We start from the raw sequence: 57671 nt of genomic DNA, 5'->3' as shown, positions 1-57671 counted from the left end.
GCTCGCTATCGCGTGACCTTGGAGGCCCTGGATCAGGAAGGCCGACTGCTGGCCAGTGGCAGCGAAAGTGTTGGCCTGCGGCTGCCCGAAGGCCTCTCCGAGCTGCGCGTGCGGGCTCTGGTCAACGACGAGCTGGGCAATCGCCACGAGCAGCGCTGGAGCGCTCCGGTCATCGACGCGTGGCGCCTGCAGCCTGCTGCCGAGCGTCTGCCATTCGACACGATGCTGCCGAGCATTGGCGGCTACTGGTTCACTCGCGGTGCCGAACTGTTCGATGCCCAGGGGCCGCGCCTGCGTATGCCGGGTGAAGTGGCCGCCATGGATTATCTGCAGAGCTATCTGCTGTTGAGCGTGAAAGGCTTCGGCCTGACCCTGCTGGATCCGCAGGATGGGCTGCGCATTGCCGGCCAGGCGAACCTCGCGGCTCCGCTCAGCCATCTGGCGGTGCAAGGCGAAAGCGTGCTTGGTGCCAGCGGGCGAGACCTCTATTGGTTCGACGTCAAGGGCGCGCAGATCAAGCAGGACACCAGCAAGGCTATGAGCCTGGCCGATGACGTGCGTCAGCTGCGTGCCTATCGCGGCGGCTTCCTGGTGCTGACCGGCAAACAGTTGCTGCACCTATCGGCCACCGGCGCGACCCTGGCTCAGTTCCAGGGAGCTGAACTGCTGAGCTTCGTCGCCCAGGGTGAGGGCATCTACGTGGCTGCTGCCAACAATAGCCTGTGGCGCCTGAATGCCGAGCTCAAGGGCGATAGCACAGCTATGGCTGGCGGTGTGGAACGCATGTTCATGCTGCCCGGACAGATTCTGGGTGTGTCCAGAGACCGCGTGCAGCTGGTCGACCTGGCGAGCCGCCAGCGCATTGCTGCCTGGTCGCTATCCGGTGGCGGCTCTGCGAAGGCCCAGTGGTCCGCCGGCAAGCTCTGGCTGGGCGGCAGCAATGGTCTGGTTCTGCAGCCCCTGCGTGGCGGTGCCGGGATGCACAGCCTGTATGACAGCGCCTCTGCGGCACAGGCCACCTATGGCCTGGTTGAGGACTTGGTGCTGCAGGATGGCCAGCTGCTCCTGGCGGCCGACAACTTTGGTGCCCAGCTCCTGCGCCAGGATGGTGCCGGCAGCTGGCAATCGACGCTCTATCCGAGCCAGCCGTTCACCGAGGCCGCCAGCCGCGTCGTCGCTGGTGGAGCGTACTGGTTCGTGCTGCAGGACCTGCGCCAGCAGGTCGTGGCGCTGAATCGCAGCACCCTGACCACCAAGCTGGTGTTCCAGGCTCAGCCGGTGGCCGATCTGGCGGTAGGTGGTGGTTACCTGATCGCGGCCAGCGGCGGTAGCCTGCAACTGGCGAGCCTGGCTCAGCTGGATAGCAAGCGCACCATCAGTGTCAGCTCGGAGAGCCTGCTGCAGCTCGCCGCCTACGGTTCGCAGGTCGTGGCTATGGGTGAGAGTGGCCGGGTGTTCCTGGTGGACCTGCGCGAGGGTGCGTCGCGCCCGGTACAGGAACTGACCGCCCAGCTCGGCGGCGAAGTCGGCCAGTTGGTGTTCAACGGCGAGCAGCTCTTCTATCTCTCTGCGGGTAGCGTCTGGCGCTATGACCTGCACAGCCAGCAGCGCAGTCAGCTGCTGGCCGGTGCACAGGCCAACCAGGTCTACTGGGCTCTCGGCCTGCTGTGGGTCGAGCAGCGCGTGGGTCAGGGCCAAACCCTGGTCGCCGTGGATCCGCGCAGCGGCGAGCCGATTGCCGGCGCCAGTATGCCGCTGGCGAAACGCTCCACTGCCCTGGCTGCGGAGCAGAATCGCCTGGCGATCGGCTTCGGCACCGATGGCGTTAAGCTCTACGAGCTGCCCTATGGCCTCGGCAGCGTCGACGCGGCTCCTCTTGCCCCGCTGTCGGGCGCGCAGTTGCCGCAAGGCGGCCAACTGCAGCTGGAGCTGGCCGAAGCGGGCGTACAGCGCATGGACTTCGCCATCAACGGTCAGCGTGCCGGGGCACTGTCTCAGCCTCTGAACATGTCGGCCCTACGTCTGCCGGCCAGCCTGCCGCAAGGCCAGAGCTTCGGCCTCACCTTGCGCAGCGAAGACAGCTATGGCGTCGTGCGTGAGTCGCTCGCTCGCAACCTCTACCTGCAGGCCGGTGATGGCATCTCCAATGCCTTCACGGTCAGCCTCAGTTATCCGCAGCACTCCTGGATGCCGATGCCGCTGGCGGTGACCGCCCAGATCGATGGCAGCACCCAACCGATCGCCCAGGTGGAAGTACTGGTTGCGACCAGCGCAAGCGGGCCTTGGCAGCGAGTGGCGGTACGCAACGCCGAGCCATTCCAGGCCAACCTGCTGCTGGACGGCAGCTACAGCGGCCAATACATCAAGGCCCGCGCCGTGGATGTGTTCGGCAATCGTGCCGAGTCGCTGCCGGCGCGCTTCTATCGCCACCAGGACCTCAAGGCGCCGCAGGCAACCCTGGCCTACGAGGGTGTGGCGGTATTTACCGACGTGAAGAAGGCCGTCCGTGGCTACCCCTTCACGATCAAGGCGCAGATGAGCGATGAGGAAGGGGCGCTGGACAAGGCAACCTTGCTGCGCAATGGCCAGGTAGTCGCCGTGGCCTTCGGTCAGAGCCTGCTGAGCTATCAGGATACTGCCGCCACCCTGGGCGAGCAGGTCTACACCCTGGAGGTACTGGATCGCGCCGGCAATGCCAGCAACGCCGAGCTGCGCGTCACCGTGATCGACGATGCTTACCCCGCCGTCGAGTCGCTGACTGCGCCGGCCGAGATCGTCGAACAGGGTATTTTCTCCATTCAGTTGACTGCTGAAGACGATGTGGCGGTCAAGGGCGTCGATGTTGTCTGGAATGGCTTTACCGATCACTACGCCTTTGACGCCAAACGCCTGAATGCACACAGCTTCACTGTGAAGGACCGTCGGACTGAACGTGTGGCCAACACACTGACCGATTTGCTGCGCGTGAGGGTCACCGACAGCCGCGGCCAGGTCAGCGAGGCCCAGCCTAAGTCGGTTAAAGTCCTGCGCGACAAGCTGCCTACTGCCGGTGCCCTGCAGGTCACCCTGCCGGCCCGTGGTGTCTATGGTGGTCTGATCAACCTGCAGCTGGCCAACCTGACTGCCATCGATGACACCACCGGGCTACTGGTGCGGGTCCTGCAGGTTTCCGGTACGGAGCGTCAGGAGCTGTTCAGCTGCCTGCAGGAAAATTCCAGCCAGTTCCGTTGCGCCGGTGCTCTGTACAACAGCAGCTACAGTCGCGATCTGCGTCTGCCTAGTACGACGCAGGCCGGTGATCAGTATCGCCTGCAGGTCGAGATGGTCGACCGTATGGGCCAGGCTGTGACCCGGGACTTCGCCGTGGCCCTGAATCAGGCACCCAACCTGTTGCGCTTCCAGGGGCTGCAGGCCGGTGACAACCCGGATCAGGTTCGCGTTCAGGACAGCCCTCGCTACCGTGTGCAGGTGCTGGACGCCGCTTCGCGCCCGGTGCCCGAGCAGCAAGTGCAGTGGCGCCTGCGGCGCATGAGCGATGGTGCCGTCTTCACCCTGGGTACCATCCCTAGCGACGCGCAGGGCTACTCCACGTTGTTGTTCAGCCCGGATCGCAGCATTGGTGATTACCAGCTGTGGGCCGATCTGCCCCAGTTCACCCAGATAGTCCGTGCCGAGAAGAGCCTGGCGGTACTCAGCGGGCCGACGCGCAACCTGCTGCTCAGCTACTTGCCACCGATGGCCGCCGGAGATCAGGCGACACTGACGGTGCAGGCGCGCGACTTGGTGAACAATCTGGTCACCAATGACCAGACCTCGGTACTCGAATTGATCATGCCGGCAGCCGACTTCCATGTGCTGCCAGGTGCGGGCATTGGCATCCAGAGCATCAGTGCCAATGGCCAGACCGTGGAGCGGGTGCACGCCACACTGAAGGATGGCCGTGCCCAGCTCAGCCTGCAGGCCGGGCGGAAGGCCGGGCAATTCGCCATAGCTCTCAACAGTGCTGCCGGTAGCGCCTACTGCACGGCCAGCAATGGCGCTACCGGGACCTGCACGCAGATTGCTCTCAGCGTGCTGCCGGCTGCCGCTGCCCGGGTACAGCTGCTCAGCGATCTGGGTGTTGCCCAGGCTGAGGGAGACGTACTCCAGCGAGGCGTGAAGCAGGATGTACGCCTGCAGCTGGCGTTGCAGGACCGCTTCGGCAACCTGGTCAGCCAGCTGGCAGGTAAGCCGGCCAATGCTAGCCTGCAGGTCCGGGTCAGCGGTTCGGCGGCCATCAATGCTCAACCCGGTGCCGCCAGCGTGGCGCTGGTAAATGGCCAGGCATCGTTCGCCGTCAGCAACGAGGTCTACGAAGAGTCGGTGGTGAGCCTTTCCGGTCCGGTGGAGGGCTTGCCGCAGCTGGATCTGAGCAGTCAGTACCGCATCAACTTCACCCTGCAGCCTCCCGAGATTGTCCGCAGCATCATCGAGGCCCGTGACGGTACTGTGCTGCGCGCCTACTTCGAGTTCGACGAGGCCGTACAACTGGCCAGTGGCGAAGCGCTGAAGTTCTACGAGGGCAACACGCTGCGTGCCGGCACTACCAGCCTGAGCGCCGATGGCCGCACCCTGACCTTCGTGCCGCAGCAGGCGCTGGTGCTGGGACGTTGCTACCGCTTCGACACGACCGACTCCGGCCTGCGTGGCGTCGCGCGCAACGATGAGGTTCGCGAGCAGGGCGAGGCGCTTTGTGCACCGCATGCGCTGTTCAATGTGGCGGGGCCGGTGAAGCTGCTGGCGGGGCAGGTTTATGACGTACCCATGTCGATTGCCAGCACCAATGATTTCTACTGGCCAAACGTCGGTGGCGCTCAGGCCGAACTGGCTGGCCAGGTACAGGGCTTCAGCTGGTACTACAGCCCGGCACGTCGTGTCACGGTGCCCTCGTTCTATAGCCTGCCAAACAACCAGGTAGCCGATGGCGCCCTGTTGCCGCTGAACCTGCGCGGTGTCCTGCCGGGCTCGCCAGCCAAGCAGGTGGTGGTTGGCAACACCCTGCAACTGCAGATTTTCAACCCGCTGGGTGATTTCGATGGCGATGGGCTGAAGAACAAGCTGGAGCTGGAAACTGCAGGTCTCGATCCGGCTTCCCGTGACGCCAATGGCAATGGCGTCGAGGATGGCCTGGAAGACCTTGATGGTGACGGCCTCAACAACCTGCAGGAAGTCGAGAATGGGACTTTCTTGCTGGATACCGACTCGGACGACGACGGCCTGTCCGATGGCGCCGAAGTACTGACTCACGGCACCAAGCCGCTGATCAAGGATACCGATGGCGATGGATTGTCCGACGGTGACGAGGTGCGCAACGTGCCATCTTCTTCGCCATTGGAGCGTGATACCGATTTCGACAGCATTCCGGATGCGCTTGAGCTACAGGTAGGGTTGAACCCGCGCGATCCGGCCGATGGCGCGCTGGACAAGGATGGCGATGGGCTGAGCAATGCTCGCGAAGCACTGCTGGGTACTGCGCTGAACAACAGGCACAGCGATGCCGACCAGCTTGAGGATGGTGTCGAGGTTGATCAGCGCGGTACCAATCCGCTGAAGGCCGATACCGATGAAGATGGCCTGCTCGACCATGAAGACAGCGAGCCACTGAGCAAGGATGTACAGGCACCGAGCGTGCAGCTGGTCAAGCCGGCACCAGGCCAGCCACTGCTCAAGGGCCAGTACCTGACCATCACTCCGCAGCTGCAGGACAATGGACGGGTCACCAAGCTGGCGGTGCGTCTGAACGGTGCGCAGATCGCTCTGCTGACCAATGCGCCCTTCACTCATACGCTGACTCTGCCCACCACGGCCGACAGCCTGCGCCTGGAGCTGATTGCCACCGACACCAACAATAACCAAGGCACCAGCGGCGAGCACAGCTTCGCCCTGATCCAGGATCCGCGCACCACGGTGATCGGTCGCGTGCAGGACAGTGCCGGCGCGCCGGTGGCCAATGCCCAGGTCGAGGCCCTCGGCCTAACCGCCCGTAGCCAGGGTGACGGCAGCTTTGTGATTACCGGTGTTCCGGTGGCACCAGGTTCGGTGATGGTTATCGCCAATGGCGTATTGGGCAATCAGGTGGTGACGGCGACTTCTGCCGAGATTGCTCCCGAGTGGGGTGGTACTACCGACGTGGGTGTGATTGCCCTGCAGTCGCCGACCGTGCGAGTGGGCTATTACAACGTGCGGAGCAATAGCGCACCCGATTATCAGCGTTCGATCATCGAGACCGCCGGGTTTGAGGCGGTGCCGGTGACCAACCTGGCCACCTTCGATCTGTCGCTGGATATGCTGCTGATCGACAGCGCACGTGGATACGGCAACAGCCATCTCTACACAAACAATAGGGCCAGGGTTGAGGCTTGGGTTCGCGACGGTGGAGTGCTGATCTTCAATGAACATCACAGCTCGAGTAATACGCTGCTCGATATGCCAGGTAGCCCCGCCAGCAGCTCTGTCTGGACGGGCAACTATCAGCAGCAGGTACCGCTGACGCGCTGGTCGGCCATCAGTGAGGGACCGGGGGGCTCCTGGTGGTCGCATAGAACGCGTACGAGCTATGGGTACGCCTATCTGCCCATGGAGGGGCTGGCCGAGAGCTCGGTACCGCTCGTATACACCAATGCTCGTGCGGACAAGCGCATCACCGCGATCCGCTATCCCTACGGAACAGGGCACATTTATTTCGGCTATGCCCATTCGGATCCGTATCTGATCGGCAACAACAGCCCGCAGACCACGGTGTTCCAGCCCAACGTGCTAGCCATGATGCATGAGCTGACCCTCAAGGACAGTGACAGCGATGGCCTCAAGGACGCCCGCGAGTACGCCCATGGCACCAGTCCGTTCAATCCTGATCATGACGGCGACGGTCTGCTGGACGGCTTCGAGGTCAAATACGGCCTTGATCCCAAGGTTGCTGGAGAGCAGTTGCTGGACAGTGATGGCGACGGCCTGAGCAACCTGCGTGAGCAAGAGTTCGCTACCCATCCGGGCCAGCCGGACAGCGATGAAGATGGCTTGAGCGACGGCGCCGAGGTGAACCAGCACAACAGTGATCCGCTCAGCGAAGACACTGACTACGACCGCGTTCTGGATAAGGTCGAGATCGAGAAGGGCGCTGATCCACGCACTCCGCATAGCGACAGCGACGAGATCAGCGATTACGACGAGATCAATACCTACGGCACCCTCCCGGGCAACCCGGATACCGATGGCGACGGTCTGTCTGATTACATTGAGATCAAGGGGCCGTTCGAAGACATACTCGATCCGAAGAACCCTGCAGATGCCGGCCAGGACTATGACAACGATGGTCTGAGCAACAAGCAGGAGCTCCTGGAAACCCTGACCAATCCGAAAGTGCCGGACCATGATGGCGACGGCATCAAGGACGGTGACGAAGTGGCTGCCGGTCTGGATCCGCGTGATGCGGACTGGGACAACGACGGTCTGCTGGACGGCGAGGATAGCGAGCCCAAGGATCAGGATGTGCTGGCACCGCAAGTCAGTCTGTCCGCACCGCTGGCCGGGACCAGCCTGGTGCCCGGACAGCAGCTGCGTCTGCGTGCCCAGGCCAGCGATAACGGCCGCCTGGCTAGCGTCACCTTCCTGGTCAATGGCACGGAGGTCATGGCTGACACCGGTGCGCCTTATGAGCACGTGCTGAGTGTGCCGCAGGGCAGCGAGCTGCAGGTGGAGCTGATCGCCCGTGATACCAACCGCAACGAGGCCCGCTCGCAGGTCTACCGCTTCCCGATTGTGGCCGATGTTGCATCGCAAGTGACTGGTCGCGTGGTGAGTTCTGCTGGCCAGCCGCTGGCGGGTGCCGAGGTCGAGCTGGTTAGCGGGCATCAGGCTGTGCGTAAGCCGTTGAGCTATAGCTTCGATCAGAACACCTCCAGCTATCACGACGATTCGACCCGCCAGTTGATCGATGGCCAGCTGGGCACGGAAGGCTGGACTGCCAACCTTGGCCAGGGCGCCGGTTATGAATGGCTTGGCTGGACCGCGGCCCAGGTCAACATCGACTTCGACTTCGGTCAGCCGGTGGAAATCGGCGCCGTCAAGGTCGGCTCCAGCCAGGACCGCGTCGGGGCTGCAGGGCTGCCATCCATCGAGGTCTACCAGAAGGTGGGTAGCGACTGGATGTTGGCTGGCTCGTTGACTGTTCCGGCAGATAGCGCCAACAACCACGCCAGCTATACCTCGACCAAGCCGCATCGCATGCTGGACGTGACGGGGCTGCGTATTTCCTCACGCCATGTACGCGTGAAGCTGAAGCGCAATGGCAGCTGGATCATGGCCGATGAAATCAGCTTCAGCGATGGCAGCAGTAGCATCGCTGCCGCGAAGGCATCGACCGATGAACAGGGTCGCTTCAGTCTGGGCGTGAGCAATACCCTGCTCGATCCGCAGGTCAAGGCCAGTGCGCGTATCGAGACTCAGGCGGTCAGCGCTCTGAGCGAGATCTTCGAGCCGGTGCCGGGTGGCAGCGTCGATGTCGGCGATCTGGTGCTGGGTGCCCAGGGACGGCGCGCCATTGAGCCGGTCGAGAATCGCCATTGGGCGAGCTGGCAGCGCGGCACCAGTTTCAATGTGCTGCTCAATAACGCGCAGCGCTGGGATATCGACTCCTACGGGACGGTTTCTTCCGGCAACTCCACGGGCAGCGCGGGTGGCTATCAGAACTTCAGTGCCGGGCAGCGCCTGCTTGTTTCCTCGAACTATTACAGTCAGTCGAGCTATCGGCGCGACCTGGGGCAGCAGGGCGTTTCCCTGCCAGCGCAGACCATGGGTTCGGTACAGGTCAGCCGCAAGGTCTTTGCCCCCGCCGGCAAGTCTTATGCGCGCTTCCTGACCCGGATTGAGAACCCGACCGACCAGGCTGTACAGGTACCGGTGCAACTGGAGGGTTGGCTCTACAACTACAACTCCAATAGGCGCAATCAGATACTGACTTCCTCGGGGGACAGCGTTCTCAATACCTCCGACCGCTATGTGCTGACCGATGATGCCGATCCGGCCCAGGGCTACCAGGCTGCCGGTATCGCCTTTGGCGATCCGTCCGCGCCACTCAAGCCACTGGCGATGTCGCTCAGGGCCAGCGATGGTTATTACCAGGCGTCCTATATGGTCAATCTGCCGCCACGTGGACGCCAAGTGCTGGTGCACTACGCCGTGCAGCATCCGAATCGTGCCGAGGCTCTGCGGGCACTGGAAGAAGTCAGCGCACCGGACTTCGCCGAGCCTGGCCTGAGCATTGAGGAGCAGCGCGAGATCGCCAACTGGGTGACCCTGGCCGACAGCGATGGCGACGGCCTGGCCGATCTTGACGAAGTCGAGATGGGGCTCAAACCGGGCAACCCGGACAGTGACGCTGACGAGCTGCGGGACGGCTTCGAGGTGCGCTATGGCTTCGACCCGGCGCAGGACGAAGGGCTGACCTTGGCCGATAGCGACAGCGACGACCTGAACAATCTGGAAGAGCAGGATGCCGGTAGCCATCCACATGTGGCCGATAGCGATGGCGATGGCCTGCGTGATGGTGATGAAGTCAAACTGCACTCCTCCAGCCCGCTGACCAGTGATACCGATCTGGATCGCGTGCTGGATGCCGACGAGATCGCCCGTAACGCGCTGCCCAACAACCCGGACAGCGATGGCGATGGCCTCGACGACTACGCCGAGCTGTACACCCACGGCACCAATCCGCGCAAAGAGGATAGCGACGACGACGGCATGTTCGACTGGTTCGAGGCCAAGTACGGTCTGTTCAACAGCAGCCCCAGCGTGGACTCTGACAACGATGGCCTGACCCATCTGCAGGAGTTCCTGGCCGGCAGCTACCCGAACAACCCCGACAGCGACGGCGACGAGCTGCTCGATGGCTGGGAGGTATTGGGCGTTCCGTCGAGCGATCCGCTGCTGGCGGATGGAGACAAGGGCGGTCGTCGCGATATCAACGAGCGCTTTGTTGATGCTACCAATCCCAAGTCCATCGCCGACGACAAGGCCAATATCAATGGCTACCGCTCTGCCAACGATGAGAACGGCAGGACCTGGAGCTTCTATTACGATGGCTATGTGAATGGCACCACGGGCACGGCAGTCGATGGCAACGCTGCATTCCAGCTATATGTCAACGGCAGCTACTACGGGCACTGGTACAACCAGGCAGTCAGCAGCGCCAATGGCCGCGAATATCACTACGAGGCTCGCCGCATAGGTAATCTTGTGGTCAGCCGCCGTGTGCTGGTGCCGATGGTCGGCGGTGCTTATGTGCGTTATCTGGAGGTCCTGGATAACCCGACCAACCAGGAGCAGGTTGCCACTGTGCGTCTGCAGTCTCGTTATGCTGCTGCCAACGACAGCCAGGTAGCTGTGGCTACCAGCAGCGGTGATGCGCAACTGACCACCGCCGATGACTTTATCGCCCTGCGCGATACGGCTACCCCGACTCGTCCGGTACTGCTGCATGTCCTGGCCGGCAATGAGCAGCGCGGTGAGGGCACCAGTTTCGTCAATCGCAATGGTCGCTTGTGGCAGGCGGATTACCAGGTGCGCATCCCGGCCGGCGAGCGTCGGGTGGTCATGCACTTCGCTACCTTGGAGGGCTCCGTCGAGTCCGCGTTGGCCAGTGCCGACAAGTTGCGCCGCCTGCGCAATCAGGGGCTGGACAACATGGATGCCGGTCTGGCGAGCAAGGTGGTGAACTTCTTCGCCTTCTACGACCAGGACGAGGATGGTTTGAGCGACGCCGACGAGATCCGTCTGGGAACTGACGTCGATAACCCGGATAGCGATGGCGACAAGATCCCGGACGGTCGCGATGACGATCCGAAGTTGGCCGATGCCCATGCGCCAGTCGTGACCATTCAGCCGCTGGTGTCGGAACGCCGCTATGGCGGTGATCCGCTGGATATCCATGTGCAGGTCAACGATAACGGCATCGTCAAGCAGGTTGAGCTGCTCCAGGACGGCGAGCTGGTAGAGACCCGTATGCAGGGCGGGGCACAGACCTTCTCCATCGTCCTGCCCAATACGGCCAACACCCATGTGCAGGTGCGCGCGACCGACAGCAATGGAAATGTCGGTTACGCCGAACTGGACGTGCCGATCAACACGGTGCCGGAGCTGCACTTCCGTGGCATGGTGATAGATGAGCTCGGCAATCCGGTCGCAGGAGCGCTTGTCCAGGTGGATGGCGTCCAGGCGACCACCAATGCGCAGGGCCAGTATGAGCTGGTCGTTCTGAGCATCGAAACAGAGCTGGACGTCTTCGCCTCCGCGTTGTTCGGCGCTCAGCCGATGATTGCGCAGGCGCGGGTCAGCATCTCTCCGAACAGTGATGATGTGGCGGTGGCTCCGCTGCAGCTGAGCACTCAGAAACGCCGCGCCCGTGACCCGATTCCTGAGGGCGCGCTTACCTATGAGGGCAGCAGTGGCTTCAATTACGAGCTCTATGGCAATGGCTATCGTTGGGACATCACTTCACAAGGCTCGATTAGCGACGGCAGTAATGATGCCTATGACAATGGCCAGCTGCTGATCGTTAATGGGCAGGGCTTCCCTGGTGTCAGCTCCGGGCATTTGCGTCTCGCTGGCCGCGAGATGACCCTGCCGGCCCAGAGCATGGCTGGCGGGCTGCGAGTCAGTCGTAAGGTGTATGCACCGGCCGACCAGAGCTATGCGCGCTTCCTCGAGCTGATCGAGAACACTACCGACAGGGTCCTGACGGTTCCGGTCACCATATACGGCAACCTGGGTTCCGATGGCTCCACCCGCATCATCAACACCTCGAACGGCGATCGGCTGTTCACGGCAGAAGACACTTACCTGTTGAGCGATGACTCAAGCACGGGTAGTGGTGGCAGTGATCCCGCCATGGGGCATTTGTTTGCCAGCCGGATAGCCTCGGTCAAGCCCACCATGGCATCGCTCTCCGGCGACAACTACTCGGCGACCTTCAATCTGACTCTGTTGCCACGTAGCCGCCAGGTGCTGATGCATTTCGCCGTGCAGAACTACAGTCACGTGGAGACTCAGCGTGTCATAGATATGCTGAGCTCTGCTGATTTCGAAGAAGTGGGGCTGACACGAGAAGAGCGTGATCAGCTGGTCAATTGGAATGTCTTGTTCGATACCGACCGTGACGGTATGCCCGATGCTCAGGAGATTCCGCGTGGCCTGGATCACGAGAATCCGGACTCGGACAATGACGGCATGCTGGATGGCGTTGACCCCGAACCGAGCAGCCCGGACGAAGCGGCCCCACGCATCGAAATAGAGGTCCTGAGCGACTCGCGTTACGTCGGCGATGAAGTCGTGCTGCGTGCCCGCATCGAGGATGATGGGCTCGTCACCGGGGTTGAGTTCTGGCAGGACGGAGAGTTGCAGGAGTCCCGTGAGCAGGGTGGTGAGCAGGAGTTCTATCTGACTCTGCCGGATCGCGACAGTATTCAGATAGAAGTGCGCGCCGTTGATACAAATGGCAACGTTGGCAGCGAAGCCATGGATATAGATATCGAGCCTATGCCGATGAGCTCCATCGTCGGGCATGTGCGCAACGAGCTGGGGCTTCCGGTCGAAGGCGCCTATATCACCGTGCGTCCTGTGCAGGCCGAGCCGTCCTTCGCAGCTGTCTCTATCGAAGGTGAGGCATCCAGTGAGCAGCCGAGCGATACAGATATCCGTACCGATGCTGATGGCCGCTTCGAGATCGGAAACATCGACATTCGCAGCAACAACCACTGGATGGTCGAGGTACACCATCAGGTCTTGGATGTGGACGTCCAGGCACAGCGCGATATCTGGTTCGATAGACCTGGAGCCCAGGAAATAGGCGATATCACCCTGTCCATAGACGACAGCTACGTGCTCCCGCTGGGCGAGGCGCTGGGTGAACAGCTTCACGGCGATCTCGAGCTCGACCTGCCGGCTGAATTCTCGTCACTTGGCAGCAAGCTCTATGTGAGCCCGTCCGATCCAGGTGTTTATATCGAGGGCAAGATCAGCCTGTTCCCGCTCGAGGAGTTGTATAGCGCAGGTGATACAGCCTTCTTCCTCGATAAGCAGGAAGATCGCTGGATCCTGACCTGGCGTGGTTGGATGGGAGCTTATAGCCAGTTCGACGACAGGATCGATATGCAGGTGGTGCTGTATCGCGATGGCCGAGTCGAGTCCCGTTACTATCGAGTTGCCGATTACTGGTCGAACTCACCTCAAGTGCGTGTACGTGTTGATGGTGAGGATTGGAATGGTGACACGAGTATCGACCTGACGGAATTCGACGGCTACGAGATCCTGCCAGGCCATTGGATCAATGAGACATTTGAGGGCAAGCCGGACCTGCAGGGGTTGTCGGTCGGTTACCACCCGATCGACGGCGGCGGTTATCGCATCCAGGTTGCTCGTTTGCCTGGCCGCCTGGATTCCGATGGTGATGGCCTGTCCGATGCCAACGAGACGCTGCTTGGTACTTCCGTCGAGAACGAGGATACGGATGGCGATCTGCTGTGGGATGGCTTCGAGTTCTACGGTGGCTTCGACCCGCTTACAGCAGAGCCAGATATTGCCCATGCGGACACCGATGAGGATGGTCTGAGTAACCTTGAAGAGCAGCAGTATGGAACCGAGCCGAAAAGCTGGGATACCGATGACGATGGTCTGTCTGATGGCAGTGAGGTGCGGGAGCATGGCTCCGATCCGAACAAGGCGGATGCCGACAGGGATGGTCTGAACGATGGCGAAGAGGTAGAGCACGGAACGGATTGGAACAAGGCGGATACGGATGGTGATGGGTTGTCGGACTACGACGAGATATATTCCCACGGCACCAATCCCATCGAGCCAGATAGCGATGGCGATGAGATGTCCGACGGCTTCGAAGTCGAGCATGGTCTGCAGGAGTCCGCTGCCGATGGCGATGAGGATGACGACGGCCTGACCAACCTGGAAGAGTTCCACGCCAAAACCAATCCGCATCGGCGTGATACCGACAGCGATGTCCTGCCGGACAAGTACGAGTTGCAGGTGCTGGGCACCGACGCCAATCGTTTCGATTCGGACAGGTCTGGCCGGGGCGATGGTGAAGAACTGTTTGTCGATGGAACGGATCCACTGCTGAAGGGCGATGACCATGAGCAGCTGTCCGACGACTGGTCCGCTGAAGTGCAGATGGAGTCGGGCCTGCGGGTCGTGATCGGGCGGGACGGCCGACTGGCCATGCGTGATGGCGTCGAGGGCGGAACCGTTCTCCTGGAGCGTGGGCTCAGGCTGGATGGCTATCGCTTCAATGGCGAAGATGAGGCCCCCGCCAGCGGCGGAAGGGGGCTCTCTGCCTCCTCGGCGGACGAGCGCACCTGGCGTACGCCGTTGAAAGAGATCGAGCCTGGCCTGCTGGTCAGCCGCGAGTTCTATGTGCCAGCGCAGGGCCGTGGATATATCCGCGTACTGGAGAAGTTCTTCAATATCGGTAGTTCTGAGGTCGAGGTGGCTCCGTCCTTCAGCTCTTCGGCGCTCATGCCTTCCGGGTACTTGCTGGAGAGTTCCGATGGAAATGACAGTCTCGGCGCGGAGGATGTCTGGTTCCGCGTGAAGGAAGATCCTGAAGAGCCGCTCGACGAGCGCCTGAGTCTCGTCCATGTATTCGCCGATCAGGCCGGTCGCCAGGTGGTTGACAGCGAGCGCGTCTTCGCCGAAGGCAACTATTGGGAAATGGCGTACCGATTCGCCGTACCGGCCAACGAGCATCGGGTAGTGCTGCACTTCCTGGCACCCGAAAACAGTGCAGGGCGTACCGATACCCAGCAGGTACTCAGCGCTCTGGGAGAGGATGTCCTGCAGGGCATTTCGCAGACCGATCGGGACCGCATCGTCAACTTCTCGCCCTGTGCCGATAGCGACCTGGACCAGCTCTGCAACGATATGGAAACACAATTGGGAACGAACCCGGCCCTGTCCGATACGGATGGAGACCGCTTTGTCGACGAGCTGGAAGTTCGCCTGGGCAGCGACCCGCGCAATCCGCAATCCGTGCCGGAGTTCGATATCTACATGCTGAAGGGCGGAGACTCTCAGCAGTTGATCAGGCAGTCCGGCTTTGGCGGCAGCCCGGTCGAGCTGGCAGCGCTGGGCGCGGGCTACAGCGCGCTGGACTTCAATGGCAATGGCCAGCTCTGGTTGGCGACGACCCGGTCTGCGGAAGGGCCTGGAATGTTCTGGCAGCTGGATAGGCAGAGCTTCCAGCTGCTCGAGAACTCCTTCAATACCACGTTCGGTGACCCGCTCCTGGACATCGCCTCTGGTGTGCCGTCATTCAGCCTCCACCTGAGCGAGATAAGCGCGGGTGAAGCGGAGGAAGGTGCTGCGGAGGACGAGCAGATCCTGAGCCTGGGATACAGCGACTACTGGGGATATGGAAGGGAGTTCGACGTGCTGGCGGAAACAGGGTGCGGTGTGGGCCTTGCTGCCTGGGATGGCCAGCCATTGATTCTCAACGACTGCAAGTTGATGCGCTACAGCTCCTTCACGAAAGGAGAGCCGCTGGACAAGGTGCAGCTGAACTTCGCCGGCAACTTTGCCGAGCAGCCCCGGATTCTGGCGCTGGATGACATGCCATGGGCCAACGGCCTGGCCGCGGTGGTGGAAGATACCCGTGATGGTGTGACCAATCGTCACCTCGGCTTCATTCGCATGGATACCGGTGAAGTGCTCCGTATAGGCCCTGCGGATGCCGATGCCACAGGCATCGCGGTTAAATTCAAGGACTTCGAGAACGAACCCAAGTGGCCGCAGAGAGTGATGCCTAATTGATTTGTGGGGCGGGTCGCATATAGATTTGCGCGTTTGCATGCATCGCGCACTGCGTAAAAGGAATTAGATCTTATAAAGGTGGTGATCAATGAAGCAGTTCCCGCGCCTTGTTCTGGCGGTATCCCTGGCGTCGGCGTTCCTGGTGGGATGCGAGGGTGGTAGTGAAAGCATCGCCGAAGTAAATGGCAAGCCGGTCACCCAGGATCGTTTCGATGCGTACCTGAAGCTCAAGCGTGTCCCCGCGCAGAATGCCGAATGGGTCGGTCGCGAGCTCGACGACTATCTGGAGCGCGAAGGCCTGGCAGGGCAGATCGAAGAGCAGGGGCTGTTGCCTGTGGATCAGATCGAGGCCGAGGTCTCCGAGTTCCGCAAGCAGATGCTGATCAGTCGTTACTTCGAGGAGTACCTGCGCGAGCGGGTTACCGACGAGGCGGTACGCAACTTCTACGCGACCAATCCCGACCAGTTCCAGGCCAAGAAGGTCCATGTCGCGCATATCCTGCTGCGCACCAACTCAGCCATGAGCGACGCCGAGCGGCAGGCGCTGCTGACCAAGGCGCAGGAGGTCTATTCCCGGGCCAACGCCCAGGAAGACTTCACCGCTCTGGCCAAGGAGTATTCCGAAGACCTTTTGTCCGCCCAGCAAGGTGGGGATCTCGGTTGGTTGCAGGAAGGGGCTATCGACCCGACCTTCAGCAGCAAGGTATTCGCCATGAAGGCCGGTGAGCTTTCCGAGCCCGTGGTGACGCCCTTCGGCTTCCATGTCATCAAGGTCATAGAAGGCCCCCAGGTCATCAAGCAGCCGTTCGAGGCGGTGAGCGGAGACATCCGTTATCGCTTGCGTCAGGAGGCCAAGCAGGCCGAGCTGGATCGCCTGAAGCAGGCCGCGAAGATCGAGAAGAAGGCCGAGCCTGAGAAAGCTGAAGTCCAGGCAGGGAACGACAGTGCAAAGAGCTAACTGGGTTCTGGGCTGTCTGTTTGTCGGGTGGGGCCTGGTCGGTTGCGAGGATGATTCGCAGCAGGCGCTGAAGGACGTTCCGGTCGAGCCTTCGGCGACTCTGGTGACCGTTGACGAGTCGCCGATCACCAGGGCGCAGCTGGAGCTGACCATCGAGCGCACGCTCGGTGACTCTGCGCCTCTGTTCGCCAACGAGGAGGTCGAGCGCAAGATCCTCGACAGCCTGGTCAGTAGTCGTGCCATGGCCTTGCTCGCCGAACGTGAGCTGGATGCCTCCGAGAAACAGCAGCTGGACTTGAAGGCGCAGGCCTATCGGGAGGAGTTGCTGGTTCGTCACTACCTGCAGGAGCATGCGACTCCCGAGCCGGTCAGCACCGAAATGGTGGCGGACTACTACAACCGCCATCCCGAGGAGTTCGGCGGCGGTGTGGAGAAGAGCTTCGAGATCATCGCCAGCACCACCGAACTGGACGAGCGCCAGCGCTCGGAGCTGATTACGCTGCTCAGCGGGGCAGAGGTCCAGAAAGGCGACTGGCAGGCTCTGGTGGCATCCTGGCGCACGGCGGGGCGGCCCCTGGAGTACCGGCAGAACAAGCTTAGGCCCGAGATGCTGGGCCAGCCGTTGCGCAGCCTTGTAGAGGGCACTGCGACGGGTAGCCTGGCGCCGCTGTATACCAACGGACAGCTCCTGCTGGTACGCGTGACTGCGGAGCAGAAACTGCCGGCCAAGCCATTGGCCGAGGTCAGCGCAGCCATTCGTGAGAAATTGGCGCCGCAGGCCCTGAAGAAGGCCGTGAAAGAGCTGAGTGCTCAGGCCGTGGAACAAGTGAAGGTGCAGTACAGCTCGCGTTAGACGAGCGACCACGAACGGTCGGCGGATGCTGGCTAGAGAAGGACAGCGGCAGGGTAGCTGTATCAAGCGGACGGAAGGGCTATGGGGATGCTGAAGGGGGGGGCCAAGCAGCGCCTGCTGTGGGCGGGGCTCGTCTGGTTGCTGAGTGCGACCGGCGGTTGGGCGCATGCTGCCGAAAGTTGCCGGGCCGTGTTCTCCGGTGGCCTCCAGACCCATGGTTCCGGCGGGATCAACTTTCAGTGGGGCGGCCAGCTGGTTGGCAATCCGACTCCCCAGATAGATAGCCTGCGGGTGCAAAATGCCTGGGGCTCGCCCAGTTGCGGCAGCGTCAACTGCCAGGCCAGTGGCTTTGCCGCTGCCGATCTGGGAGCTCTCGTCTTCCCCTCTACAAGCAGCCAGCATGACCTGCGGGTCAGCTACCTCGCGGTAGCCGAGGCTGGTGGTAGCGAAATGAACCGCTATCGGGCCGTCGAGCTGGGAGCGGGGGCCACCCTCAGCTTCAACCCGCGCCATCAAGCCTACTACATAGAGCGGCTGAGCCTGGCCTATGGCGCCAAGGTCACCCTGGCGCCCGGTCGCTACTGGATCGGCCAGCTGGACATGGCGGCCAACAGCCAGATCCGTATCCCCGACGGCACCGTGCGCCTGATGGTGGGCAGCCCCATCAACGTGCCCTTCCAGGCTCGCATCAATGGCGTCGATGATGGATCGGGACGGGCGGAGGCCCTGCAGCTCTTCGTTCGTGGCAACCTGACCCAGGAGTCTTCCAGTACGGTCAACGCTCTGGCCTATGTGGACGGGGATTATCGTGCAGCCTTCTCGGCTCTTCTGAGCGGGGCACTCAATGCCCGCAGTGCCGATCTGGCCGTTGCAGCGCGCGTGATCACCCGTGAGGCGGCGATCGGAACGCTGGACTGGAATCGTCAGTGCAACGAGCGCGCCGACCTGGACAGTGATGGTTCGCTGGACCTGTTCGACGAGGATACCGATGGCGACGGATACGATGATGAGCGCGAGCGTCTGGCCGGTAGCAATGCCCGGGATTCGCGCAGCACTCCCCAGGTAGCTCCGCCTCCCACTCAGACCAACCTTTGTGTTGCCGCCTTCAGCAAGGGTCTGCAGACCCATGGCAACGAAGGGCGTATCAGCTTCGGCCTGAATGCCCAGCTGCGCGACGCTCCGTCTACCTACCTGCCGGCGCTGTTGGTCGAGAATAGCTTCGCATCCACCGCTCGTAGCTGTGGCGCCCAGAACTGCCAGGCCAGTTATTCCACCGCGGTGGTGCCTAAACTGCCTGCCTTCCTAAAGACTGCCGATACCTACCGTCAGGATGTAGTGTTTGCCGGTAGCGCGGTGCTGGACGGTGGCCGCAAGGAGTGGGCGCGCCTCGCTGTTGGCGGCCTGGCCAAGGCGCGATTTACCACGCCTGGTACCTACCGCCTGCGCGAGCTGGATATCGGCTATCGCGGTGTCGTCGAACTGGCCCCCGGTGATTACTGGGTCGAGAAACTGACTCTGGCCAGTGAGGCACGCATACAGCCTGTCGGCCAAGGGACGGTCAGGCTGCACCTGCTCGGTGGGCTGGAGCTGCCCTGGCAGGCACGAATCAACGCGACGGGGTACGAGCAGCCGGGAGATCCTTCGCGTCTTCTGCTGTTGAGCGAAGGGAATGTGACCCTGGCGTCCAGTTCGACCCTGGCGGGCTTTGTCTATAGCCGAGGCAAGCTTACGCAACAGTACGGCGCCCTGCTGTATGGCGGCGCGGTGGCCGGCAATGTGGCTCTCGAGGCACTGGCGCGCACCCATTTCAACCCGACAGCGCTTGCGGCCGTGGACTTCGGCATGCTCTGTGACCTGGACGGCGATGGCATAGGCGACAGCCAGGATCCGGACCGCGACGGCGATGGTGTTTCCAACGAACATGAAGAGCAGGCCGGATCCAACCCGGACGACCCCAACAGCGTGCCTGCCGATCAGGATGGCGATGGCATTCCGGATGCCGTTGACTCTGATCGCGACGGCGACGGCGTGGCCAACGACCAGGACGCCTTCCCGGACGACAAGACCGAGAGCAAGGACCTGGACGGTGACCGCATCGGCGACAACGCCGATACGGACCGTGATGGCGACGGTATCTCCAACGACTACGAGAGCCAGGCCGGTACCGATCCGAACAATGCCACCAGCGTGCCGCCGGACCAGGACAAGGACGGTATCCCGGACAGTCTGGACAGCGACCGCGATGGCGACGGCGTGGCCAACGAGCAGGACGCCTTCCCGGACGACAAGGCCGAGAGCAAGGACCTCGACCGCGACGGTATCGGCGACAACGCCGACCCGGACCGCGATGGCGACGGCATCTCCAACGACTACGAGACGCAGGTTGGCACTGACCCGAACAACCCTGCCCAGACTCCCTCCGATATCGACCGGGACGGTGTGCCTGACTCGCTGGATATAGACCGTGACGGCGATGGCGTTCCCAACGATATAGACCTGTTCCCCGACAATTCTGGTGAGTTCAGCGACCTCGATGGCGACGGCACCGGCGACAACGCCGACCCGGACCGTGATGGCGACGGCATCTCCAACGACTACGAGGCCCAGGCCGGTACCGACCCGAACAACGCCTCCAGCGTACCACCGGACCAGGACAAGGACGGTATCCCGGACAGCCTGGACAGCGACCGCGATGGCGACGGCGTAGCCAACGAGCAAGACGCCTTCCCGGACGACAAGACCGAGAGCAAGGACCTGGACGGTGACCGCATCGGCGACAACGCCGACCCGGACCGCGATGGCGACGGCATCTCCAACGACTACGAGACTCAGGCCGGCACCGATCCGAACAATGCGGCGAGCGTGCCGCCGGACCAGGACCAGGACGGTATCCCGGACAGTCTGGACAGCGACCGCGATGGCGACGGCGTAGCCAACGACCAGGACGCGTTCCCGGACGACAAGACCGAATCCAAGGATTTAGACGGCGACCGTATTGGCGACAACGCCGATACGGACCGTGATGGCGACGGTATCTCCAACGACTACGAGAGCCAGGCCGGTACCGATCCGAACAATTCGGCGAGCGTGCCGGCGGATCAAGACAAGGACGGTATTCCGGACAGCCTGGACAGTGATCGTGACGGCGACGGTGTGACCAACGACCAGGATGCGTTTCCGGACGACAAGACCGAGAGCAAGGACCTGGACGGTGACCGTATCGGCGACAACGCCGACCCGGACCGTGACGGCGACGGCATCTCCAACGACTATGAGACTCAGGCCGGTACCGATCCGAACAACGCCTCCAGCGTGCCGCCAGACCAGGACAAGGACGGTATCCCGGACAGCCTGGACAGCGACCGCGATGGTGATGGCGTGGCCAACGAGCAGGACGCTTTCCCCGACGACAAGACCGAGAGCAAGGACCTCGACGGTGACCGCATCGGCGACAACGCCGATCCGGACCGCGATGGCGACGGCATCTCCAACGACTATGAGACTCAGGCCGGTACCGATCCGAACAACGCCTCCAGCGTGCCGGCGGATCAGGACAAGGACGGCATTCCCGACAGCCTGGACAACGACCTGGATGGAGATGGTGTGCTCAACCCGAACGATGCTTTCCCCAGCGATCCGGCGGAGAGCAGCGATCTGGACGGTGACCGCATTGGCGACAACGCCGACCCGGACCGCGACGGCGACGGCATCTCCAATGACTACGAGAGCCAGGCCGATACGAACCCGAACGATGCCAACAGCAAACCATCCGACCAGGACAAGGACGGCATCCCGGACAGCCTGGACAGTGACCGCGACGGCGATGGCGTGCCCAACGAGCAGGATGCCTTGCCGGACAATCCGGCGGAGAGCAAAGACCTCGACCGCGACGGCATTGGCGACAATTCCGACCCGGACCGTGACGGCGACGGCATCTCCAACGACTACGAGACCCAAGCCGGTACCGACCCGAACAACGCCTCCAGCGTGCCGGCGGATCAGGACAAGGACGGTATCCCGGACAGTCTGGACAGTGATCGTGACGGCGACGGTGTAGCCAACGACCAGGACGCCTTCCCGGACGACAAGACCGAGAGCAAGGACCTGGACGGTGACCGTATCGGCGACAACGCCGACCCGGACCGCGATGGCGACGGCATCTCCAACGACTATGAGACTCAGGCCGGTACCGATCCGAACAACGCCTCCAGCGTGCCGGCGGATCAGGACAAGGACGGTATCCCGGACAGCCTGGACAGCGACCGGGATGGTGATGGCGTAGCCAACGACCAGGACGCCTTCCCGGACGACAAGACCGAAAGCAAGGACCTCGACGGTGACCGCATCGGCGACAACGCCGACCCGGACCGCGATGGCGACGGCATCTCCAACGACTACGAGAGCCAGGCGGGTACCGACCCGAACAACGCCTCCAGCGTGCCGGCGGATCAGGACAAGGACGGTATCCCGGACAGCCTGGACAGCGACCGTGATGGCGACGGCGTGGCCAACGACCAGGACGCCTTCCCGGACGACAAGACCGAGAGCAAGGACCTCGACGGTGATCGTATCGGCGACAACGCCGACCCGGACCGCGATGGCGACGGCATCTCCAACGACTACGAGAGCCAGGCCGGTACCGACCCGAACAACGCTTCCAGCGTGCCGGTGGACCAGGACAAGGACGGTATCCCGGACAGCCTGGACAGCGACCGCGATGGTGATGACGTAGCCAACGACCAAGACGCCTTCCCGGACGACAAGACCGAGAGCAAGGACCTCGATGGTGACCGTATCGGCGACAACGCCGACCCGGACCGCGACGGTGATGACGTCAGCAACCAGGACGAAGAGGCTGCCGGCACCAACCCGAACGATGCGGCGGACTTCCCGGACCGCCAGGCGCCGGAGGTCAGCATCGACGGCCCCGAAGTCATCAGCGTCAACGAGGACAGCGTGAGCCTGACCGGTAGTGTCAGCGACGCCCGATCGGGAGTGGATCGGCTCGAATTCGCCTCGGATCGTTATCCGAACGCGCGCTTCGCCGTGACCCTGCAGAATGGCAAATGGACCGCCAGCGTTCCGTTGCTGGAAGGTAGCAACCTGCTCACCCTGACGGCCTTCGACAAGGCGGGCAACAGCGCGCGGCTGATCCGTACCGTGGAGCGAGTGATTCCCGCCAGCGACATCGGCCTGGTCATCGACTATCCCCACCAGGGTGCCGTCCTCAACAGTGCCACTCTGGTGGTGCGAGGCATTCTGCGCAGCGACAGCCCCGCGCAGAAGATGGAGGTGCAGGTCAACGGCCAGATCGCGACGCTCACACCTACCTCCCAGGTGACGGAGTTCGGCTTCCAGTCCCCGGCCATCACGCTGCAGCCCGGCAACAACACCCTGGCGATCCAGGCCAAGATCGATCAGCGCAGCGTGCAGCGGACCATTCTGGTCACCTACCAGCCGCCGCAAGCCAGCTTCCAGCCGCCGCGCTTCGATAACCTGTCGCCGGTGAATGGCAGCCTGCTGCCCGGCGAAGGCTTCGTGCTGACTGGCCAGGTCTACGCCGAGGCGGGGCTCGATCGGGTCAGCCTGAACGGGCGCAGCCTGGTTCTGCGCGAGGTAGGTCAGCAACTGATGGATCTGCGCGAGGTGCTGAATGTGCCCGCCGGGCAGTCCTCGTTCAGCGTCGAACTGCTGGCGCGGGATCGTACCGGCCAGGAGAAGCGCCAGAGCCTCAGTTGGCAGCTGGACAAGCAGCTGCCGCAGATCATCCTCGACCAGCAACTGGTGGACCTGCCGGCGGAGAACCGCGTCAGCGAGCAACCCTTCCCGGTCAGCGGTACGCTGCGGGAGAGCAATCCGGCCAGCTTCCAGATCAATGGTAACGACGTGGCCCTGCAGCCGGGTGCCCAGGCGGGCGAGTTCCGCTTCTCCACCAGGGTGGCGCTGTCTCTGGGGCAACCGGTCACCCTGACGCTGGACGCGCGCGACCAGGCCGGCAACCAGCTGCGCCGCGAGTACAGTCTGGAGCTGTCGGGGCAGGCCGCGATCAACTGGGTGCTGCCGACCGAGGGCACCGAATTGCTAAACCTGGGGCAGCCGATCGACCTGCAGGTGGCGGCGCGCATCGAGGACCTCAGTGGCCAGCTGGTACCCCGCGCGGTGCTGCTGTCGGCCAATGGCGATACCCTGAGCGAGGCCGAGCTTGCCGGCGACACCACGCTAAAGAGTGCCAACCTGCAGATACCGGCGCAAAGCGGTGAATATCGCTTGCTCGCCGTGCTGCAGAACGCCACTCAGCAGGTGATGGCGCAGAGCAGCCGGACGATCAAGGTAGTCACTCCGGTGCAGGTACCGCTGGCGTTGGAGCGCATCTCGCCCGACAACGGTGCGCGCGATGTCGAGCCGAACGACTTCATCGGCTTCTACTTCAACCAGGCCATCGATCTGAGCAAGCTCGATGTCAAGGTCTTCGAGACGGCACACGGTAAGAGTTATGTCGACCTGGACGGCCTGGGCACCGACGAGCTGAACGCCAAGGGACACCAGCTTGTGGACGTCAATCGCGACTTCCAGCCGGTCAGCGGCAAGCTGTCGGAGCTGCCGGGCAGCCAGGTGGTCGCCTTCTACCCCGAGCAGGATCTGGCCTACGACGCGGAAATCACGGTCGAGGCGACCTACGCCGGCGAGGAGCTTGGGCGCATCCGCTACCGCACCCGCCCGCTACCGACTCTTATCACTGGTACTTTGATGGACCAGTTGAGCCAGCCAGCAGTCAACGTCGAGGTGCGTATCGAGGAATTGGGGCGCAGTACCGTCACCAATCGCGATGGTGGTTTCAGCTTCGGCTTCGCTGAAGGTGCCGAGCGCAACATCGCTGGGGGCCAGTACCAGCTGCAACTCAACCCGGGCCAGGCGAACAAGAGCTACGGCAGCAGCAGCCGCGCGATTACGGTCCAGCAGGGTGCCCTCAACGACATCGGCCGCGTACCGTTGCCGCAGCTCAGTTCGGAGCTGCCCTACGTTCCGCTGCGTGGTGGCGAGCAGTTCAGCCTGCTGCAGGGTGAGGTCAAGCTGGATCTCACCCAGGCACGCCTGCAGTTCCCCGATGGCCAGCAACAGGGCGATGTGCATGCCCAGATGCTCACCATCACCGAGCTGCCATTCCCGGTCGATCCCATGGCGATGCCCTACTGGATGTACTCGCTACAGCCGGGCGGGGTCCGTGTGGAGGGCGAGGTGAGCCTAGATCTGGCAGCGTTGCCGCTGGGCGACAGCCATGAATACCTACCGGAGGACGGCGGCCACGTCGTGATCGTCGGTCTCGATCCGGAAGCTGGCCGCGTTGTGCCGGTCGGCGTCGGGGTAATCGACAACTTCCGCGTTCGCAGTGTGGGCAAGCTGGAGCTGAGTAGTCTGGATCTGCTCGGCTTCGCCCTGGCAGGGCTGGAAGCTCAGCCTGCATTGCAGGCCTATGCGGCAGGCGATATCAACCTGCGCCAGCTGCAGGCGGAACTGTATAGCGTGATCAAGGCCGCCCAGGCGGCCCAGGGACAATGACTCAAATGGACAAGCCGGTGATGCAGTACTCCACTCGACTCCTCAAAGGCGCCTCTGTTGGCAGGGGCCTGCTGGCCGCATTGCTCCTGCTGCTGCCGGCCTGGTGCGGAACGGCTCATGCCTTCGGCCTGCTGAGCATCCCCGGGGTGTACATCCCGCAGACCTATCTCAAGATCGGCGCAGCCTATACCCGGGCGATCGTTCCCGGGCCGAACGGTCGACCCGTTTACGTGGAGTTCAATACCAGCGGCAAGGAGGCTGCTGAGATCGGCGAGGCGACCGGCCCGCTGGAGCGTGCCAAGGTCATGCCGGCGGGCACCTATCGTGCCTATCTGCAACGCCTCAGCGATGCCCGTCAGCGCTACCCCGACAGCCAGGTCATGAAGGCCTCGGAGTATCGAGGCAAGACGTTCAAGACGGTGACCGGCGAGACCATCAAGAAGCCTTCGATTTCCATGAGCTCGCTGACCGTGCTGGTCCGCGCCGATGAGCAGCTCTTCTCTACCGATGGCAAGGAGCTGCTGCTCCTCGAGCTACCCATCAAGTCCGACGTGCAGCCCAGCAGCAGTAGCCAGTCGCTGCTGCTGTCCGAGCAGGGTGACATCCTCCATCAGACGCCTAACACCATCGGCTATCGGGTCGGTTTTCATGGCAAGGATGGCAAGGTCAACGAGAACCTGGGGCGTGATCGTCAGTCGCAGATCTACGGCCCGCTTGCTGGGGTACCTATACGGTTATGGCATGAAGGCGGGGCTCTAACGGGCCAGGATGGTCGCTATGTAATGCCCTATATGTTGCCTCCATGTCCGGGCTTCTCCATCGAATATAAGACCGACGCCTATCTGGAGCTCTACTACAAGCGCTTCAACCCACGCGGCAAATCCTACCTGCCCTATTACATAGTCCGCCCGGACTGGGATTTCTGCACCGGCTTCGAGGTATACAGCTGGCTGCTGATGGGTATCAAGCTGAGTATGGCCATGCCGGCTGAGCCCAATCTCGACTTCCCGCTGGACCTGATGGTCATCGATGGCGCCGCCACTCTCCGCGGCGCGAAGCTTGGCGGCAAAACCGAGTACAGCTCCGAAACCGGAGAGCGTGACCATCGTCTGCAGGAAAAGTACGACTTCGACGGCGATGAGAAACCGGACTGGGCGGTGCCCGGCAAGAAGGTCAAGAAGGAGATCGATGGTGAGGAGCGTGAGGTCTTCGTCAGGACCAGTCTGGAAGAGGCGCAGCTTCAGGGCATCTATCTATCCAGCCGCTACGATTCCGTGCCGGCCAATACCGAAGAAACCGGCCCCGACTTCACCCGCCTGATCGATACTTCGCCGGACTTCCAGGATCGAGCCCTGCTCGAAACCATCAGCCAGGAAGACCTGCGTGATACCGATATCTATGTATTCCGCGAGTCCAACGGCCAACTGGTCGCCGAGCGTAGGGGCCTTCACGAGTCGGAGCTCTACAAGAACTACTCCGGTGTGGATTCCGAAACGGGCAGTTTCCGTTTCACCATTCATCTGCGTGGTGAGAAGGAGGGCATATTCAGCTTGTGGGGAATCGACCAGGGTGGGAAGGAGTTCACCAAGTGGCAGAGTGCCGGTGGCTTCAAGGAAGAGTTCCAGAAGCGCAATGCCAACCACCTGAAGCCGGGCGAGATGGTGCGCATCATCGCTATCAACCGCCCCACTGGTTACATGGGCAGCCTGCGTTACCAGCTTGAGTCCGCCGATGTTAGCGGTGGGTATATGGGGTTCACCGGCCAGCAGATCGAGATGAGCCCGCCCAATCTCAAGGTTTGGGCAGAGCGCAAGAACAAGATCGAACAGGGGATGACTAAGGGCGAGGAGAAGAAACAGCTGATCGGCAACGAAGGTGCGGGTCTCGGCAGCGACATCAGTATCGCCATCTATACCGATTGGCTCGACGTCGACGGAACTCCGTTGCCCGAGGAGCTGGCCGATTATGGCTATACCGGACGCTTGGCGAAGATTGTTGCGGCCAATCAGCTTGCTCCGGTCGGCGCTAATAATCTTTCCCAATTCGAGATCAAGCCCGGCCAGCATGTCCAAGTAATTCAACTGCCAGAGAAGGTGTTGGCCAAACAACACTTGTATCTACAAGTAGCAGGTCAGCCGACTAACCGGAATCCTGATTTCTCCTCTGGCGGCGGTAGCGGAATTCTCCAATATCGCCCCTCCAAGTTTGTGCCGGTCATGGTGCCTTTGCATGATGAAGAGGCTAGCGAATTGGCACGGCAGGCATACCGCAAGGCAGTCAAGGAAAACCCGGAGTTGGATCTGAAGAAACCGGAGCCGATGTATGCCTGGCAGTATCGGCCGGAGCTGCAATTCAGCTTGTATGAGTTGAGTGTAAAAGAAATACGCACTATCGATGCCGAGGGTCAGGCTACCAACATTATTAACGAAAAAGAACCACAGGTCCGAGGCGCCGATAAGTACGTCAGTGTTATCTATGACCTGATCAAGTCGTCATTTGGCACGCTGGAGGCTTGGAGCTATCAGACAGAGCGGGAGATTGTTCTGGCTTTTGGTGCTGAAGAAATAAAAGCGACAGTGGGTGAATCGCAAAACATTCAGTTCGAAAATATTGCTCAACTGGCCAGCCTGTCGGCTGAGGACTTCCTCAGTGTGAGGCTGTATGCCAATAACGATGCTGGAAATATTCTGTGGGAGTTTGGCTTCAACTCCGATCTGATGGGGCAATCACCTCAGAAATACATCAGTGTGGATGACCGCGATGTGGAGTTGGTTTCCTATTTGCCGGTGAGCACCGACGAAGAGGATCTCAGAAGCGTGAAGGTCGCGTGGAGCGTAACTGATGGTGGTCAGTTGCAGAGCACCGTCACCGAGTCCAAGTACGGAATATTCAATAACCGTCTGACTGCCTCGACAAAGTCCGGCAAGAGTCACATCGTCACAGCAAAGATCATCGAATCCGAGGACGATCGCGTACAAGTTGGATCGGAGCTGAAGTTTGAGCCGATGATGGTGGTGGCAGGGGTGCCAACCAGCGTGAAGGTCACTAGTGAGTCGACCGAACTGCTAAGTTCGGGAGTCGACAAGACTCTGGTTACCGCCAAGGTTGTGGATCAGTACAACAACCCTGTCCAAGAAGGGACCCCGGTCAGCTGGGATATCACCTATAGCGGTGACTTGGAGAGGTCGGACCTAGTAGTAGGTAGCGATGGCACGGCGAAGGCAGTATATCGAGCAGGCCTGGAAACCTTGCCCACTGACATTACCCTAACGGCCGATGATGTGGAGTCGAAGGTCACCATCGAGAAAAAAGCGCTGGACTACACCCTGTCCATCTCCGCCAATACTCTTACGCCGGGCTCCGTTGGGACCGTGACTGCAACCTTGAATCAGGCGCCGCAGTCGGCTGTCGATGCCATTTGGAGCAACTCCGGGGGAGCAATATCAGGGCCGGAGCTTGTAGAAGGCACGGTGGTGCAAGCTCAATTCCGTATTGATGATGAAATGTCGGCCGATGGTCATATATCGGTCAATATCGGCGGTGTTACCAAGGATGTGAGATACACCATCACGCCGGTAGATCCAGAAGGCGCCATGCAACTGGAATATGCCTCGATTGCTTCAGGAGCGGCGGCGGCCTACGACGTTGAGACTTTGCAAGGGTCGGTAAGCGAGGCAGTGGTGCAATCTACCAATGCCACGGTGTACGGCAAGCCGAACACTACTGTCACCATAAGCGCCGGTGGCTTCTTCACCCCCAACCAGGCGCCTATCGCTTTGTTCCCGATGTCCGGCTTCGATGTGGATGCCAATGGTAACAAGGTGGTACTCGATACTTTGGGCGGGTTAGAAGCCAAGTCAGTAGGCGAGGTGACATGGGACCAGAGCGATTCCTACGTCAAACCCGGCAGCAGCATGAAGTTCGAGGGCGGGCACCTGCGGGTGGCCGACAACGACACGCTGGACTTCAACTCCGACTACTTCGTCAATGTGCGCTTCAAGGCGGATGGCGCTCAAGGCGATGCTGTGATCCTGCGCAAGGGCAGCAACGCCTCGAATGGCTATGAGTTGCGCTTGGTGGCTGGCGACGGGGGCACTTTCTTGCAAGCTCGCGTTTCGACCGAGCAAGGTGACTTCACTGCAACGTCATCAATACCGGTGGTATCGGGCTCATGGTATTTGGCGGGTCTACAGCTGAAGAACGGCATATTAACTGTGGGAGTGGACGGCGAGCGTGTTGGGGTTGCTGCACCGGGACTACCCAACAACACCGGCTTCGCTAGCAACCTGATTATCGGCGAAGGGTTCCGAGGCAATATCAACGAAGTAAAGATTGGGCAGCTGAACGGCTCTCGTGGCTCGCTGGTACTGATCGATGGGGTTACGGAAAAAGAGATCACTTTCGATCAGGATGGGAAGGCGCGGGTATCCATCTCGGGAGGCACGGCCAAGCTCAACAATCTGGGCGCCCGTGTTGGCTTTACCATATATACCGATCCGGTTGCCGCTACGGCCCATACCGGTGGCAGGGAGCTGCGGTATCGCAACGCCATCAGCCGTTTCACTTGGTTAGGCAATACATTCGAGCAAGCCCAGGCGGCGGGTGTTCCCCTTGCAGGTAGTCAGGAAGGTGGAGTTGCTGTGGTGGATGGTCAGGCCATGGCCGAAGCCATCGACATGCTCAAAAAGGCCGGCAAACCGGCGTGGGAGGCAATCAAGACCGCAACCGAGTTTCTGTTTGAAATGACCAGCATCTCGGACCTCTATCAGCTCACCAAAGCTACTTACTTGTGGATCAATGGTCGATTCGACGAAGTGGACAAGATCGAACTGGCATTCGCGGGGATCGGTGTAACGCTTACTGTCGTCACCATCGCCGTGAGTGTCGGCTCCGGCGGTACCGGAGCGCCGGGTTCGATTGCTGCCATGATTTCGGTGAAAGGGGCACTCAAGGTACTCAAGTCCACTCTCAAAGAAATCTTCATCAAAGAGCCTGGGCAGATCCTCAAGATCGGCGGCACTGCCGCTCGCTGGGCATTCGACTTGGTGGCCAAGATTCTGGGCAGCAAGGGCGGTGCCGAGGCTGCGATGAAACAGCTAGTAGATTTCAAGGATATTTTTGTCGATCTGATCAAGAACGGTTCGGCTGCCACTTGGAATCTACTCAAGTCCATCGGCCAGAGTCCGGCAGGCTTTGTCGCTTTCCTCAACTTGCGCAAGCTACGCAATCTGCCTTGCTCGGTTGCTGCCCTAGATCGACCGAGCGACTTACTCTATGCGCGCTTGACACCGCTAAGTCTGGCCATCAGCAATGCCAACGCAGCGGCACTTTGCGGTGTTCCGTTGCAGGACAAGGTCACGGACTTAATGCGTGGCCTAGACGCCGCGCAGCAGAAACAACTGGCCGATATCGTCAACATAGCCACGCGAATAGATGGCTCTCAGGTAGGTGGTCTGGCGCTCTCGGCGGGTACTCTAGACAATATCGCCGAATTTGTTGGTAAAGGTCGTGGCGACAGTATTCTGGCCTTTATCAAGAATATGGAAGATCCAAGCATCACGGCCATGGGTAGATTTCGTTTCGATAATATGAACAAAGTTGTTAATGGTTCCACTGCCTTTGACTCATTGTTCGATGCAATGAAATATCTACCGGAAGAGAACCTGGTCAAGGCGTTCAATCAGTTGGCGGCGAAGAATCAGGGCAACATTCGTGGCATCTATGGTGAGGCCAGAACCTTCAAGGACCTGAAGGCCAATCCGAAGATTACCCGTGAGGATGGTACTGTCCTAGATATTGATCCTGATTCGCTGAAGGTTGGTGATAACGTCGACACGCCTCTAGCGACCAACGTGCAGGGTGTGGATATCGAAGGGGTGTTGGTTGATGTCTCATCCACTGGAGTCACTGCCCAAGGCGGGAAACTGTTTGTGGAGGTGAAGAACTACACTTCCAGTTATACGCAATCCAAAATCATGGAGCAGACGCAGAAACATTTCGCTAGTAATATTTTTGCCCAATTCAATAAGGATACGGGTAAGTGGATAGGCAATAAGAAGCCACAGTTGCATTACCAGTGGATGGGCGATGCGTTCAATACGCCCGCCAAGGTGGATGCTCGCAAGAAGTGGGTGCAGAAGGCCTGCGAGGATGCGATAAAACCTTTTCCTGATTCGGGGTTTGACTGCAAGAAAGATATCAGTTTCAAAATCCTGACTGAGGTCATTGATCCGTTGACAACCAAGGGCATATGACATGGGCGCAGGTATACCGGCAAAGAAAGCGACCTTTCGTTTGGTGCAGAAATTCAATGGCGTTGTTTCAGCGGCGCTGGGCAATGATCGGCTCTACGTGCTGTACAGCTCGAAAGATGGTAGCGGTAAGCGTTTTTTCAAAGACTTCGATCTAAACCAATACGATGGGGTTGAAGAAGATGTGCCGGAGCGGCTGGTTCGATCGGCACAGCCACGGTGGCGACCGATCTTCCTGCAGGGCGATCTTCTCTACGTGTATGGGGAAACGCCTGAGCTGATCGACGTAAGCCAATGGGTGGCGTGCTATAGCGAATATGAAGGTCGAGCCAATCCGGACTGGGCGGTCGACGGTCGTTTCGCCTTTGACGGTAAATGTATTCACCGTGCATTTGGTTGGAACAACTACACCCGAGGTCTAGATATCGTGCAAAACGGCAACCTAGTCGATCATGCCGATATCGACATTCAATATTTCCTGCCGTCCGCCGATGGGCTTATATTCGGCGTGAGGCTTTCCACGCCGACCTTCTGTGTGTACTCGCTCCGTGAAAAGGCGATAAAGCTTGAAGTTCCGCTGGTGCACTATGAGTTTGCCAACGACGAGCCCGAGGCCTCAGTGTCTAGGTGTGGCAACCAGCTTCATGTGCTGGCAGGCAACCATGTGTTGATTATTGACTTGACAAACTTCAGCATTGTTGGTGAGTTCGCCTACTTCAACTCTGCTTTCATGCAATCGCTGCTGGCCGGGTTGAAATACAAAAATGCTGCCTTTCCCCAGTACATCAGCGCATCAATGGATACGTTAGTGCTTAGCAATACTAACGGTGCGGGTTATGTGCTGTGTTTGTCAACGGTTGATGGGGCAGTGTTGTGGGGTCGTAAAAGTAGTCGAGAAATGTATGCCGCCAATACTGACGGTGACCTAGTATTTGGCCTAGAGGAGCGCCGCCCGCGCGCCTGGGACAAATACACCGGTGAAGAAGTATGGCAGGCGTCGGCTGGCACCATCGCAAACACTATTGATGTGAGCGATAACTGGGTGGTCTACCACCAGCCTGCCGGGGACGTTCAATGCTTCACCTGGAAGAAGCCCTATTCATCCCCGCATCGTCCGAGCTAAGGGATGTCTACCGTTGTTACCCCGCTGCTGAAGGCGGCTACTTGGGTTGAGCAGGCTGGCGAGCACGGCCTGCTCATCGCCCCTTTGAATACACATGTAGCGCCTGCGCAAGCCCCAGTGGTGGTATATGTCATCGATCAGGGCGATACAGTGGAGTTTCTTCCTGCCAGTGAGACCAATGCCCAGCAGCAAGATGCCATCCACCAGGCGGCGCTGGCATCCTTGCGTCAGCGTCTAAGCCGGATTGATTGGGAGCCAATGGCAGATAGCAGCCGGATAATGATGCTGGCAGGCGACTTCAATGCTGCTGAGTGCCTACTGCTTCCTGAGCGCCTGCAAGAGGCACATGCCCTGCTCAATGCTCCCGACTTATTGGCTTGTACCCCGAAACGTGGCGTGTTGCTGGTGGGAGCCTACGACCCCAACGACAAATACAGACTCGAGGCATTTGTCGAGCTTTGCTATCAAATCTATTACGGCGAAGAAGACGAGTCGGTTTCTCCCGTGGTGTGGGGTATATCCGAAGGCAGAATAAAGGATGCGCTGCAGCTTGAGGTGCCCTATTTGCGCTACTTGCAGGAGCGCTATGGCTCTGATGCTGACGCGCCCCCTATTGTTTTGGCAGAGTTAAATAAGCCAGCGGGGAGAGTCTTTTATTCTCCCGGCCAGATAGCCTTCATGACCCTCTTTGGTACTCTGCTGGCCGGGGTATATGCATTGGCCAGCAACTATAAGCATCTGGGCATGACCAATGCTATGCGCTTTACTTGGTTGGCCGCATTGGTACTACTTCCGCTTAATGTCTTCTGGTTTATGGGTGCCCCTAGTAGTCCTTACGATAAGTTCTATCCGCTATTGCCGGCATTTTTCCTAGGAATAGGCGGCCAGCTGTTGCAAGGGCGACGGATTAAACAGGCGATGGAGATTGATGGACGGCTTCACGGTGTGTGGCGCCAGTGCCTAGTTATTGGCATATCTCTACTGACGATGGTGCCATTAGTCGCAGTGCTGATTTCATTTACACCTGAGTGATAAATCCCGCTATCTACCATGAGCCTCCTCGCTACCACTGACTCAGCAACGCCCATCGCTCTATTGCCATTCGCCTTCGCCAAACGCCACGGTGTGCTGCTGCGCGAGCCCTTTGGCCAGGCGCAACTGCAGGTGCGCCGGGGTGCCAGCCTGGCGGCCGTGCAGGAGGCCCAGCGCTTCGCCGGTCGCGTACTGCCGCTGCACTGGCTGGAGCCGGAAGCCTTCGAACAGGAACTGACCCTGGCCTACCAGCGCGACTCCTCCGAGGTACGGCAGATGGCCGAGGGCCTCGGCGCCGAACTCGACCTGGCCAGCCTGGCCGAACTCACTCCCGAATCCGGCGACCTGCTCGAGCAGGAAGACGACGCGCCGATCATCCGCCTGATCAACGCCATCCTCAGCGAGGCGATCAAGGCCGGCGCCTCCGACATCCACCTGGAAACCTTCGAGAAACGCCTGGTCGTGCGCTTTCGCGTCGACGGCATCCTGCGCGAAGTGATCGAGCCGCGCCGCGAGCTGGCGGCATTGCTGGTCTCGCGGGTCAAGGTCATGGCGCGCCTGGACATCGCCGAGAAGCGCGTGCCGCAGGACGGCCGTATCTCGCTCAAGGTCGGTGGTCGCGAAGTGGATATCCGCGTGTCGACCCTGCCGTCGGCCAACGGCGAGCGCGTGGTACTGCGTCTGCTCGACAAACAGGCCGGGCGCCTGTCGCTGCAGCACCTGGGCATGAGCGAGCGCGACCGCCGCCTGCTCGACGACAACCTGCGCAAGCCCCATGGCATCATCCTGGTCACCGGCCCCACCGGCTCGGGCAAGACCACTACGCTGTACGCCGGCCTGGTCACCCTCAATGACCGCTCGCGCAATATCCTCACGGTGGAAGACCCGATCGAGTATTACCTGGAAGGCATCGGCCAGACCCAGGTCAACCCGCGGGTGGACATGACCTTCGCTCGCGGCCTGCGCGCCATCCTGCGCCAGGACCCGGACGTGGTGATGGTCGGTGAGATCCGCGACCAGGAGACCGCCGATATCGCGGTGCAGGCCTCGCTCACCGGTCACCTGGTGCTCTCCACCCTGCACACCAACAGCGCCGTCGGCGCTGTCACCCGCCTGGTCGACATGGGCGTCGAGCCGTTCCTGCTGTCCTCGTCGCTGCTCGGCGTGTTGGCCCAGCGCCTGGTGCGTGTGCTCTGCCCGCATTGTCGCGAGGCGCGCCCGGCCGACGAGGCCGAATGCGGCCTGCTCGGCCTCGATCCACACAGCCAGCCGCAGATCTACCACGCCAAGGGGTGCCCCGAGTGCCACCAGCAGGGCTACCGCGGCCGGACCGGCATCTACGAACTGGTGATCTTCGACGACAAGATGCGCACCCTGGTGCACAACGGCGTCGGCGAGCAGGAACTGTTGCGCCACGCCCGCAGCCTCGGTCCGAGCATCCGCGACGACGGTCGGCGCAAGGTGCTGGAAGGGGTGACCACCCTGGAAGAAGTCCTGCGCGTGACTCGAGAAGATTAGGGTCTGCTGATGTTTTTTCACGGCCGCGACGGCGCCGTTTTTTGCGCGGAGCTAGGCGCGAGGAGAGAAGTTTGGTGATTCCAAATGAACGACGAGTAACGACGCGCCGCGCAAAAAACGGCCCGTCCTTGCGGGTTGCGCGCCAAAAGACGCCGTGCGGCGTTGCGGGACTTGGCAAGGGGGGCACCATTACCTGCGTCCCGCGCCTAGCCTGGCGTCTTTTGACGCTGCAACGCGGCTCGCGAAAAAACATCAGCAGACCCTAATGGCCGCCTTCGAATACGTCGCCCTCGACACCAAGGGCCGCCAGCAGAAAGGCGTACTGGAAGCCGACAGCGCGCGCCAGGTACGCCAGCTGCTGCGCGAGAAACAGCTGGCGCCGCTGCAGGTGGAGCCGGCGCACCGCAAGGAGCACAGCGAGACCTCGGGTGGCTTCAGCCTGCGCCGCGGCCTGTCGGCCCGCGACCTAGCCCTGGTCACCCGCCAGCTGGCGACCCTCATCGGCGCCGCGCTGCCGATCGAGGAAGCGCTGCGCGCCGCCGCGGCCCAGTCGCGCCAGCCACGCATCCAGTCGATGCTGATCGCCGTGCGCGCCAAGGTGCTTGAAGGCCACAGCCTGGCCAATGCCCTCGGTTCATTTCCCGCCGCCTTCCCCGAGCTGTACCGCGCCACCGTCTCGGCCGGCGAGCATGCCGGGCACCTGGCGCCGGTGCTGGAGCAGCTGGCCGACTACACCGAGCAACGCCAGCAGTCGCGGCAGAAGATCCAGATGGCGCTGCTCTACCCGGTGATCCTGATGCTGGCCTCGCTGGGTATCGTCGGCTTCCTGCTCGGCTACGTGGTGCCGGACGTGGTGCGGGTGTTCGTCGACTCCGGGCAGACCCTGCCGGCGCTGACCCGCGGCCTGATCCTGCTCAGCGAACTGGTCAAGGCCTGGGGCGCGCTGGTCATCGTGCTCGCGGTGCTCGGCGTGATCGCCTTCCGCCGTGCCCTGCGCAACGACGACCTGCGCCGGCGCTGGCATGCCTTCCTGCTGCGTCTGCCGCTGATCGGCGGACTGATCGCGGCTACCGAGACGGCACGCTTCGCCTCGACCCTGGCCATCCTGGTGCGCAGCGGCGTGCCGCTGGTGGAGGCCCTGGCCATCGGCGCCGAAGTGGTGAGCAACCGCATCATCCGCACCGACGTGGCCAACGCCACCCAGCGCGTGCGTGAAGGCGGCAGCCTGTCGCGGGCCCTGGAGGCCAGCCGGCAGTTCCCGCCGATGATGCTGCACATGATCGCCAGCGGCGAACGCTCGGGCGAGCTGGACCAGATGCTGGCGCGCACCGCGCGCAACCAGGAGAACGACCTGGCGGCCACCATCGGCCTGCTGGTGGGATTGTTCGAGCCGTTCATGCTGGTGTTTATGGGAGCGGTGGTGCTGGTGATCGTGCTGGCCATCCTCCTGCCGATTCTTTCTCTGAACCAACTGGTGGGTTGATTGATGAACAAGCAACAACGCGGTTTCACCCTGATCGAGATCATGGTGGTGGTGGTCATCCTCGGCATCCTCGCCGCCCTGGTGGTGCCGCAGGTGATGGGCCGTCCGGACCAGGCCAAGGTTACCGCGGCGCAGAACGACATCCGCGCCATCGGTGCGGCGCTGGACATGTACAAGCTGGACAACCAGAACTACCCGAGCACCCAGCAGGGCCTGGAAGCCCTGGTGAAAAAGCCCACCGGCAACCCACCGGCGAAGAACTGGAACACCGAGGGCTACCTGAAGCGGCTGCCGGTGGACCCGTGGGGCAACGCGTACCTGTACCTGTCGCCGGGCACCCGCAGCAGGATCGATCTGTACTCCCTCGGCGCCGATGGCCAGGAAGGCGGCGACGGCACCAATGCCGATATCGGTAACTGGGACCTCTGATTTCCGATGCGAGCTGCGCGGGGCTTCACGCTGATCGAGCTGCTGGTGGTGCTGGTGATCATCGGCACGCTGGTCAGCCTGACCGTGCTCTCCGCGGGCAGCTCCAGCCATAGTCGCGAGCTGCGCGACGAGGCCGAGCGCCTGGCCGGCCTGATTACCCTGCTGTCCGACGAGGCGGTGCTGGATGGCCAGGAGTATGGATTGCTGGTGGATGCCGAAGGTTATGGGGTGCTGATCTACGACCACGCCTCGGGAGATTGGAACGAGATGGAAGATCGGCAGCTGTACAAGTTGCCGGTCTGGTCGAGGTTGCTGCTGGAACTGGATGGCGAGGCGCTGCAGCTGCCGGAACCGAGCGTAGCGGAAGACCTGCCTGGCCTGGGCGGGGATGACGAGGAGGACAAGGAGAAGCCGATTCCCCAGCTGCTGATTCTCTCCAGTGGCGAGCTGTCACCGTTCCGCCTGCGGCTGGAGGAGCGCAAGTCCGGTGGCGGCGCCTATCTGCTGAGCAGCGACGGCTACCAGCTGCCGCGCGCCGAACTGGCGGGGCAGAGCCTGTGATTCGTTCGCGACGTGGTTTCACCCTGCTGGAGGTACTGGTGGCCCTGGCGATCTTCGCCGTGGTGGCGGGCTCAGTACTCGCGGCGAGCCAGCGCAGCCTGCAGATCGCCGAGCAGCTCCAGCTCAAGAGCATGGCCGGCTGGATCGCCGAGAATCGCATCACCGAGCTGCAGCTTAAGCGGCCCACGCCGGGCGAGGGGCGCGAGAGCAAGGTGCTGGACTTCGGTGGGCGCAGCTGGGAAACCTACAGCGAGATCGAGGCCACCAGTGACAAGGGCATTCGCCGGCTCTCCGTCTGGGTGGCGCTCAAGCCCGAGCGTGGTGGGGCCGAGCCGGTGCGCGAGCGCTCTCTGCGAGTGGTGACCGGGTTCCTGGCGGTGCGCAAGTGAGCGGCGGGCAACGTGGCTTCACCCTGCTGGAAGTGGTGATTGCCATTTCCATCTTCGCCCTGCTGGGGCTGGGCACCTACCGCATGCTGGACAGCGTGCTACGTACGGACGAGGCGACGCGGGCCAGTGAACAATCACTGCGCGAACTGACCCGGGCCTTTGCCGCGCTCGACCGCGATCTGGCCCAGGCCGCGGTGCGTAGCGTACGTGACCCCTATGGCGACGAGCGTGCGGCTCTGCTCGGTGAACTGGGCGCGATAGACGGATCGGCAGCCATCGAGCTGACCCGCAATGGCTGGCTCAACCCCATGGGGCTGGCGCGCGCCCAGCTGCAACGGGTGCGCTGGCGGTTGTCGGACAAGACCCTGGAGCGGGTCTACTGGACGGTGCTGGACCAGGCGGTGGATAGCCAGCCCCGGGTACAGACCTTGCTGACTGGGGTGCGGACGCTCGAGTTCCGCTACATGGACGAGCGTGGGGAGTGGCAGGGGCAATGGCCGCCGGCCACCGGCGAGCGGACCCCGGAGGAAAACCGCCTGCGTCTGCCGATGGCGGTCGAGCTGAAACTGGAACATGAGCGCTACGGCGAGCTGACCCGCCTGTATCGCCTGCCCGAGCCGGTGGTGGAAGAAAAACCACAGGCGCAACCCGAGACTCCACCCCCATCCTCTGAGCCGAGTCCGAGTCCGAGTCCGAGTCCGAGTCCGAGTCCGAGTCCGAGTCCGAGTCCGGCCCCTGCTCCTGCGCCCGTGCAAGAGGTGAAGGTGTGACGCGGCAGCAGGGCGTGGCCCTGGTAACCGTCATGCTGGTGGTGGCCATCGTCACGGTCATTTGTGCGGGTCTGATCGCCCGTCAGCAGCTGGCAATCCGCTCCAGTGGCAACCAGCTTGCCAGCCAGCAGGCGAAACAGTACGCCCTGGGCGGCGAGGCGCTGGGGCTGGCGGTGCTGGCGCGAGATCTGAAGGAGCCGGGCAGCGACCCGCTGAAGCCCGTGGATCATCCGCTGGAGGCCTGGGCCAAGCCGCTGCCGGCGTTCCCCATCGACCAGGGCGAGATCGGCGTGCGTATCGAGGATCTGGCCGGGCGCTTTAACGTCAACAGCCTGGTGCAGGACGACAAGGTCAACAAGCAGGCCGTGGACAGGTTCCGCCGTCTGCTGCTGCGTCTGGAGATCGAGACGCCTTATGCGGAGCGCCTGGTGGACTGGCTGGACAAGGACCAGGAGCCTACCGGTGAGTACGGCGCGGAGGACAACCAGTATCTGCTGGCACAACCGCCGTACCGGACTGCCGGCCACGAGATGCAGGACGCCTCGGAAGTGCGTCTGCTGCTGGGGATGAGCGAGAATGACTATCGGCGCCTGCGCCCGTACATTGCGGCACTGCCGGCCAAGGTTCCTTTGAATGTGAACACGGCCAGCGCCCTGGTGCTGTCGAGCCTGGCGGACACGCTCGACCCGGCGGCTGCCACGGCGTTGATGGGCGCACGCGGAAAGGAGGGCTATCGGGATGTCAGGTCTTTTCTCGATCAGCCGGCGCTTGCCGGCACGGGCGTGCGGGAGGCCGGGCTGGCGGTCGGCAGCAGCTATTTCCTGGTGCGCAGCGAGGTGCGCCTGGATGAGCGCCGCGAAGTTCTTTCCAGCACCCTGCAGCGTGACGGCAAGGGTGGAGTGTGGGTATTGCGTCGTAGCATCGGGCAACCAGGCTACGAGCGTGTGATGTTGGCTGAAGCGAACGAGCGGGATGAGCGATGACGGACTGCCTGTTTCTAGGCCCTGAGTGTGGTGGCGAAATGGCCGACGATTGCCAGGTGCACTGGCTTCGCGAGGATGGCGAGTGCCTGCGGCTCGGTCTGGCCGAATGTGCAGACCAGCTGCAAGGCCGCGCCATCGTCCTGGTGTTGCCCGTCGAGGCGGTGAGCGCGTTCCTGGTGGAGCTGCCCACCGCCAAGGATCGCTGGGTACGCCAGGCGCTGCCCTTCGCCGTCGAGGAGATGCTGGCCGAGGATGTCGAGCTGTTCCATCTGGCGCTGGGCAAACAACAATCCGATCAGCGCTACCGCGTGGTGGCTGTCCGCCGTGGGCTGTTGGCGGGATGGTTGGCGCGCATGCGTGAGCTCGATCTGGAGGTGGCTGCCGTCCACGTGGACGCCGATATGCTGCCGCTGGATGCGGGTGGCCAGGCGCTGCTGCTGGGAGAGCGCGGCCTGCTGGGTGGCAATTGCGAGTTGCGCATGGCGTTCGCCGCCGAGCAGTGGGCCGAGATGCAGGGCATGGAGCCACAATGGACGCTACTGGAGTCAAGTGCGCCCTACCAATTGCTGGCGGCGGGGCGGGCTGATGCAACCGACCTGGCCCAGGGCGAGTTTGCCCGGCGCACCGATAACCAGGCGTGGGCCATCTGGCGCCCGGCGGCCATTCTGCTTGGCATCGGGCTGTTCCTGCACCTGAGCTTCAACCTGTTCCAGGCCCTGTACTACGAAAGGCAGGCCGATCACTTTGCCCAGTCCAGCATGGAGCTCTACAAGAAGCTGTTTCCCGAGGACCGGCGCATCATCAATCTGAAAGCCCAGTTCGCCGAGCATCTCAAGGCCGGTTCGCAGTCGAGCGGCGGCTTTATCAGCCTGATGGAAACAGCCTCTGCGGCCATGGCCAAGGACAAGGGCTCGATCTCGGTGGCGCAGATCGATTACAGCCAGAACCGCGGCGACCTTGCGTTGCAGGTCAAGGCTGGCGATTTTGCCGAGGTGGAAAAGCTGCGCCAGCGCCTGGTGGATTCTGGCCTGGCGGTTCAGCTCGGCTCGGCCAATCGTGAGGAAGATGGCGTGAGCGCCCGGGTCATTCTGGGGGGCGCGCAATGAACGCGTTGCTGCAGTGGAAGAGCGAGATCGCCAGCAGAGTGACCCAGTCCGGCGCCTGGCAGCACTGGCGGCAATTGCCACCGAGGGACCGCCTGGCGCTGATGGTGCTCGGTGTCTTCTTCGCTCTGGTGCTGTTCTACGCCTTCATCTGGTTGCCCATCGATCGCAAGCTCGACTCGGCGAGTACCCGCTACCTGCAGGAACGCGAGTTTCTGGCCTACCTGCAGAAGCACGCTCCAACGGTAAGCCGGTCCGCCCGGAACGCTCGACCGGAGCTCAGCCCGGAGCAACTGCAGGGTGTGATCACCAGTACGGCACAGAAGCATGGACTGGTACTGGAGCGTCTGGATAACGAAGGCAGCGGCCGGTTGCTGATTGCGTTGGCGCAGGCGTCTTTCGAGAGCCTCTTGCGCTGGCTGGCGGAGCTGGAAGGAAAAGGAGTGGCACTCAGGGAGGTCAGCCTGGAGCGAAGCGGCGTCGGCAAGGTAGACGCCCGGCTGACCATGGCTATCGAGGGTGCCTAGGATGTCATGCAGAAGGGAGTCGCATGTACTACGTGAATATTGTCCTGGTGCTGTTTAGCTGCGCGCTTGTCGCACTGTATGTCCTGCTGTGGCTGGGGGCGCCGTCCCCACTGGGTTCGAGTGTCTTCTGAGCGGTCGATCCGCCATTACCACAGTGCATGGCCATGAGAGATCGGAAGTCAGCCGGCTGGGGGGCTTGGCCATAGAATCGGCGGGTCGCTGCGTGTCGCGGTGGCGTCGCTTCCCCCTCAATAAAGAGAACCGGCATGCGTGCACTTCGCCTGTTGTTGATCGGTTGCGCCCTGTTCTTGAGCTTGCCGCTGCAGGCGCAGGGCGATGTCCAGCTGGAGCTGTTGCAGCTTCATGCCTGCCGCAGTGTCGGCAGCTTTCTCAGTCTGCGTGGCGAGGGGCTGCAGCCCGAGCATCTGCAGATGCTGCGGCGCGATACCGAGCAGCTGCGGGCCAGCTTCGCCGCTATCGATCCCGCGCAGAGCCAGTCATTGCAGCAACCCTATGCGCGCTTGCTGGCCAGCCTGGAGGAGGGCCTGAGCTATGGGTCGTCCGAGGACGATTTGCCCTGGCGCTATCCGGAGCAGCTCAGTCGCGCCTTGGTCGATCTGCTGCGAGCGGCCGATGGCCTGGACGGTGATCAAAACGATGCTCCGCTGCCGAGCGCGATCAAGCTGGAGCTGCTCGCTACCCAGTACGCCGCCCAGGCCTACCTGGGCTACTTCGAGGTCACCCCGGGGGCGGACGGCTCCTATGTCAGCCAGGGTGAGCAACAGCTGTTGGCAGAACTGGATACGGCCATGGCGCAGCTGCTGCCACTGATGGCGGCCAGCGCTCCGGACCAGGGCCGGCGGGCGAGCGCCGACTGGCGGTACCTGCGCATGGCCCTCGGCGACTTCGACCGCGCCGGCCGTGCGCGCCTGGGCCGATCGGGGCGCCCGCTGGCGCCACTGATGGTCGGCCGCCACGCGCGCGGGATGAGCGAGCGCCTGGTGCAGCTGGCCGGCGTCACCGAGGCGCGCTAGCGGCGCTCAGCCCAGCCAGCCCTCCGCCTTGGCCCGCGCCACGGCCTGGGTGCGGCGCTGTACGCCGAGCTTGACGTTGATCCGTCGTGCGTGGGTCTTCACCGTGTGCAGAGAGATGTACAGCTGCTCGGCGATCTGCTGATTGGAGTGGCCCTGGGCGATCAACCCGAGTACCGCCAGCTCGCGTTTGCTCAGCAGCGACTCGCTGGGCAGCTCTGCGCTACCGCCATCGGCGCCCTGCAGCAGCTGTTGCGGCCAGGCCGGGTTGCCCGCCAGCCACTCCGCCTGGCGTTGCTGCAGGCTCAGCAGCGGCAGCAGTTGCTGCTGGCGTTCGGCCTCGCCGACCGCGATGCGCAGGAGTGCCTCGGCCTCGGCGGCGCGGCCGCTGAGGTGCAGGGCCTCGGCCTGGCTCAGGCGGGCATGGGTAGCCAGGCTGTGGTGGCCGCTGCGCCGGCAGTCGTCGTGCAGCTCCTGCAGGTCGCTCAGTGCCGTCGCCGTCTCGCCCAGGGCCAGTTCGGCCTGGGCCAGGTACAGGCGCGCCCGTGGCAGCAGGTCGTAGAAACCGGAAGGGGCCAGCAGGCGCTCGCTCTGCAGGCGCTGGCACACGCGCAGGAAGGCGTCGCGGGCCTTTTCGGCCTCGCCCTGGCGCAACCACAGGCAGCCATGGGCCAGCTGCAGCATCTCCCGATAGCGCACCTCCGGCACGTGGGACAGCTGCATCTGCCGCTCGGCGCGGCGCAGCAGGTGCTGGGCGCTCTCGGTATCGCCCTGGGCCCCGGCCAGCTCGGCCAGGCCGAGATAGCCGAACAGCAGGTAGGCGTCCTCGCAGCTCTCGGCCTCCTGGATGCCCTGTTGCAGCATTGCCTGGGCGGCGTCGCTGTCGCCGCGCCCGGCCAGCAGGGTGCCGCGCAGCAGCAACAGCCTGGCCAGCACCGGACCGCGCTGGTCGGCGCCCTGCAGCAGCTGCAGGCATTGTCCGGTCTGCTCCAGCGCGCGTTCGCGCTCGCCGAGCATGGCCAGCAGGTGAATATGGTCGACGCTGAGCAGCGACTCGAACAGCACGCTGCCGCGCAGGCGCGCCAGGCGCAGGCCTTCGTGGCTGTAGTGCTGGGCGCTGGTCAGGTCGAGCTCGGCCATGGCCTGCTGGGCCAGGGCCTGGTTGCACAGGATGTGCTGCGACCAGGCCGACTCGTGCAGTACCTCCAGGGCCTCCAGGCAGTGCTGGCGGGCGCTGGCCTGGCCGCGCTGGCGCTGCAGCACGCCGAGCACCGCCTGGTACTGGGCGATCAGCTGCTGCTGGCGGCGGGCATCGGGCTGCGGCAGGAAGCGGGTCAGCTCGGCGACGCAGGCGTCCACTTCGTCCAGGCGGGCGCAGATGATCAGGGCCCAGGCCTGCAGCATGATCAGGCGTGGCGTGCTGTTGAACAGCGTCGGCGGCAGGCCGTCGCGCCAGTGCAGGAACTGGGCGACGCTCTGGCCGATCAGCAGCTGGTCCTGGCCATAGCGTTGCAGGTAGTTGGCCGCCACGTCCGGCTGCGCAGCCCACAGGGCGTGCTCCACCGCCTCGCGCACGGCGTCGCGGGCGGCGAACCACTGGCAGGCGCGTACATGGGCCTGCAGCGGCGTCTGTCCACCGGGCATGCGCTTGAGCATGGCGGCCAGCGGGCGCCACAGGCGGAACCATTCGCCGCAGCTATCCAGGCCGTGGAGGAACAGCTGGCGCTGGCGCAGCTGCTCCAGCACCTGGGCGCCGCCGTGTTCTTCCAGCAGGTGTTCGCACAGCGCGGCGGAGAAGCGCGGCATGTGCGCCAGCACGAACAGCGCGTGCTGCAGCGGCGGTGGCAGCGTGGCCAGCACCTCGCGCTCGAGGTATTCCAGCAGCAGCGGCGTGCCGGCGGCCAGGCGCTGGCCGAGGTTGTCGGCGTGACCACCGATCAGCAGCAGGCAGACACCGGCCGGCCAGCCTTCGCTGTGGTGCAGCAACTGGGCGGTCAGTTCGTCGGGCAGGGTCTGCTGGCGCTGTTGCAGCAGACGGCCGAGTTCGTCCTGGTCGAGGGCCAGGGCGTGCGCGTCGACCTCCTGCAGGTCGCCCTGCAATAGTAGGCGAGGCAGGTTCCAGGCCGGCCGGCGGCGCCCGCCGATCCACCAGCGCAGGGTGTGCGGGGCGCGTTCCAGCAGGCGATCGAGGCAGGCGTCGAGTTCGGCGCAGGGTTGTCTTGGGTAGTCGTCGAGAATGATCCACAGCGGTTGTTCGACGCGGCCGAGCAGCAGGCCCAGCTCGGCGCAGGGCTCGCCGTCGCCGTGGGACAGGTGCAGGGCGGCGGCCAGGCGCGCGAGCAGTTCGGCGGGGCTGTGCGGATGGCCGAGCAGGTCGAGCCAGACCACTTGGGTGCCGTGGGGCGCCTGGCGCGCGCATTCGTTGAGCAGCACGCTCTTGCCGAAACCGGCGGGGGCGCAGACCAGGGTCAGCCGGCAGTCGCCGGCGAGCAATGCCTGGGTCAGGCGCGGGCGGGCGATATGGGCCGCCGGTAGGCGCGGTAGGGGATGCTCCGGTTGACGCGAAATGGCGGCCGGATGCAGGGCGCGAACCTTGTCTTGCATGGTCGTGGCCTCGGCTTTTGTTGTGATTGTGGGCGTCGGGATGGGGTCGATGTTACCCAATCGCGCCGCTTAGTTGGCCGTGCAGACAAAAAAGGCGACCACTGGGGTCGCCTCAAGTTGGAGCAGCGTTGCGATGGAACTCAGCGGACGCCGGCGTTGCGCAGAGCCGCCGGGGTGAAGTCCACCGCCGAGGCCTGGATGCCGTACTGCACGGCGACTTTCTCTTCGTTGGCCATGCCAACGGCGATGTAGCGGCCGGCGATGATGTCGTACAGGGCCTCGAAGGCGTACACCGGGACCTGCTGTTCGAACTGCTGGACCAGCATGGCCTGGCCGACACGCCACAGCTGGCCGCGGCCGTCATAGTGCTCGGACACGGCGATCTGCCAGGAGTCCTCGTCGACGAAGAAGCGGCGCTTGGCGTAGATGTTGCGCTCGCCGGACTTCAGAGTCGCCTCGACTTCCCATACGCGGTGCAGCTCATAGCGCGCCAGATCCTGGTTGGTGTGGCCAGCCTGGATGATGTCGTCGTACTTCACGTCCGGCGACTGCAGCTTGTAGCTGTTGTAGGGGATGTACAGCTCGCGCTTGCCCACCAGCTTCCAGTCGTAGCGGTTGGGGGCGCCGTTGTACATGTCGAAGTTGTCCGAGGTACGCATGCCGTCGGCGGCGGTACCCGGGCCGTCATAGGCCACCTGCGGTGCACGGCGCACGCGGCGCTGACCGGCGTTGTACAGCCAGGCCATGCGCGGTTCGGCGATCTGGTCCAGCGAGTCGTGCACCAGCAGCACGTTACCGGCCAGGCGCGACGGCGCGGTCACGCGCTGCTTGAAGAACAGCAGGGCGTTCTCGGCCTTCTTCGGATCCAGGCCCTTGGTCTGGCTGGGGAACGCCACTTCGTCCTCGAAGTGCACCAGGGTGTAGTCGCCATTGGTTTGCGGGGCGGCCTGCACGGTACTGCGACGCAGGTTGCCGCCGCGGTAACGGGTGATGTGGTTCCACACCACTTCCAGGCCGTTCTGCGGGATTGGGAAGGCGTAGTAGCGGCTGTCGGCGAAGCCTGCCAGGCCGTTGCCACCCTCGATCAGGCTGGTGTTGGTTGCGCTCTTCTTGGCGGCTTCGTAGATCTGCGCGGGCATCGCCGAGCTGCGGTGGCTGGGGTAGACCACCATCTTGTAGGTCTCGGGGTAGCGCTTGAACATGGCGATCTGGCCTTCGGCCAGCTTGTCCTTGTACTGGTCCAGATTCTGCGCGGTGATGGTGAACAGCGGCTGTTCGTTGGCGAACGGGTCGCCGAGGAAGCCGCCGGGCAGCACGGCCGCGGCATCCTTGGCCAGGCCGCCGGTCCAGGCCGGGATGCTGCCGTCGGCGTTGCCGGATTTCTCCGCACCCACCGGAGTGAGACTGTCACCGAGCTTGGCGGCCTCTTCCGGCGACACGGCAGCGAGCACGCTGCCGGCCAGCAGGGAGAGGGTGAGGGCGCTGATCAGTTGTCTTGTTGTTTTCATGGGACTGATTCTCTGTGGAGCCGAATTAGAAGTTCACGCCGACGCTGAACGCGAGGAAGTCGCGGTCTTCGATCGGGTTGTAGTCGCCACCGAAGAAGTCGGTGTAGGACAGGCTGGCGGTGTAGGTGTTGCGGTACTCGGCATCGAGGCCGACGCTGACCGCCTTGGCACCCTCGTTGAACACCGGGCCGTAGCCGTCCACATCGTGCGACCAGGAGACGTTCGGCTTGAGGTTGATGCCGGCGAACACGTTGCTGTAGTCCCACACCGCACGGGCGCGATAGCCCCAGGAGGTGCTGGTGTAGAAGCCGTGGTAGCCGTACTCCTCGGCGGAAGCCAGGTTGGACGCGGCGGTGCCATAGGGCGAGCCGTAGATCGAGTCACGGCCATAACGCACTTCGCTCTGACGCTCCAGGCCGCCGATGCGGGTAACGCCTACTTCACCTACCAGGGTCAGGCGATCGGCGCCCATGACCTGATCGAAGAAGTGGGTCAGGGTGGTCTGCGCCTGAGTCACTTCCTTGCGGTTGTAGCCGCGGCTGATGGCGTTGGCCTGGGCCAGGGCGCCGGCGAAGCCGCCTTCCGCCAGACCGCCGGAGACGCTGGTGGCCAGCTTGCCGGTCATGTCGGTGGTGTTGATCTGCAGCGGCATGTTCGGCCGGTAGCTGAGTTCGCCGGACCAGGCGGTGCCGGTGGGCAGCGAGGTGGAGAAGCTCAGACCATACAGGCGGATGTCTTCGGGGTATTCGAGGAAGTAGCTGCCACGGCCGAGCAGGATCGGCTGTGCCAGGGCGCCGCCGAGGGTGGTCAGGGCGGCGGTGATGTCCGCGGCACTGGCGTTCTGCATGCTCAGGTTGGGCGTGCGGCTGTGGTAGTTGAGGAAGTAGGCGGCGTATTCCGCGTCATCTCCCATCCAGCGCAGCGCGGTGCCGAACTGGCCGCTGTCGCGGGCGTCGCGATCACCGCCGCGCGGCACGATCAGGCCCTCGTCGGTGACATTCACCTCTGCCATCGCGGCCTGGGCGCCGGGGCCGAAGCCGCCGGCCTTGGCTCCCTGGATCGAGGCGATCGAGCTCGGGCCGAGGATGTTGTAGTTGTTGTCGCAACCGTCGGCGACCACGTCGGCGCTGGCGAAGAAGGTGCCGCAGTTGTCGGCCACCGTCTGGTCCCACTCGATCTGGTAGAAGGCTTCGGCCGACAGCTGGTCGGTGAGGCTCTGCGAGACGTAGAACATGTTGACCGGGATCAGACCTTCCTTGATCTCCGCACCTGGGCGGCGGAAGGCGGCGGCGTCGATCGGGTTGATCGAGTTGATGCTGTTGCCGATGAAGGTGCTTTCACCCCAGCTGACCACCTGCTTGCCCGCGCGCACCGAGCCCGGCAGCTCGCCGATCGAGTAGTTGTGGTAGACGAAGGCGTCGAGGATCTCGGCGCCGGAGGACTGTGCGGCCTGCTTGCGGTTGGAATCGTCGATGTCCTTCCACAGGCGCTGCTCGTCCTTCAGCTCGAAGTCGTACCAGTACTTGCCGCGAACGAATACGCCGGTGTCGCCGTATTTCAGTTCGAGGTCGTGGATGCCCTTGAAGATCTTCGAGAAGGTCTCGCCCTTCTTGAAGTTCAGACGACCGTCGTCGCCGGTCTGGGTGAAGCCGGTACCGCCGTTGGCTTCACCGATGAAGTCCGGATCCGCCCCACGCATCGACCAGCTGGCGCCGACCGAGATGGACGAGTCGAGTTGGCCTTCGATCTCCCCGATGTTGAAGTTGACGGCATGCGCCGGAGCAATGGTTCCGAGGGCGACGGCCAGGGCGAGGGTGTGCGGCTGGAAGATTCCGGGCCTTGTTGTTTTTGTCATGAGGCTCTCCGTGAATGGGGGTGCAACTGGCCGCACACTACCCAGCGGATGACAGGCGCATAAGCGCACCAAGGACGTATTTGCACTGTCGCTCGAAAGGATTAACAGGCTTCTGCGGCGGCCTCTGGAGCTGCCCAGAAGTGGGCTGAATGCAGGGTCATCAGCGAAACGCCATGGACAATGAAAAAGCCCCGCCGAGGCGGGGCTTTGGAAGCATCGCGAATCGCGCTTCAGGTCGGGTTCAGCGACCACTGCTGCAGGCGCTGCAGGCTCTCGCGGTAGGGGTGCAGGCCGCGCCACAGCAGCAGCACGGAGGCGCTCACGGCGATGCCGGTGACGATCAGCAGCGAATAGCGCAGGGCGTTGTCGTCGGCGAACACGAAGTCGGTCACCAGGGCCACGGCGGTCGGGCCGAGGCCCAGGCCGATCAGGGTGATGACGAACAGGTACAGCGCCGAGGCCTGGCCGCGCATGGAGTTGGGCATGATCTCCTGGATCGCCGCCGGCGCCACGCCGAACGGCATGCTGAGGAAGAACACCGTCGGCGCCATCAGCACGCAGGACCAGAACGCGCTGCCCATCAGCGGGAAGGCTAGGACGAAGGGCAGCGCACCGATGGCGGCATACAGGCCGACACGCATGTTGGCGTCGCTGCGCCCGTGCTTGGCCAGCCAGTCCGCCAGGCGCCCGCCGAAGACGATGCCGAGGCAGCCGAATACGGCGACGATGGAGCCGTAGATGATGCCGACCTGGCCGGCATCCCAGCCGTAGGTGCGGATGTAGAAGGTGGGAATCCAGGCGGCGCTGCCATAGCCGGCGAAGGCCAGTCCGGCGAAGCCGAGGTTGTGGCACAGCACGGTGCGGCGGTTGCTACGGATGTAGCGGCCGACGTCGGCCAGCGGTACCGCCACGCCGGCGCCCACGCCGCGGCGGGCCGGTTCGCGCACGGCCAGCATCAGCAGGGTGAACAGCACGCCGGCGGCGCCGAGAATCAGGAAGATCAGCTGCCAGGGCCGCACTTCGCCGAGCACGGGTAGATGCACGTCACCCTGGGCGGAGGCGAACTGGATCACCAGGCCGCCGAGCAGGAAGGCGATGCCCGAACCCAGGTATACGCCCATGCCATATACCGCCATGGCGGTGGCGCGACGATTGGGTGGGAAGCTGTCGGCGATCAGCGAATAGGCGGCCGGCGACAGCGCCGCTTCGCCGACGCCGACACCGACCCGGCAGATGAGGAATTGCCAATACAGCTTGGCCATGCCACAGGCGGCGGTGGCGGCGCTCCAGAACAGTACGCCGATGGCGATCAGACCGCGGCGGCTCTTGGTGTCGGCCAGGCGCCCGAGCGGGATGCCGCAGACGGTATAGAACAGGGCGAAGGACAGCCCCATCAGCAGGCTCATCTGCGTGTCGCTGATCACTAGGTCGCGGCGGATCGGGCCCACCAGCAGGTTGAGGATCTGTCGGTCGATGAACGACAGCACGTAGGCGACCATCAGAATGGTCACGGTGATCCAGGCAGAAAGGCTGGAGGGATAACCGTTGTTGTTATTGGACATGGGTCAAGGCTCTCCGCGGCGCCATCCTGGCACGCGTTGGGGGTGACGGGTGTGAACTCAGCTTAGGTCCGTATAAGCGCGGCTTAATATCGCACAAAGGTGTTATCAGCGAGCTGAATTGGGCTGATGCCCTATGGCGAATATCTGTGTACCGGTGCCGTATTAAATCGGAAAAAACTGGACTAATGTGTCGCCTTCTCCACGGATTGGGCGGCAAACATGTCGGGTACGTCAGGTATCGATGCCTCACGGCCAACCAAGCTGGCCGAGCGGGTGGCCGAGTCGCTGCAGCGCGACATTGCCGCCATCGGCTGGCCGGTGGGTCGGGTGTTCGGCTCCGAGGCGCAATTGATGGAGCGCTACGGCGTCTGTCGCTCCACCCTGCGCGAGGCGGTACGCCAGCTGGAGCGCCATGGCGTGGTCAGCATGCGCCGTGGCAGCGGCGGCGGCCTGGTGATCAGCCGCCCGGCGCGGGACTCGGCGGCGCTGGCGCTGGCCACCTACCTGGAGCTGACCGACGTCAGTTTCGACGAGCTGTACGAGGCGCGCGAACTGGTCGAGTCGCAGGCGGTGATGCTGGCGGCCGAGCGTCTGGACGAGCCGGACATTCCCCATGCGCGCCTGCTGATCGCCGAGCTGGGCGAGGAGCAGCCGGGTTGCTTCAACGCCGAGCTGCAACTGTTGACCAAGGTGCGTGAGTTCATCTGCCAGGTAGCCGGCAACCCGGCCATCAGCCTGCTGTTCGAGGCCCTGCAATACGTCACCGTCAGCGGTCGTACGCCACGCGAGGCGCATGCCTGGGCGCGGGTGCAGGAAGTGTTCGGCCAGGTGCGGCGGCTGAAGATCCAGTTGCTGGAGGCGCTGATCGCCGGCAACGGTCTGGAGGCGCGCGAGCGGGTGCACGACAAGCTGCGGCTGACCCGTGAGCTGATCATCGAGCAGCGCGGCAGCCTGCAGCGTGGCCCCACTTCGGCCATGAGTCATCTGGCGGCGGCGCCGGACTTCGCCTTCGGCAAGGTCTACGACAAGAGCGGCCACCGCCTGGCCGTGGTCATCGCGCGCAACATCGCCGCCTCCGGCCTCGGCCCCGGCTCGCGCATCGGCGCCGAGCCGGACCTGCAGGCACTGCACGGGGTCAGCCGCGCGGTGTTGCGCGAGGCGGTGCGAACCCTCGAACTGCACGCCATCCTGCGCAGCCGTCGCGGCCCCGGTGGTGGCTTGCTGGTGGACACGCCGGACCCCAGCTACACGGTGCGTCTGGCCGTGGAGTACCTGGGCCAGGCGCCGTCGCTGGGTCCGCATTTCCATGCGGTATGGAAGAACCTGCAGCCGGCGGTGGTGGCGCTCGCCGCGTCACGCCTGAATGACGACGGGCGACAGCGCCTGCAGGCGCAGCTGGAGCGCCTGCACGTGGCCAGCGACGTGGAGCGTCTGCGCCGCAGCGGCGAACTGGATCGCTGTATCGCCGAGCTCAGCGGCAACCGTGCCCTGGCCCTGTTCGCCAGGGTGCTCAGCGCGGTTGCAGAGAGTTACCCGAGCGGCGATGTGGCGCAGTGGATACTGCAGCGCCTCGGCGAGCACCAGGCGCGCCTGGGCGCCGCGGTGCTGGCGGGCGATGCCAGCCTGGCGCGGCGGCGCATGCTCGACCATATCCGCCTGATCGAGACTGGCTTCGGCCTGGTCGAGGACTAGGCCGGCTGCCGAGAAGGCTTAGGCCATTCGCCTAGATCACCGCAGCGGCACGCAGGTTGGCGATCTGCTCGGCGTCGAGGCCGAGCAGGCGCTGCAGCAGAGCATCGGTGTGCTCGCCCAGTAGCGGCGGGGCCAGGCGGTAGTCCACCGGGGTGGCGGACAGACGCAGCGGGCTGGCCACCTGCGGGGTGCTGCTGCCCATGCCGTTGGCCATGTCCACGCGCAGGCCGCGGGCCTGCACCTGCGGGTCGGCGAACACCTGGGCCAGATCGTTGATCGGCCCGCAGGGCACACCGGCCGCCTCCAGCAGCGCGACCCACTCGGTGGTGGTCTTGAACACCGTGGCCTGGCGCAGCAGCGGGATCAGCTCGGCGCGATGGGCGACGCGTGCCTTGTTGGTGGAAAAACGCGGGTCGTCGGGCAAAGCCGGGAGTCCGGCGACCTCGCAAAACTTGCGGAACTGTCCGTCGTTGCCCACGGCGAGGATGAAGTCGCCGTCGGCGGTGGGGAAGTCCTGGTACGGCACGATATTCGGGTGGGCGTTGCCCAGGCGCTTGGGCGCGCTGCCGGTAGCCAGGTAGTTCATCGCCTGGTTGGCCAGGCAGGCCACCTGCACGTCGAGCAGTGCCACGTCGATGTACTGGCCCTGGCCGCTGTGCTCGCGGGCGCTGAGCGCGGCCAGCACGCCGACGGTGGCGTACAGGCCGGTGAGGATGTCGGTCAGTGCCACGCCGACCTTCATCGGTCCGGCGCCGTCCTCGCCATCGGGCTTGCCGGTCAGGCTCATCAGCCCGCCCAGGCCCTGGATCATGAAGTCGTAGCCGGCGCGCTTGGCGTAGGGGCCATCCTGGCCGAAGCCGGTGATCGAGCAGTAGATCAGCCGCGGATTGACCGCCTTCAGCGACTCGTAGTCGAGGCCGTAGGCGGCCAGGCCGCCGACCTTGAAGTTCTCCAGCACCACGTCGCACTGCGCCGCCAGTTCGCGCACCAGGCGCTGGCCCTCGGCCTGGGTGAAGTCCAGGGTCAGCGACTGCTTGTTGCGGTTGGCGCATTGGAAGTACGCCGCCTCGCGGCTGTCGTTGCCCTCGGCGTCCTTGATATAGGGCGGGCCCCAGTGGCGGGTGTCGTCGCCACTGCCGGGCCGCTCGACCTTGATCACCTCGGCGCCGAGGTCGGCGAGGATCTGCCCGGCCCAGGGGCCGGCCAGCACGCGGGACAGGTCGAGGACACGGATATGGGACAGGGCGCCGGGCATGGCGAGACTCCTGGATAGAGGCACGGTATGGATAGCTCCCTCTCCCATGGGAGAGGGTGGAGTGAGGGTGTCACGGGCAACTCGGAGCTGCTGGAAAATCCCTCACCCCGGCCCCTCTCCCGGAGGAAGAGGGGAGGCAAGCGTCAGAAGAATGCCTGCAGGCCGGTCTGTGCGCGGCCGAGGATCAGCGCGTGCACGTCGTGGGTGCCCTCGTAGGTGTTGACCACCTCCAGGTTGACCAGATGGCGGGCCACGCCGAACTCGTCGCTGATGCCGTTGCCGCCCATCATGTCGCGGGCCATGCGCGCGATATCCAGCGCCTTGCCGCAGCTGTTGCGCTTCATGATCGAGGTGATTTCCACCGCGGCAGTGCCTTCGTCCTTCATCCGGCCCAGGCGCAGGCAGCCCTGCAGGGCGAGGGTGATCTCGGTCTGCATATCGGCCAGCTTCTTCTGGATCAGCTGGGTCTGCGCCAGCGGACGGCCGAACTGGGTGCGGTCCAGGGTGTACTGGCGCGCGGTGTGCCAGCAGAACTCGGCGGCGCCCAGGGCGCCCCAGCTGATGCCGTAGCGGGCGGAGTTGAGGCAGGTGAACGGGCCTTTCAGGCCGCGCACGTCGGGGAAGGCGTTCTCTTCCGGGCAGAACACGTTGTCCATCACGATCTCACCGGTGATCGAGGCGCGCAGGCCGACCTTTCCGTGGATCGCCGGGGCGCTCAGGCCTTCCCAGCCCTTCTCCAGGACGAAGCCGCGGATCTCGCCGGCGTCGTCCTTGGCCCAGACCACGAACACGTCGGCGATCGGGCTGTTGGTGATCCACATCTTGCTGCCGCTGATGCGGTAGCCGCCGTCGACCTTCTTGGCGCGAGTGATCATCGAACCCGGGTCGGAGCCATGGTTCGGCTCGGTCAGGCCGAAACAGCCGATGTATTCGCCGCTGGCCAGCTTGGGCAGGTACTTCTGCTTGGTGGTTTCGTTGCCGAACTCGAAAATCGGCACCATCACCAGCGAGGACTGCACGCTCATCATCGAGCGGTAGCCGGAGTCCACGCGCTCCACTTCGCGGGCGATCAGGCCGTAGCACACGTAGTTCAGGCCGCTGCCGCCGTAGGCCTCGGGGATGGTCGCGCCGAGCAGGCCGGTCTCGCCCATCTCGCGGAAGATCGCCGGGTCGGTCTTTTCATGGCGGAAGGCTTCCAGCACACGCGGGGCCAGCTTGTCGGCGGCGAACTGCTGGGCGCTGTCGCGCACCATGCGCTCTTCCTCGGTCAGCTGCTGGTCCAGCAGGAGCGGGTCGATCCAGTTGAAGCTTGCCTTGGCGGCCATGGGCGAATCCTCGAAACAGTGGCAGTGAAAACCGGCGCTTGGCCGGGCGATGGAGAGAGACTAGGCCCGGCGACGGCTGCGGGCAAACGAGGATTTCGCACGCTGTTGTGCGAATAACTCACTCCGAGATAGCCTGAGCAGGCAATTTATTGGTTTTCGAGTGAGGTCATGGCATAGATGCGCCGCAGGATTCCCAGTACCGCCGCCCTGGTGGCCTTCGAGTCGGCCGCCCGCCACCAGAGCTTCACCAAGGCCGCCGACGAGCTGGTGCTGACCCAGAGCGCGATCTGCCGGCAGATCGCCGGGCTGGAGCAATTCCTCGGCATCGAGCTGTTCCGCCGCTCGCGGCGCGGGGTCAAGCTGACCGAGGCGGGCCTGGCCTACAGCCGCAAGGTGGCGGCGCAGCTCGACGCGGTGGAGCGCGACACCCTGGCCGCCATGGGCCAGCAGGGCGCGGTGGCCATCGAGCTGGCGGTTGTGCCGACCTTCGCCACCCAGTGGCTGGTGCCGCGGCTGAAGGACTTCCAGCAATTGCACCCGGAGGTGACGGTGCACCTGACCAACCGCACCCGGCCGTTCCTGTTCGCCGATACCGCCTTCGATGCGGCGATCTATTTCGGCGATGCCGAATGGTCCGGCACCGAGGCGCACTTCCTGATGCCCGAGGAGCCGCAGCCGGTATGCAGCCCGGAGCTGTTGGCCGGCCGTGGACAGTTCGAGGCCGCCGAGCTGGCCAGCCTGCCGCTGCTGCAGCAGACCACCCGGCCCTACGCCTGGCGCCAATGGTTCGCGGCCCAGGGCCTGAGTGTGCCGCACGACCTCGGCGGGCCTCGCTACGAGCTGTTCTCCATGCTGGCCCAGGCGGCCAGCCATGGCATGGGCGTGGCGCTGATCCCACCCTTCCTGATCCAGCGCGAGCTGGCCGAGGGACGGCTGGTGCCGGCGCATCCGGCGGCGCTGCACAGCAGCGACAAGGCCTATTACCTGATGATTCCAGAGCGCAAGGCCGAGTCTGCCGCCCTGCGCGCATTCCGCGACTGGCTGCTGCAGGCGGCCGGCAAGTACCGGGGCGTATGACCGGCCTCGTTGAATGGCGGGCATAAAAAAGCCGGGCATTGGCCCGGCTCAATGACTTGCCGTCTCGCTTACGGCGAGCCGGCGACCTGGCCCAGCGACATCCACTGGCCGGTCATGGAACGGGTGTGGCGGTCCACCGTGGTCGGCGCGAAGGCGCGGCCGGAGGTACTGGCCAGGGCGTTGCTGCCGCTGTTCATGTCCATCAGCGCGGCGCGCAGGAACTTCCAGCGGGTCTGCAGCTTGGCCACCACCGGGTTGGCTTTGCCGTCGAGGGCGCCCAGCTCCTTGTCGATCTGCGGCACCAGGACGCGCTCGTCCTGGCCGACATAGTTGTCCGGCTGTTCACGGGCGATCTCGAAGCTGCCGATGTAGGAGCGACTGAGGTACTGCACGGCCAGATATTCGACCTGAGCCGGCAGTTCGCCGACCGGGTCGGCATCCGGAACGGCACGCGCCACGGTCAGCAGATCGCGCAGGGATTGCGCCAGATCCTGCGGATAGCTCCAGGGCATGTCGTCTTCTTTGGGGCCAAAGGAAACACCTAGGCGTAACTGGGTAACAAGTTTGGTGGTCAATCCGGGAATTTCCGAGCTGGCGCTCATGGCCGCCTGGGAGGCGGTCTCCAGATCGGCGATATCCTTCTCCAGACGAGTCAGATACTCCTCTTGGAAGCCCTCGCCACGGATCAGAAGCAGGCTACTGGTGGCGCGGCTAGCGTACACCTGTACCTGTTCGGCCGCGGTCATGGCGGCAGCCTGAGCCACGGCCGAAACCGTCGTCAGAATCCCTAGCGTGATGGAAAAAATCAATCGAATCAAAGGATTACGATTCATCCCCGGTCGCTCCTTATTATTCTTGTCGGCGCGTATGTATGGGTTGGCCAGATGGCCGTCAGCGCAGTCGCAACAGCCTACTGCGCTTGCCATAGCAAAGGATGAGCCAAAAGAGTGATTTGCATCGCATTTTTGGCGTCGCGGAGCCGGCGCGGCTCCGCCTGTGCTAACGGGCTCAGAGGGACGGCTGCTGCTGCCAGACCTTGGGCTTGAAGTAGAGCGTCTCGCCGCGGGCCAGTCCGGTCAGGCTGTCGTGATCCTTGACCACCTCGGCCTCGATCAGCTCGTCCTGGCCGTCGACCTTCAGGGTCACCCGAGTGATCGCGCCCAGCGGGCGGATATCACGCACTTCGGCGCTGCGGTGTTCCTCCACCGCCTGGCGCGACAGCGAGACCTCATGCGGGCGGAACAGCAAATGCTGGTCCTCGCCGATATGCAGGCGGTTGGAGTCGCCGAGGAAGTGGTAGACGAAGTCGCTGGCCGGCTTCTCGTAGACCTCGCCCGGCGAGCCGATCTGCTCGATCACACCCTTGTTCATCACCACGATGCGGTCGGCCACTTCCATGGCTTCTTCCTGGTCATGGGTGACGAACACGCTGGTCAGATGCACTTCCTCGTGCAGGCGCGCCAGCCAGCGGCGCAGCTCCTTGCGCACCTTGGCGTCGAGGGCGCCGAAGGGTTCGTCGAGCAGCAGCACCTTGGGCTTTACCGCCAGGGCGCGGGCCAGGGCGATGCGCTGGCGCTGGCCGCCGGACAGCTGCTCCGGGTAGCGGTCGGAGAGCCAGTCGAGCTGGACCATGTTGAGCAGCTCGTGCACGCGCTCGGCGATCTCCGGCTCGCTGGGCTTCTCGCCCTTGGGCTTCATGCGCAGGCCGAAGGCGACGTTGTCGAACACGGTCATGTGGCGGAACAGCGCGTAGTGCTGGAACACGAAGCCGACGTTGCGATCACGCACGTCGTGGCGCGACACGTCCTCGCCGTGGAACACGATGTTGCCGGTGTCCGGGGTTTCCAGGCCGGCGATGATGCGCAGCAGGCTGGTCTTGCCGCAGCCGGACGGGCCGAGCAGGGCCACCAGCTCGCCGCTGTTGATGTCCAGGTTGATGTCGTTGAGCGCGCGGAAGGCGCCGAAATGCTTGCTGACGTTACGGATTTCGATACTCATGGCTTATTCCTCGTCGGCATTCGATTTGAGGCGGGACAGACGCGCTTCGCTCCACTGCTTGAGCAGCAGGATGATCAGGGCCAGGGCCAGCAGCAGGCTGGCCACGCTGAACGCGGCGACGTGGTTGTATTCGTTGTAGAGAATCTCGACATGCAGCGGCAGGGTGTTGGTATAGCCACGGATATGCCCGGACACCACCGACACCGCGCCGAACTCACCCATGGCCCGCGCGGCGCACAGCACCACGCCGTAGATCAGGCCCCATTTGATGTTGGGCAGGGTCACGTGCCAGAACATCTGCCAGCCGTTGGCGCCGAGCAGGCGCGCAGCTTCCTCTTCCTGGGTGCCCTGTTCCTGCATCAGCGGGATCAGTTC

At 63.2% G+C, this 57671-nt stretch carries 28 protein-coding genes (2 of these 28 running past the window's edge); 19 read left to right on the top strand and 9 right to left on the bottom strand.

Features of this window, described 5'->3' with window-relative positions; translation table 11 throughout:
• The 17 genes from OH686_RS11565 to OH686_RS11485 form a co-directional block, all read left to right on the top strand.
• Nucleotides 1-15852, top strand: partial view of an Ig-like domain-containing protein gene (locus tag OH686_RS11565; protein WP_289532712.1) — the end only. Its footprint begins 26928 nt before the window's first position; the window shows 15852 of its 42780 coding nt (coding positions 26929-42780); its start codon lies beyond the left edge, outside the window; its stop codon occupies nucleotides 15850-15852.
• An 88-nt stretch (nucleotides 15853-15940) separates the two neighbouring features.
• Nucleotides 15941-16810, top strand: coding sequence for a peptidylprolyl isomerase (locus OH686_RS11560; protein WP_289532711.1), 870 nt, complete (start codon nucleotides 15941-15943; stop codon nucleotides 16808-16810).
• Nucleotides 16797-17663 (top strand): peptidyl-prolyl cis-trans isomerase, encoded by an 867-nt coding sequence (locus tag OH686_RS11555; protein WP_289532709.1) that lies wholly within the window; start codon nucleotides 16797-16799, stop codon nucleotides 17661-17663. Before OH686_RS11560 ends, OH686_RS11555 begins: the two co-directional genes overlap by 14 nt.
• A gap of 81 nt (nucleotides 17664-17744) precedes the next feature.
• Nucleotides 17745-25220, top strand: a complete 7476-nt coding sequence (locus tag OH686_RS11550) for a thrombospondin type 3 repeat-containing protein (RefSeq protein ID WP_289532708.1) — start codon at nucleotides 17745-17747, stop codon at nucleotides 25218-25220.
• A 5-nt stretch (nucleotides 25221-25225) separates the two neighbouring features.
• Nucleotides 25226-31474 carry a LamG-like jellyroll fold domain-containing protein gene (locus OH686_RS11545; RefSeq protein ID WP_289532707.1) on the top strand — a complete coding sequence of 2083 codons (6249 nt, stop codon included), beginning with the start codon at nucleotides 25226-25228 and terminating at the stop codon, nucleotides 31472-31474.
• A gap of 1 nt (nucleotide 31475) precedes the next feature.
• Nucleotides 31476-32594, top strand: a complete 1119-nt coding sequence (locus OH686_RS11540; protein ID WP_289532705.1) for a hypothetical protein — start codon at nucleotides 31476-31478, stop codon at nucleotides 32592-32594.
• 3 nt (nucleotides 32595-32597) lie between these two features.
• Nucleotides 32598-33626 (top strand): hypothetical protein, encoded by a 1029-nt coding sequence (locus OH686_RS11535; RefSeq protein WP_289532703.1) that lies wholly within the window; start codon nucleotides 32598-32600, stop codon nucleotides 33624-33626.
• Nucleotides 33627-33644: 18 nt separating this feature from the next.
• Nucleotides 33645-35144, top strand: coding sequence for a type II secretion system ATPase GspE (gene gspE / locus OH686_RS11530; protein WP_289532701.1), 1500 nt, complete (start codon nucleotides 33645-33647; stop codon nucleotides 35142-35144).
• Nucleotides 35145-35409: 265 nt separating this feature from the next.
• Nucleotides 35410-36627 (top strand): GspF family T2SS innner membrane protein variant XcpS, encoded by a 1218-nt coding sequence (gene xcpS / locus OH686_RS11525; RefSeq protein ID WP_289532699.1) that lies wholly within the window; start codon nucleotides 35410-35412, stop codon nucleotides 36625-36627.
• Between the two features lie 3 nt (nucleotides 36628-36630).
• Nucleotides 36631-37056 (top strand): type II secretion system major pseudopilin GspG, encoded by a 426-nt coding sequence (gspG, locus tag OH686_RS11520; RefSeq protein ID WP_289532697.1) that lies wholly within the window; start codon nucleotides 36631-36633, stop codon nucleotides 37054-37056.
• Between the two features lie 6 nt (nucleotides 37057-37062).
• Nucleotides 37063-37617 (top strand): type II secretion system minor pseudopilin GspH, encoded by a 555-nt coding sequence (gspH, locus tag OH686_RS11515; RefSeq protein ID WP_289532694.1) that lies wholly within the window; start codon nucleotides 37063-37065, stop codon nucleotides 37615-37617.
• Nucleotides 37617-38006 carry a type II secretion system minor pseudopilin GspI gene (gene gspI, locus OH686_RS11510; protein WP_289538935.1) on the top strand — a complete coding sequence of 130 codons (390 nt, stop codon included), beginning with the start codon at nucleotides 37617-37619 and terminating at the stop codon, nucleotides 38004-38006. Before gspH ends, gspI begins: the two co-directional genes overlap by 1 nt.
• Complete coding sequence (gene gspJ / locus OH686_RS11505; protein ID WP_289532692.1) at nucleotides 38003-38776, top strand: type II secretion system minor pseudopilin GspJ; 774 nt, start codon at nucleotides 38003-38005, stop codon at nucleotides 38774-38776. The genes gspI and gspJ overlap by 4 nt, the downstream gene beginning before the upstream one ends.
• Nucleotides 38773-39759, top strand: coding sequence for a type II secretion system minor pseudopilin GspK (gene gspK, locus OH686_RS11500; RefSeq protein ID WP_289532690.1), 987 nt, complete (start codon nucleotides 38773-38775; stop codon nucleotides 39757-39759). Before gspJ ends, gspK begins: the two co-directional genes overlap by 4 nt.
• Nucleotides 39760-39797: 38 nt before the next feature.
• Nucleotides 39798-40865 (top strand): type II secretion system protein GspL, encoded by a 1068-nt coding sequence (gspL, locus tag OH686_RS11495; RefSeq protein ID WP_289532688.1) that lies wholly within the window; start codon nucleotides 39798-39800, stop codon nucleotides 40863-40865.
• Nucleotides 40862-41389, top strand: a complete 528-nt coding sequence (locus OH686_RS11490) for a type II secretion system protein M (RefSeq protein ID WP_289532686.1) — start codon at nucleotides 40862-40864, stop codon at nucleotides 41387-41389. Before gspL ends, OH686_RS11490 begins: the two co-directional genes overlap by 4 nt.
• Before the next feature lie 266 nt (nucleotides 41390-41655).
• Nucleotides 41656-42423 (top strand): hypothetical protein, encoded by a 768-nt coding sequence (locus OH686_RS11485; protein ID WP_289532684.1) that lies wholly within the window; start codon nucleotides 41656-41658, stop codon nucleotides 42421-42423.
• 6 nt (nucleotides 42424-42429) lie between these two features.
• Here OH686_RS11485 and OH686_RS11480 read toward each other — a convergent pair whose 3' ends face one another.
• The 4 genes from OH686_RS11480 to OH686_RS11465 all read right to left on the bottom strand — a co-directional run bounded on the left by OH686_RS11480 (nucleotide 42430) and on the right by OH686_RS11465 (nucleotide 49949).
• Nucleotides 42430-45024 carry a LuxR C-terminal-related transcriptional regulator gene (locus OH686_RS11480; protein ID WP_289532683.1) on the bottom strand — a complete coding sequence of 865 codons (2595 nt, stop codon included), beginning with the start codon at nucleotides 45022-45024 and terminating at the stop codon, nucleotides 42430-42432.
• A gap of 140 nt (nucleotides 45025-45164) precedes the next feature.
• Nucleotides 45165-46532 (bottom strand): DUF1329 domain-containing protein, encoded by a 1368-nt coding sequence (locus OH686_RS11475; RefSeq protein WP_289532681.1) that lies wholly within the window; start codon nucleotides 46530-46532, stop codon nucleotides 45165-45167.
• A gap of 25 nt (nucleotides 46533-46557) precedes the next feature.
• The gene (locus tag OH686_RS11470) at nucleotides 46558-48387 is read right to left on the bottom strand and encodes a DUF1302 domain-containing protein (RefSeq protein ID WP_289538740.1); all 1830 of its coding nucleotides are present in this window, start codon (nucleotides 48385-48387) and stop codon (nucleotides 46558-46560) included.
• A 230-nt stretch (nucleotides 48388-48617) separates the two neighbouring features.
• Nucleotides 48618-49949 (bottom strand): spinster family MFS transporter, encoded by a 1332-nt coding sequence (locus OH686_RS11465; RefSeq protein ID WP_289538737.1) that lies wholly within the window; start codon nucleotides 49947-49949, stop codon nucleotides 48618-48620.
• 219 nt (nucleotides 49950-50168) lie between these two features.
• On the opposite strand from OH686_RS11465, the gene OH686_RS11460 reads away from it, so the two are divergent.
• Entirely contained in the window at nucleotides 50169-51641 is a 1473-nt protein-coding gene (locus OH686_RS11460; RefSeq protein ID WP_289538734.1) for a FadR/GntR family transcriptional regulator, read from the top strand.
• Between the two features lie 31 nt (nucleotides 51642-51672).
• Here the strand turns inward: OH686_RS11460 and OH686_RS11455 are convergent, their stop codons facing one another.
• Both OH686_RS11455 and OH686_RS11450 read right to left on the bottom strand, forming a co-directional pair.
• Nucleotides 51673-52896, bottom strand: coding sequence for a CaiB/BaiF CoA transferase family protein (locus OH686_RS11455; protein ID WP_289538731.1), 1224 nt, complete (start codon nucleotides 52894-52896; stop codon nucleotides 51673-51675).
• A 143-nt stretch (nucleotides 52897-53039) separates the two neighbouring features.
• Nucleotides 53040-54221 (bottom strand): acyl-CoA dehydrogenase, encoded by a 1182-nt coding sequence (locus OH686_RS11450; RefSeq protein ID WP_289538728.1) that lies wholly within the window; start codon nucleotides 54219-54221, stop codon nucleotides 53040-53042.
• 177 nt (nucleotides 54222-54398) lie between these two features.
• On the opposite strand from OH686_RS11450, the gene OH686_RS11445 reads away from it, so the two are divergent.
• A complete protein-coding gene (locus OH686_RS11445) occupies nucleotides 54399-55298 on the top strand; it encodes a LysR family transcriptional regulator (RefSeq protein ID WP_289538725.1) in 900 nt (299 codons plus the stop codon).
• A 68-nt stretch (nucleotides 55299-55366) separates the two neighbouring features.
• On the opposite strand, the gene OH686_RS11440 is transcribed toward OH686_RS11445, so the two are convergent.
• The 3 genes from OH686_RS11440 to cysW all read right to left on the bottom strand — a co-directional run.
• On the bottom strand, nucleotides 55367-56131 hold the full coding sequence (locus OH686_RS11440) for a hypothetical protein (RefSeq protein WP_289538724.1): 765 nt from the start codon (nucleotides 56129-56131) through the stop codon (nucleotides 55367-55369).
• 175 nt (nucleotides 56132-56306) lie between these two features.
• Nucleotides 56307-57296, bottom strand: coding sequence for a sulfate/molybdate ABC transporter ATP-binding protein (locus tag OH686_RS11435; RefSeq protein ID WP_289538722.1), 990 nt, complete (start codon nucleotides 57294-57296; stop codon nucleotides 56307-56309).
• Between the two features lie 3 nt (nucleotides 57297-57299).
• A protein-coding gene (gene cysW / locus OH686_RS11430; RefSeq protein ID WP_289538720.1) for a sulfate ABC transporter permease subunit CysW crosses the window boundary here: on the bottom strand, nucleotides 57300-57671 show its 3' end. It continues 501 nt past the right edge of the window; only the last 372 of its 873 coding nucleotides appear in the window; the start codon falls outside the window, past its right edge; the stop codon is at nucleotides 57300-57302.

The organism is Pseudomonas sp. SO81 (assembly GCF_030374125.1).
In the GTDB taxonomy this organism is placed as follows: domain Bacteria; phylum Pseudomonadota; class Gammaproteobacteria; order Pseudomonadales; family Pseudomonadaceae; genus Aquipseudomonas.
This window is presented reverse-complemented; position numbering and strand designations above follow the sequence as displayed.

Coding starts and splice junctions, on each gene's coding strand:
- OH686_RS11560 (WP_289532711.1), top strand. CDS start 15,941: ATGAAGCAGTTCCCGCGCCTTGTTCTGGCGGTATCCCTGGCGTCGGCG.
- OH686_RS11550 (WP_289532708.1), top strand. CDS start 17,745: ATGGGGATGCTGAAGGGGGGGGCCAAGCAGCGCCTGCTGTGGGCGGGG.
- OH686_RS11545 (WP_289532707.1), top strand. CDS start 25,226: ATGGACAAGCCGGTGATGCAGTACTCCACTCGACTCCTCAAAGGCGCC.
- OH686_RS11540 (WP_289532705.1), top strand. CDS start 31,476: ATGGGCGCAGGTATACCGGCAAAGAAAGCGACCTTTCGTTTGGTGCAG.
- OH686_RS11535 (WP_289532703.1), top strand. CDS start 32,598: ATGTCTACCGTTGTTACCCCGCTGCTGAAGGCGGCTACTTGGGTTGAG.
- gspE (WP_289532701.1), top strand. CDS start 33,645: ATGAGCCTCCTCGCTACCACTGACTCAGCAACGCCCATCGCTCTATTG.
- xcpS (WP_289532699.1), top strand. CDS start 35,410: ATGGCCGCCTTCGAATACGTCGCCCTCGACACCAAGGGCCGCCAGCAG.
- gspG (WP_289532697.1), top strand. CDS start 36,631: ATGAACAAGCAACAACGCGGTTTCACCCTGATCGAGATCATGGTGGTG.
- gspH (WP_289532694.1), top strand. CDS start 37,063: ATGCGAGCTGCGCGGGGCTTCACGCTGATCGAGCTGCTGGTGGTGCTG.
- gspL (WP_289532688.1), top strand. CDS start 39,798: ATGGCCGACGATTGCCAGGTGCACTGGCTTCGCGAGGATGGCGAGTGC.
- OH686_RS11490 (WP_289532686.1), top strand. CDS start 40,862: ATGAACGCGTTGCTGCAGTGGAAGAGCGAGATCGCCAGCAGAGTGACC.
- OH686_RS11485 (WP_289532684.1), top strand. CDS start 41,656: ATGCGTGCACTTCGCCTGTTGTTGATCGGTTGCGCCCTGTTCTTGAGC.
- OH686_RS11480 (WP_289532683.1), bottom strand. CDS start 45,024: ATGCAAGACAAGGTTCGCGCCCTGCATCCGGCCGCCATTTCGCGTCAA.
- OH686_RS11475 (WP_289532681.1), bottom strand. CDS start 46,532: ATGAAAACAACAAGACAACTGATCAGCGCCCTCACCCTCTCCCTGCTG.
- OH686_RS11470 (WP_289538740.1), bottom strand. CDS start 48,387: ATGACAAAAACAACAAGGCCCGGAATCTTCCAGCCGCACACCCTCGCC.
- OH686_RS11465 (WP_289538737.1), bottom strand. CDS start 49,949: ATGTCCAATAACAACAACGGTTATCCCTCCAGCCTTTCTGCCTGGATC.
- OH686_RS11460 (WP_289538734.1), top strand. CDS start 50,169: ATGTCGGGTACGTCAGGTATCGATGCCTCACGGCCAACCAAGCTGGCC.
- OH686_RS11455 (WP_289538731.1), bottom strand. CDS start 52,896: ATGCCCGGCGCCCTGTCCCATATCCGTGTCCTCGACCTGTCCCGCGTG.
- OH686_RS11450 (WP_289538728.1), bottom strand. CDS start 54,221: ATGGCCGCCAAGGCAAGCTTCAACTGGATCGACCCGCTCCTGCTGGAC.
- OH686_RS11445 (WP_289538725.1), top strand. CDS start 54,399: ATGCGCCGCAGGATTCCCAGTACCGCCGCCCTGGTGGCCTTCGAGTCG.
- OH686_RS11440 (WP_289538724.1), bottom strand. CDS start 56,131: ATGAATCGTAATCCTTTGATTCGATTGATTTTTTCCATCACGCTAGGG.
- OH686_RS11435 (WP_289538722.1), bottom strand. CDS start 57,296: ATGAGTATCGAAATCCGTAACGTCAGCAAGCATTTCGGCGCCTTCCGC.